Source organism: Microcoleus sp. CAWBG27, from assembly GCF_020883145.1.
Classification (GTDB): domain Bacteria; phylum Cyanobacteriota; class Cyanobacteriia; order Cyanobacteriales; family Microcoleaceae; genus Microcoleus.
Window position 1 is genome coordinate 26,336 of the sequence record NZ_JAHREU010000006.1, and the last position, 57,671, is coordinate 84,006.

At 45.4% G+C, this 57,671-nt stretch carries 47 protein-coding genes, 1 tRNA gene and 3 pseudogenes (1 of these 51 cut by a window edge); 26 read left to right on the plus strand and 25 right to left on the minus strand.

Annotation, left to right across the window (positions count from 1 at the left end):
• Positions 1-628: 628 nt before the first annotated feature.
• The 6 genes from QZ938_RS05400 to QZ938_RS05425 all read right to left on the minus strand — a co-directional run bounded on the left by QZ938_RS05400 (position 629) and on the right by QZ938_RS05425 (position 8,406).
• Positions 629-1,120 carry a CRR6 family NdhI maturation factor gene (locus QZ938_RS05400; protein ID WP_293157685.1) on the minus strand — a complete coding sequence of 164 codons (492 nt, stop codon included), beginning with the start codon at positions 1,118-1,120 and terminating at the stop codon, positions 629-631.
• 296 nt (positions 1,121-1,416) lie between these two features.
• Positions 1,417-3,351 (minus strand): DUF3685 domain-containing protein, encoded by a 1,935-nt coding sequence (locus tag QZ938_RS05405; RefSeq protein WP_293347528.1) that lies wholly within the window; start codon positions 3,349-3,351, stop codon positions 1,417-1,419.
• A 53-nt stretch (positions 3,352-3,404) separates the two neighbouring features.
• Positions 3,405-5,645, minus strand: coding sequence for a hypothetical protein (locus QZ938_RS05410; RefSeq protein ID WP_293347525.1), 2,241 nt, complete (start codon positions 5,643-5,645; stop codon positions 3,405-3,407).
• 653 nt (positions 5,646-6,298) lie between these two features.
• On the minus strand, positions 6,299-6,763 hold the full coding sequence (locus QZ938_RS05415; protein ID WP_293157694.1) for a Fur family transcriptional regulator: 465 nt from the start codon (positions 6,761-6,763) through the stop codon (positions 6,299-6,301).
• Positions 6,764-6,997: 234 nt separating this feature from the next.
• Positions 6,998-7,969 (minus strand): Hpt domain-containing protein, encoded by a 972-nt coding sequence (locus QZ938_RS05420; protein WP_293336007.1) that lies wholly within the window; start codon positions 7,967-7,969, stop codon positions 6,998-7,000.
• 182 nt (positions 7,970-8,151) lie between these two features.
• Positions 8,152-8,406, minus strand: coding sequence for a hypothetical protein (locus tag QZ938_RS05425; protein ID WP_293157697.1), 255 nt, complete (start codon positions 8,404-8,406; stop codon positions 8,152-8,154).
• 345 nt (positions 8,407-8,751) lie between these two features.
• Between QZ938_RS05425 and QZ938_RS05430 the strand changes: the two genes are divergently transcribed.
• Positions 8,752-9,435, plus strand: a complete 684-nt coding sequence (locus QZ938_RS05430; protein WP_293347522.1) for a DUF1345 domain-containing protein — start codon at positions 8,752-8,754, stop codon at positions 9,433-9,435.
• Positions 9,436-9,521: 86 nt separating this feature from the next.
• Here QZ938_RS05430 and QZ938_RS05435 read toward each other — a convergent pair whose 3' ends face one another.
• Positions 9,522-11,108, minus strand: coding sequence for a DUF262 domain-containing protein (locus QZ938_RS05435; protein ID WP_293347519.1), 1,587 nt, complete (start codon positions 11,106-11,108; stop codon positions 9,522-9,524).
• Positions 11,109-11,169: 61 nt separating this feature from the next.
• Here QZ938_RS05435 and QZ938_RS05440 point away from each other — a divergent pair, with 61 nt between their 5' ends.
• The 6 genes and pseudogenes from QZ938_RS05440 to iscB all read left to right on the plus strand — a co-directional run bounded on the left by QZ938_RS05440 (position 11,170) and on the right by iscB (position 15,470).
• A complete protein-coding gene (locus tag QZ938_RS05440; protein ID WP_293347516.1) occupies positions 11,170-11,313 on the plus strand; it encodes a hypothetical protein in 144 nt (47 codons plus the stop codon).
• 269 nt (positions 11,314-11,582) lie between these two features.
• Positions 11,583-11,843: a sulfiredoxin gene (locus tag QZ938_RS05445; protein WP_293347513.1), complete on the plus strand. Its 261-nt coding sequence runs from the start codon at positions 11,583-11,585 to the stop codon at positions 11,841-11,843.
• Between the two features lie 111 nt (positions 11,844-11,954).
• Positions 11,955-12,503, plus strand: coding sequence for a DNA starvation/stationary phase protection protein Dps (gene dps, locus QZ938_RS05450; protein ID WP_293347510.1), 549 nt, complete (start codon positions 11,955-11,957; stop codon positions 12,501-12,503).
• A 215-nt stretch (positions 12,504-12,718) separates the two neighbouring features.
• Positions 12,719-13,375: a helix-turn-helix domain-containing protein gene (locus QZ938_RS05455; protein WP_293347507.1), complete on the plus strand. Its 657-nt coding sequence runs from the start codon at positions 12,719-12,721 to the stop codon at positions 13,373-13,375.
• A gap of 231 nt (positions 13,376-13,606) precedes the next feature.
• Positions 13,607-13,933 (plus strand): STAS domain-containing protein, encoded by a 327-nt coding sequence (locus QZ938_RS05460; RefSeq protein ID WP_293148351.1) that lies wholly within the window; start codon positions 13,607-13,609, stop codon positions 13,931-13,933.
• 247 nt (positions 13,934-14,180) lie between these two features.
• Positions 14,181-15,470: pseudogene (iscB, locus tag QZ938_RS05465) on the plus strand (RNA-guided endonuclease IscB).
• A 134-nt stretch (positions 15,471-15,604) separates the two neighbouring features.
• Here the strand turns inward: iscB and QZ938_RS05470 are convergent.
• Positions 15,605-16,741 (minus strand): SpoIIE family protein phosphatase, encoded by a 1,137-nt coding sequence (locus tag QZ938_RS05470; protein WP_293148344.1) that lies wholly within the window; start codon positions 16,739-16,741, stop codon positions 15,605-15,607.
• 291 nt (positions 16,742-17,032) lie between these two features.
• On the opposite strand from QZ938_RS05470, the gene QZ938_RS05475 reads away from it, so the two are divergent.
• On the plus strand, positions 17,033-17,164 hold the full coding sequence (locus QZ938_RS05475) for a hypothetical protein (protein WP_293148342.1): 132 nt from the start codon (positions 17,033-17,035) through the stop codon (positions 17,162-17,164).
• 111 nt (positions 17,165-17,275) lie between these two features.
• The gene (locus QZ938_RS05480; RefSeq protein WP_293148340.1) at positions 17,276-17,785 is read left to right on the plus strand and encodes an anti-sigma regulatory factor; all 510 of its coding nucleotides are present in this window, start codon (positions 17,276-17,278) and stop codon (positions 17,783-17,785) included.
• 15 nt (positions 17,786-17,800) lie between these two features.
• Here the strand turns inward: QZ938_RS05480 and QZ938_RS05485 are convergent, their stop codons facing one another.
• Together QZ938_RS05485 and QZ938_RS05490 are read right to left on the minus strand one after the other, a co-directional pair.
• Complete coding sequence (locus QZ938_RS05485) at positions 17,801-18,574, minus strand: DUF1350 family protein (RefSeq protein ID WP_293148338.1); 774 nt, start codon at positions 18,572-18,574, stop codon at positions 17,801-17,803.
• 536 nt (positions 18,575-19,110) lie between these two features.
• Positions 19,111-20,142, minus strand: coding sequence for a glycosyltransferase (locus QZ938_RS05490; RefSeq protein ID WP_293148336.1), 1,032 nt, complete (start codon positions 20,140-20,142; stop codon positions 19,111-19,113).
• 1,527 nt (positions 20,143-21,669) lie between these two features.
• On the opposite strand from QZ938_RS05490, the gene ggt reads away from it, so the two are divergent.
• The 3 genes from ggt (at position 21,670) to panD (ending at position 26,220) form a co-directional block, all read left to right on the plus strand.
• Positions 21,670-23,397, plus strand: a complete 1,728-nt coding sequence (gene ggt, locus QZ938_RS05495; protein WP_293347504.1) for a gamma-glutamyltransferase — start codon at positions 21,670-21,672, stop codon at positions 23,395-23,397.
• 413 nt (positions 23,398-23,810) lie between these two features.
• Positions 23,811-24,740: a choice-of-anchor L domain-containing protein gene (locus QZ938_RS05500; RefSeq protein WP_293347501.1), complete on the plus strand. Its 930-nt coding sequence runs from the start codon at positions 23,811-23,813 to the stop codon at positions 24,738-24,740.
• Between the two features lie 1,036 nt (positions 24,741-25,776).
• Positions 25,777-26,220, plus strand: a complete 444-nt coding sequence (gene panD, locus QZ938_RS05505) for an aspartate 1-decarboxylase (protein WP_293347498.1) — start codon at positions 25,777-25,779, stop codon at positions 26,218-26,220.
• Between the two features lie 231 nt (positions 26,221-26,451).
• On the opposite strand, the gene QZ938_RS05510 is transcribed toward panD, so the two are convergent.
• Positions 26,452-27,534, minus strand: a complete 1,083-nt coding sequence (locus QZ938_RS05510; protein WP_293347495.1) for a pentapeptide repeat-containing protein — start codon at positions 27,532-27,534, stop codon at positions 26,452-26,454.
• A 108-nt stretch (positions 27,535-27,642) separates the two neighbouring features.
• The gene (locus QZ938_RS05515; RefSeq protein WP_293347491.1) at positions 27,643-28,491 is read right to left on the minus strand and encodes an alpha/beta hydrolase; all 849 of its coding nucleotides are present in this window, start codon (positions 28,489-28,491) and stop codon (positions 27,643-27,645) included.
• Between the two features lie 158 nt (positions 28,492-28,649).
• Here QZ938_RS05515 and QZ938_RS05520 point away from each other — a divergent pair, with 158 nt between their 5' ends.
• Positions 28,650-29,117, plus strand: coding sequence for a retroviral-like aspartic protease family protein (locus QZ938_RS05520; RefSeq protein ID WP_293347489.1), 468 nt, complete (start codon positions 28,650-28,652; stop codon positions 29,115-29,117).
• Positions 29,118-29,288: 171 nt separating this feature from the next.
• Here the strand turns inward: QZ938_RS05520 and QZ938_RS05525 are convergent, their stop codons facing one another.
• Both QZ938_RS05525 and QZ938_RS05530 read right to left on the minus strand, forming a co-directional pair.
• Entirely contained in the window at positions 29,289-30,011 is a 723-nt protein-coding gene (locus QZ938_RS05525; protein WP_293347486.1) for a DUF3120 domain-containing protein, read from the minus strand.
• Positions 30,004-30,588 carry a hypothetical protein gene (locus QZ938_RS05530; protein ID WP_293347483.1) on the minus strand — a complete coding sequence of 195 codons (585 nt, stop codon included), beginning with the start codon at positions 30,586-30,588 and terminating at the stop codon, positions 30,004-30,006. The genes QZ938_RS05525 and QZ938_RS05530 overlap by 8 nt, the downstream gene beginning before the upstream one ends.
• A 479-nt stretch (positions 30,589-31,067) precedes the next feature.
• Between QZ938_RS05530 and QZ938_RS05535 the strand changes: the two genes are divergently transcribed.
• Entirely contained in the window at positions 31,068-32,270 is a 1,203-nt protein-coding gene (locus QZ938_RS05535) for a ferrochelatase (protein ID WP_293347480.1), read from the plus strand.
• A gap of 175 nt (positions 32,271-32,445) precedes the next feature.
• On the opposite strand, the gene QZ938_RS05540 is transcribed toward QZ938_RS05535, so the two are convergent.
• The 3 genes from QZ938_RS05540 to QZ938_RS05550 all read right to left on the minus strand — a co-directional run bounded on the left by QZ938_RS05540 (position 32,446) and on the right by QZ938_RS05550 (position 37,584).
• On the minus strand, positions 32,446-34,782 hold the full coding sequence (locus QZ938_RS05540; RefSeq protein ID WP_293148316.1) for a tetratricopeptide repeat protein: 2,337 nt from the start codon (positions 34,780-34,782) through the stop codon (positions 32,446-32,448).
• Between the two features lie 4 nt (positions 34,783-34,786).
• Entirely contained in the window at positions 34,787-36,118 is a 1,332-nt protein-coding gene (locus tag QZ938_RS05545) for an ATP-binding protein (RefSeq protein WP_293148314.1), read from the minus strand.
• Positions 36,119-36,336: 218 nt separating this feature from the next.
• Positions 36,337-37,584, minus strand: a complete 1,248-nt coding sequence (locus QZ938_RS05550) for an aminotransferase class V-fold PLP-dependent enzyme (protein WP_293148312.1) — start codon at positions 37,582-37,584, stop codon at positions 36,337-36,339.
• Positions 37,585-37,826: 242 nt separating this feature from the next.
• Between QZ938_RS05550 and QZ938_RS05555 the strand changes: the two genes are divergently transcribed.
• The 4 genes from QZ938_RS05555 (at position 37,827) to QZ938_RS05570 (ending at position 41,645) form a co-directional block, all read left to right on the plus strand.
• A complete protein-coding gene (locus QZ938_RS05555) occupies positions 37,827-39,584 on the plus strand; it encodes a TM0106 family RecB-like putative nuclease (RefSeq protein ID WP_293347477.1) in 1,758 nt (585 codons plus the stop codon).
• Positions 39,585-39,650: 66 nt separating this feature from the next.
• Positions 39,651-40,778, plus strand: a complete 1,128-nt coding sequence (locus QZ938_RS05560; protein ID WP_293347474.1) for an esterase-like activity of phytase family protein — start codon at positions 39,651-39,653, stop codon at positions 40,776-40,778.
• Between the two features lie 57 nt (positions 40,779-40,835).
• Positions 40,836-40,909 (plus strand) — tRNA-Asp (locus tag QZ938_RS05565).
• Between the two features lie 73 nt (positions 40,910-40,982).
• On the plus strand, positions 40,983-41,645 hold the full coding sequence (locus QZ938_RS05570) for a Uma2 family endonuclease (RefSeq protein WP_293347471.1): 663 nt from the start codon (positions 40,983-40,985) through the stop codon (positions 41,643-41,645).
• A gap of 58 nt (positions 41,646-41,703) precedes the next feature.
• Here QZ938_RS05570 and QZ938_RS05575 read toward each other — a convergent pair whose 3' ends face one another.
• Entirely contained in the window at positions 41,704-41,913 is a 210-nt protein-coding gene (locus QZ938_RS05575) for a hypothetical protein (RefSeq protein WP_293148304.1), read from the minus strand.
• An 82-nt stretch (positions 41,914-41,995) separates the two neighbouring features.
• The gene (locus tag QZ938_RS05580; protein WP_293347468.1) at positions 41,996-42,475 is read right to left on the minus strand and encodes a thiol-disulfide oxidoreductase DCC family protein; all 480 of its coding nucleotides are present in this window, start codon (positions 42,473-42,475) and stop codon (positions 41,996-41,998) included.
• A 317-nt stretch (positions 42,476-42,792) separates the two neighbouring features.
• Here QZ938_RS05580 and QZ938_RS05585 point away from each other — a divergent pair, with 317 nt between their 5' ends.
• Together QZ938_RS05585 and QZ938_RS05590 are read left to right on the plus strand one after the other, a co-directional pair.
• Positions 42,793-43,281: a COP23 domain-containing protein gene (locus QZ938_RS05585; RefSeq protein WP_293347465.1), complete on the plus strand. Its 489-nt coding sequence runs from the start codon at positions 42,793-42,795 to the stop codon at positions 43,279-43,281.
• A 110-nt stretch (positions 43,282-43,391) separates the two neighbouring features.
• The gene (locus tag QZ938_RS05590) at positions 43,392-46,136 is read left to right on the plus strand and encodes a serine protease (RefSeq protein WP_293347462.1); all 2,745 of its coding nucleotides are present in this window, start codon (positions 43,392-43,394) and stop codon (positions 46,134-46,136) included.
• 14 nt (positions 46,137-46,150) lie between these two features.
• Here the strand turns inward: QZ938_RS05590 and QZ938_RS05595 are convergent, their stop codons facing one another.
• Positions 46,151-47,686, minus strand: a complete 1,536-nt coding sequence (locus QZ938_RS05595) for a serine/threonine-protein kinase (protein WP_293347459.1) — start codon at positions 47,684-47,686, stop codon at positions 46,151-46,153.
• A gap of 208 nt (positions 47,687-47,894) precedes the next feature.
• Here QZ938_RS05595 and QZ938_RS05600 point away from each other — a divergent pair, with 208 nt between their 5' ends.
• From QZ938_RS05600 to QZ938_RS05610, 3 genes and pseudogenes are all read left to right on the plus strand, one after another.
• The gene (locus QZ938_RS05600; RefSeq protein WP_293347456.1) at positions 47,895-48,035 is read left to right on the plus strand and encodes a hypothetical protein; all 141 of its coding nucleotides are present in this window, start codon (positions 47,895-47,897) and stop codon (positions 48,033-48,035) included.
• Positions 48,036-48,108: 73 nt separating this feature from the next.
• Positions 48,109-49,542: pseudogene (gene gltX, locus QZ938_RS05605) on the plus strand (glutamate--tRNA ligase); the annotation flags it as partial.
• A 486-nt stretch (positions 49,543-50,028) separates the two neighbouring features.
• Positions 50,029-50,463 carry a CAAD domain-containing protein gene (locus QZ938_RS05610; RefSeq protein ID WP_293148373.1) on the plus strand — a complete coding sequence of 145 codons (435 nt, stop codon included), beginning with the start codon at positions 50,029-50,031 and terminating at the stop codon, positions 50,461-50,463.
• Between the two features lie 557 nt (positions 50,464-51,020).
• Here QZ938_RS05610 and QZ938_RS05615 read toward each other — a convergent pair.
• A pseudogene (locus QZ938_RS05615) lies at positions 51,021-51,141 on the minus strand (DUF4277 domain-containing protein); the annotation flags it as partial.
• A 97-nt stretch (positions 51,142-51,238) separates the two neighbouring features.
• Here QZ938_RS05615 and QZ938_RS05620 point away from each other — a divergent pair.
• The 3 genes from QZ938_RS05620 (at position 51,239) to QZ938_RS05630 (ending at position 54,262) form a co-directional block, all read left to right on the plus strand.
• Complete coding sequence (locus QZ938_RS05620; protein ID WP_293148295.1) at positions 51,239-51,400, plus strand: hypothetical protein; 162 nt, start codon at positions 51,239-51,241, stop codon at positions 51,398-51,400.
• A gap of 282 nt (positions 51,401-51,682) precedes the next feature.
• Positions 51,683-52,999 carry a homoserine dehydrogenase gene (locus QZ938_RS05625; RefSeq protein ID WP_293148292.1) on the plus strand — a complete coding sequence of 439 codons (1,317 nt, stop codon included), beginning with the start codon at positions 51,683-51,685 and terminating at the stop codon, positions 52,997-52,999.
• 459 nt (positions 53,000-53,458) lie between these two features.
• Entirely contained in the window at positions 53,459-54,262 is an 804-nt protein-coding gene (locus tag QZ938_RS05630) for a hypothetical protein (RefSeq protein ID WP_293347453.1), read from the plus strand.
• Here the strand turns inward: QZ938_RS05630 and QZ938_RS05635 are convergent.
• The 4 genes from QZ938_RS05635 to QZ938_RS05650 all read right to left on the minus strand — a co-directional run.
• Positions 54,259-54,756, minus strand: a complete 498-nt coding sequence (locus tag QZ938_RS05635) for a hypothetical protein (protein WP_293341952.1) — start codon at positions 54,754-54,756, stop codon at positions 54,259-54,261. The genes QZ938_RS05630 and QZ938_RS05635 overlap by 4 nt on opposite strands.
• Positions 54,757-54,994: 238 nt before the next feature.
• Positions 54,995-55,879, minus strand: a complete 885-nt coding sequence (locus QZ938_RS05640) for a PhzF family phenazine biosynthesis protein (RefSeq protein ID WP_293347451.1) — start codon at positions 55,877-55,879, stop codon at positions 54,995-54,997.
• 207 nt (positions 55,880-56,086) lie between these two features.
• Entirely contained in the window at positions 56,087-57,634 is a 1,548-nt protein-coding gene (gene trpE, locus QZ938_RS05645) for an anthranilate synthase component I (protein ID WP_293347449.1), read from the minus strand.
• Positions 57,635-57,654: 20 nt separating this feature from the next.
• Positions 57,655-57,671, minus strand: the final stretch of a protein-coding gene (locus tag QZ938_RS05650) for a hypothetical protein (RefSeq protein WP_293347447.1). It continues 544 nt past the right edge of the window; only the last 17 of its 561 coding nucleotides appear in the window; the start codon falls outside the window, past its right edge — the gene reads right to left on this strand; the stop codon is at positions 57,655-57,657.

A 57,671-nucleotide genomic window follows, 5' to 3' on the forward strand; every position in this document is an offset into this window, starting at 1 on the left:
TGGACGAAGAAGGTATTCGGAGATGGAAAATTATCAAATAAAATCTTTAACCCACGGAGGTGGGTTTGGTTTGTGTAGACGCGGTTTCAACCGCCGGGTTTCTCTCAATCAAACGGAATCTAGAAACCCCGGCGATTGGAAATCGCGGCTACACAAACGATGTCCACCTCCGTGGACGAAGAAGGTATTCGGAGATGGAAAATTATCAAATAAAATCTTTAACCCACGGAGGTGGGTTTGGTTTGTGTAGACGCGGTTTCAACCGCCGGGTTTCTCTACACAAACGATGTCCACCTCCATGGACGAAGAAGGTATTCGGAGATGGAAAATTATCAAATAAAATCTTTAACCCACGGAGGTGGGTTTGGTTTGTGTAGACGCGGTTTCAACCGCCGGGTTTCTCTCAATCAAACGGAATCTAGAAACCCCGGCGATTGGAAATCGCGGCTACACAAACGATGTCCACCTCCGTGGACGAAGAAGGTATTCGGAGATGGAAAATTATCAAATAAAATCTTTAACCCACGGAGGTGGGTTTGGTTTGTGTAGACGCGGTTTCAACCGCCGGGTAACTGAAATACGAGGTGATTGGAACCAGTTTCAACTAACCGCCGATTCATCCAGGAAATCACAAACCCGAATAAGGCACGATGACATCAAAAAAAGCATCATCCAAATCGTAACCAAACATCTGCGACATTGCCATCAACTTCGATTTACTAGGAATTCCCTGCTGGTTCAACCAATCAGTCAACACAAAAATTTTGCTCATCAAAAACATTTCCAAAGCTTCAGGATTGTACTGAATGCCTTGGGTGCGGTGGAATTGGTGCGGCACTAACATCGCGGCATACCGGGCCAATTCTCCGGCTTTCCAATCCAGCAAAAATGGCAGCCAAGGATAACAAGCATCCAACCGAATAAACCACAGCCGCACTTCGGGAAGTTCCGATATTTCTCGCGGATCTAATTCTTCGCGCGGATACTCTATTTCAAATTGTACCTGTTGTTCGTTTTGGGCGATCGCTCCTTCGGCCAGCCACTGTTCAATAACAGTCCGCACCGGAGACAAATCTAAACTGTTTATGCGATCGGCATCAATCGCTATCATAATACTCATAAAAAGTCAACCTTATAGCATTAAGTAAGTCATTATTTATAGTACCACCAATTAGCTCGCTCCCGGTAAATCAACCGCAATAAAAAGGTTGGTAGTGAGGACTTTAGTCCTTCTGATTGCGGACTGAAGTCCTCACTACGAACAGGTTGGTTGGTAGTGAGGACTTTAGTCCTTCTGATTGCGGACTGAAGTCCTCACTACGAACAGGTTGGTTGGTAGTGAGGACTTTAGTCCTTCTGATTGCGGACTGAAGTCCTCACTACGAACATTGTAATCGTTAATTTTTTCGCAGAATATCAGCCATTTTTTCCAAATTTGGTATCCTGTAAAGAATTACCAATACCCTGGATAATTCCCCGCCCGATCAAACCAATTCCCCGCCCTATAACTTGAGTCAAAACGTAAACAACAGCAGTACCCAACAGCGAAATAACAGCGCGAACTCTAGGTGCGATCGCATCCCGAGTTTCTAGCACCAAAGTTAAAGCCAACTGCCACCCAGAAAGCTGTGCTAACTCCAGATTTCTTGGAGCATAAATAGAAATTCTCTTAATTCCAGAATCAGCCAAAACAAACAGCCAAAACCTGCTTTCAAAAATAGCTTTCGGTTCTACAAAATAGCTATCCCAGCGATATCTCCACGATAAATCATTCCGAAACCGCTCAATTTCTCGTGTTGAAATTAACTTGCCATCGTAAAAAGTTTGCTTGATTTCCTCAATATCTGCAAAATTATTGAGCAGAGGCTGCACGACTCCGCTAGCAACTTGAATTACCAAATTTTCCAACAAAGCTTCAGCTCGCTGCATCGCTTGCGGGCTGCCAGCAACACAAGAAAGATTGTCAATGGTGAGCGGAATTTCAAATAGCAAATGTGCAAATAAATCAACTGTCATCGGAATTTTGTCAAGAATTTCTGTGGCAACTGCTGTTTGATCTGCCAGCAGCACCGGCACCACTTCTATGCCACTGCCTCCCCATAAATTAGTAGCGACTTCGCCTTGACTTTCTGGCAGTAGTTTCAAGATTGTTTGATTGCTGTCAACAACCAAATTTTCTCCCGTTTGCAGCGTATAGTATCTGCCAAAAAAATCTACGATTGTCGCTTCCCACAAATCCCGCAAAATAGCAGGCATTTTTTCTGAAAATTGAGTTTGCTGCACTTGCCCCAAGCGCAATTCCTCCAGCAACTCCCGTAACTTCCGCAGGATGGAACTCATCAATTCGCGCTGTTTTGTCGATCGCAAAATATCGATTTCCAAAGGCACGCCAGTCAAATTCACCAAACCCACCTGCAATTTAGTAGCCACCGAGTCAAACAAGCTGCCTTGCCAATTATTTGCCAGCACCAAAGATTGACCCGAACCTCGGGAATTCGTGACTTGCAACTGAGAATTATCCCACAAACTCTCTGGTCTTCCTTCTCCCGTCTTTTTTCTCCCCTCGGGCTCTTCCTTCTCCCCTCTTCGTTCTTCCGACTTCCCTGGGGCTTCCAATAACTGACTGACAATCCAACGAGCAGCCAGCAATTCTCGGCGGCGCCCGCTGACTACAATCCCATCTAAAATAGTGGCTAAGTCTGTCGAATCTGCCACTTTGATCTGTTCCAAATCAGCTTTGACAATTGCCAAAGCTGCATCTATTTCTCGCAATCCAGACACACAAAAATAAGCCAGAATTTTTTTGTGTACGGGCGTATCAATTGTCAGACTCTCAGCATTTTCTTCTGGATTGGCTGCGGAATTTTCTATTGTTTTAACCGTCGCTGAATTTAGCTCTATTTGAGAGTTCGCTGGCGTATCTGTCGGCCAATAAGTGCCGCCAGATGCTACCACGCGAATAGCTTCTATTGTCTCGGAAATATCTCTATCTTTAGGACAATAGCCCTTCGCGCCCGCAGCTTGTAACTGCCCTAACTGCTCCGGTGCGAGCGGCCCACCTAGGAGCAACAGCGGTAGGTTGGGGTACAAATTTTTGAACTCGCCACAAACTGCCAGAGTCTGTATTAGACCCGATCGCAAACTTAACCTCTCAACAGCCAAAATTACCAAATCAACGGGCTTCTTGGCCCAGAGAGAGGCGGTCGATCGAGCTTCCAGAACCTCCAACGCCTCGGTTCCCGTGACCACATCTGCGACAATTTCCAAATCAGGATACTGCTCGCAGGCGACTTTCAGCCCCAGTCGGAAAATGGGGTCGGGGTCGATCGACAGCAGTTGCAAATTACTCACTCGATTTTACATTTTTGATGTGAGATGTTAGACGCGCCTCCACAAAAACCGAATTACTCGGGGATCAAATTAGCATCAGGAGGTCCAGCCGGCTGAGGAATCGAAGGCGGCGGTTCCGGAGCCGGAGCCGGAGCAGGTTCCGGAGCCGGGGCTTGTTGTCTGGCGGGCGGATAGTAAGGTTCCGGCTCCCTCGCGGGCGGGTAGTAAGGTTCCGGCTCCCTCGCGGGCGGATAGTAAGGTTCCGGAGCCGGAGCCGGAGCCTCTTGTCTGGCAGGCGGATAGTAAGGTTCCGGAGCCGGAGCCGGAGCTTCTTCTCTGGCGGGCGGATAGTAAGGCTCCGGAGCCGGGGCGTACTCTTCCTGTCGCGGAGCCGGGGCGTACTCTTCCTGTCGCGGAGCCGGCGCGTACTCTTCCTGTCGCGGAGCCGGCGCGTACTCGCGAGCGGGCTCCGGCGGCGGCGCAGTGTTGGCTCTGAGTTCGGCGCTCCAGCGCCCGATCGCACCTGCGGCCTCAGAGTGCAGCGCCCTACCGTAACCGACTTGGGAAGCCATATTAATCGCCGCCGACAGACTACCTTGAGATGCTAATTCCGCAGCTCGATCGAGAATCGGACGATCTTGAGCAACTTGCAGTTCGCTCACCCACTGATAGACATTATCCTGAGCTTTAGCGTAAAGAGTCCTACCGCTTTTAATTTCCGAAGCTTTGTCAATAGCCGCGCTCAGTTTTCCTTGCTTGGCCAGGGCGATCGCCTCATCTAAAAAAGGCTGATCTTGAATAACTTCTATGCGTTTCGTCCACTGAGCCAGGAGAGTTTGCGCCTCTACTCTGCGGGGACGGTTTTGAGAGATTAGAAGTACCTGAGCAATGCCCCCCTTAAGTCCTTCAACCGTTCCCGCTGCTGTCAACTGCTTCGCCAGGTTCACAAAAGCTTGGTCTTCAATCCGCTGAATTTCGCGGCGCCAAGTAGCCACCAAAGTTTGAGCGTGAACCCGCCGCGGCTGACGCGGCCCGATGGTTTGCGCTTGCTCGATCGCCATCTGAAGCGCCCCGATTTGACCGAAACTGGCGATCGAGCTTGCCACTTGCAGCCGCAGCAAATCTTGAAACTGCACCTGTAAACTTTCAACTTGCACTTGAGCCTGCTTGTACAGGGGTCGGCCCGGAGCAATTTGGCTAGCAGCTCCCTGCCCTTCCAGCAAAGTAAAAATATGTTGTGCCAGTGGCGTCGATACCGACTGGTTCCACATCACCGCCTGAGCCCTACCCAACTGCATCAAATCTTGAGCTTCCGCAAAAAGCGGGGAATCTTGGGGCACCACAGAAGCAGCCTCGATCGCCCCTGGGAGGTCTTTCCCCTTCAACCGCTTAGTCGCCATTGCCAGCAAAGTCCGGCTCCAGCCCTCAATTTCCTTTTCTGCTTTACCGCGGGCAAAAAGCTGCGGGTCTATTTTGCGAGCCAGGACGATCGCCTCAGCGAACTTTTGGGGAGTTCCCTCCTGCGCCAAATTTCTAGCCTCTTGCAAGCGCTGCCAGCCGTTTCTTTCCAGAGAAATTTGCTGGATCAGCTCGTTGTAGCGCTTCTGACTCCAGAAAATATTTTCCAGCTTAAACAGAGCTTGAGCGTAATCCCATGCCTTCCTCAAATCCTCACTTTTCAAAGCTGCTAGCGCTGTATCGTAGAGTTTTTGCCCCTCCTGCCAATTTTTTTCCCAAGCAGTCACAGCATCCTGTACCTCTGGGTAAGACGGACTGGTTTTCGGAATTTTCGCCACAATCGCCAGAGCGCCCTTCAAATCGCCCAGCTCAATTTTTGCCCTGGCAAATGCGAGCATGGCTTTCGACCATTCCCCGATCAAATGTTGGCCCTGCGAGTATAGTGGGTGTTCTTTCGGCCAAGCCTGCACCAGTCCTATTGCCGCTTCTAGCTGTTCTAGCTTGCCCGATTTAGCAGCTTGCTGAGCGCAGTAAAGTCGCTCTCCGTCCGCCGCCAATGGCGACAGTTGCTGGCAATTCGGTGGCGGAGGCATCGTCAGCAGCCACAGAAATGCAGCGGCACCCGTTACTCCAAATCCCACCAGGAGACTCAGCCAGATCAGTTGCCACTGCCAAAAAGTTCTTTTCCCCTCCCTCGGCGACGCCGTGAGGGAGGAACTCGCATCGCCTGTCGCCTCTGCACTCAACTGTGCCGTCGGTTTGGGGGATGGGTTGTATTTGGGTGGTGTGTGGAATTGGTCAGATTGTCGTCTCGCCATTACTTCAGCCTGTCCTGTAATGCGCTCTCTGCGTGACACTCCCACATCAAATCATCGATTGCGATGTGGGCTTCAGACTCCTGTTAAGGAGATCTAGAATTTCCTTCAAGGTACTTGCAATTTTTCCCTTTACGGCGTTTTGTAGTGAGGTTCGTGTCTAGCCCCACTGCTTGCTTCCAAGTATTTTAGGCTCAAGAAGCACGTAAATCATACCAGGTATCCAACAATTATTCACTGCTTCCGGTGCTGTTTAGCTGAAAAAACAGTAGAAAGCCCTGTCAGTCTAGCGATTTTCGATTTTCTTTTCTTCGATTGTCGATTTGACTCCACAGATAAATTTGGCAGGGTTCTGAAAATGTTGCTACACAAAATTTCGATCGATTCGGGCCAACTAAAAAATCAAGCGCGTATTAAACCCGGATTTTGTTTCAGCTTTTACGTGTAGCGGGTAGAACTATTTTTTTGCTTAATGCTAAATTTTATTTCTCGATCGGCACGTTGGGCGATCGAGTTTCACTCTTAAGGTACGTTGTTGGGCTTTAGCCCTCTTTACACATATCTATAAAGAGGGCTAAAGCCCAACAACGTACCTCGGCCCGATCGAGCAACTATCAATACTTGGAATCATTTTATACCTTGAACAGCCACAGCAAAAATATCCCTTTTGCTTCTAACAGTGGCTGCCTCATCATTTACGAAGCTTTTGGCGTATCGCTAGCAGTTGATGCTGCCGTAGCTGACTCTGCCGATCTATATCCGTAGAAATCTATCCGGTAGTCTACAATTTTGACACCTGTTTGCAGTTGGATTTGTTCAATCAAGTCGATCGGCAATTCCACATGAACGTCGAGAATCTGAGCCGTATCCAGACAATTGACATGAGAGTGAGAGTCGCTGACATTCCCGTACAAGCGTCCTTCCGAGCGTTCGATGCACTCAATAATCCCTTCTCTCGACAAAGCTTCCAGATTTTGATAAACAGAAGTATGACCGATCCCCTTTGCTTGTTGGTTCAGGCGATCGTAAATTTCGCGAGCCGAGAGGTGTTCTTTTGCATCCCACAAAAGCTCTAGAATAAATCGACGCTGGCGGCTCAAGCGCATTCCCATCGCCTGACAGCGGTTTAAAGCATCTTCTAATGAACGAATTGGTTTCACAGCTACCGCCTTCTAAAGCCTGCTCGATTTTTTATACTGGTACAATACATTGCACGCCGATCTATATATAGCTTAATTCTAACGCAGGGTTTCCCAAGACTAGAAGCTAGAGGGCAAAAATCTCCAAGATAGCGAATTCTCGATCGTTGCCGGATTAGCCCGCTGCCAGCACGCCTCATAAAATTCTCCTTCTCAAAAATATTGCCTTAACTCTATCTTCCGGTGCAACAACTCCTAGGAAGAGGATTTAATGGCGTGAACCAGTAACTTGGCAATTTCTGAGAGTTGCTTTTTGTTGAAGGTTTTGAGCAAAAGCTTGACTACCGCCTTCGGTTCGGCGGGAAGTGCTACTTCCTTCGACGCGGCTGCTGGGGCTGCGGTCGCGCTTACCTCTGCTGGTTTTGGGGCTGCTACCAAAAGTAGCAAATTTTTACTCGGAGCGATCGTCTTGACTTTCCCAGTTTGCACCAAATCTCCCGCATCCTTGAGCTCTTTGATAATCAGCGGAGCTAAGACTTTATAAGAGTTTTTGGGATTAACAATCGCCCCTCTAGCAGTTTTAACTAAATTTTGCCAAGGCTCAAATTTAGCTCCCAACTTATAGAGTCGAGCGCACACAGCCGCCAACTCCTGACGGCTAGCAGCAGATTCTTTCTGCTTGAACACCTGCAACATCTCTTTCAGTAAAACCATCACTTGAACAGCAAAATTCGCCGGCGCGGCGCCCGCTGTTGGAGCCGCAACGGGTGCACGAGTTCCAGCAGTAACAACCGCCACAACTTTGCCCGCCGCCAAGTTGTTGAGATGAGTTTCCAGTTGAGCAAAAACTGGCATCACCTGCTGGACGAGTTTTTCTCCCTCTTCATTCCTCAAGCCAAAAGGCCCTTCCAGTCGCGCCAGCAAGTCTTTAAGCGTATCAACTCCCTTTAAAAATAGAGATTCTGCCGTTTGGTCAACCTGCTTGACTGGCCCATCCTTGAGTACCTTAAAACAATCTTCCAAGCGGTGAGCGGTTGTTTTAATACTATCCAAGCTGAGCATAGCCGCCCCTCCTTTCACAGAGTGGGCGGCTCGAAACATCTCCTGGACCATTTCGGGGTCTTTCATTGTGGACTTCAAATCCACCAAACCATTTTCTAGAGTATCGAGGTGCTCCTTAGCCTCCTCTATAAACAAACGCATTATTCGATCTTGCTGATCTGACACGACAGTCCTCCTAACAATCTCAGCCCCCTCCAGAAAGCACCCTCTTCGCGGGAGGAAACGCGACTCCCGCCCAGAGTCGGAAGCTCCCATGCAAAATATTCTAGCCTGCCTCAGCTTGCAGGCTGACAATACTCTTGTCGGCGCGGTTTTAGCTCTCTTTCCTGGTGGGCTGGAGGTTGAGGCTAGAGTTCTGAGGGAGTGTCTGGAGCGATTTCAATGCCCATTCCTTGTTTGATCCTCTGCTGATCCGTAATCAAGTCGTTCAATTCCTTGACTTCGACGCCGATGTTTTGGCAAGCTTCTTTGAGTTCCCGCTCGAAGGTGTTGAGGTCGCTTCCGTAGCCGCAAAGCTCGGCGGCTGTGGTGATTCCTTGTTGGGCGTTGGCTTTGGCGCAGTCGATCAATTCAAGACCTTTGAGGGGTTGGGAGGATGCCATAATATCAAACCACTATTTATCTTTTGTCCCACTGTACCTAGAAAGTTGAGGTCGATCGATCTATCGAAAGGCATGAAAAATCCTGCCCGTGCTGCGTGTTAGTAATTCATCGCTATTTTCGGGAATTTCCTGCCAACATGGCAGTAGTTACGATTTTCTAACCCTTACAGCACATAACTTACCAGAAATAATTAGTTGAAAGCCGATCGCGAGTGAGGGAGAAATAAAAATCAGACTATTCATTACTCCAATCCTCTTCCTTCTAGGTAGAGGTCGCTCTCAAACTGTCAACTGTCAACTGTCAACTGTCAACTGTTGAAAGTGCCTAACTTACACAAGATCACTGTGAAAAATGTTTCCCAATCTAAAATGCACTGGGTGTGGAGCGTCCGGCACCGCCTGTTTGTGTCTGTTCTGTTTGCTATGGCAGTTGCTGTTTTCCTGCCACCTGACTATCTCCCCCTGACTCGGATGCTGTGCATTTGGAATGCGGGCGCGGTCAATTTCCTGATTTTGACTTGGATGCTGATGCTGCAAGGCACTCCCGAAATGATGCGCCACCACGCTCAGCAGTTGGATGCTGGCCGCTTAACAATCTTAAGCTCGATCGTGGGAGCAGCTTTTGCTAGCTTTTTAGCTATCTTCTTCCTGCTGCGCGATACCAAAGGCTTGTCCCCCAATTTGCTATTTCTGCACTTGGGACTTTCTGTCCTGACAATAGTTGGATCTTGGATGCAGGTGCACACTATCTTCACGATGCACTATGCCCACAGCTACTACGGAAACCGCAGCAAGCAGGAGGGCAGTTACTTGCAGGCGGGGGGTTTGGATTTTCCCGGCGACGAGGAACCAGACTACAAAGATTTTTTATATTTCTCCTTTGGGATTGGCATGACTTGCCAAGTTGCAGACGTGCAGACTACTTCTCGTTCCACGAGGTATCTCGTGCTTTTTCACAGCGTGCTATCGTTCTTTTTTAACACCGCTATTCTGGCTATGAGTGTCAATATTATTGCGGGATTGAGTTGATAGGATTTAGTAGCAGATGCTGCGATTTTTTGTTAATGGGCGATCGGATTTTAATTTTGGGTTCTGGTTAAATCTAGAGCTTGGTTCTACACATCTTGCATCAACTGTTTTGCAAAAGTAGCTAACAGTTCTGCACGCTTATTCACAAAACCCTCAAAATCATCATTGCAAAATTCCTGTGGGCAAAAAGCATTAGTTAAAATTTCTTTCAACACATCATCATTGGGCATGAGAGTGATATACTCAGACGGTTTTTTTCGCCCTATTTTTTTGTTTTCTGAAGTGTTCAAAAAACAAAAGTTGGCAAGACAATTAATTTTTTCGTCAGAAGTACCCTCCTCTTTCAAGTAAGCTCTGGGATAAATATGATGAAACTCTGCTCTGTTGTACTTTTGCAAAACTTTATCTAAATCAATTAATGAACCGGATAAGAAAGTCTTTGGATTATTGTTTGCTAACATCAATATAAATGTCTTAGTCTTTGCACCACCTAACGTAAAAGAATTATCTTTGAAGAAATCCTGACTTAGTTCGTGAGAAATATCTCCAAAAGTACTCTCCTCACCATTTTTAAGCTTTTGTATTTCTTCTATATCAGTTATGGCAGTTATTTTAGGCCTACTACCATATCGGTTGGTAAAGCAAGATCGCCAAAACCACTTTTTTAATCTGGCATAAATGTTTGAGTCATAGGACACTTCCTTGCCATCAAGTTCTGCGAAGAAGGTACATAGAGGAATGATCAACGCAGAGGATGGTAAGTTCTTAAGGGACATAACCTTCAACTGCTTTCTTAGAAAGTCGATAGCACCCAAAATCCCATTCCTGACCTTGGGAAATGCTGCTCTGATTTGTTGACCATTCAATTCTAAGAGAGTATCTGGAGTAGGATCTTTCATTAATATAGCCGCCGCACATCTCAATATCAAATCAGCATCCTCACCGACTTCAGAAAATCCGAAGTCTTCAAGTTCTTCTTTCAATTCTTTGAAACTCTCTAATAAATCGAAATCTTCATTCCAAGTCCAGGCTGCAAGGAGTTGAAGAGTATCAAGTTCCATTCCTAGTCTATTAACGCGCTCAAATACGATTGCAACAATTGCTCTATCATCCGTCTTTAAAATTTGAGCAGGAATAGATACTTCTTTAAATCTTTCTTGAATTTTATCTAAACGTATAATTTGCTCATTAGTAAATTTGCTAGATGCAGCTCTATATCTAACAGAGTCAAATAAAACGCTCAGAGGAAAGTGTTTAGATGAATCAACATCGAGCTCCGAAAGAGCCAAAAACTGACTGTCTTGTACATCCTCTTGCGCTCCCAAATCGAAATATATTCCAAGCCATGCACTATCGAAAGTTGGCTGTAGTTCGGTCTGAAAAACCGCAAATATTGATGTCAGCCTTTGCTGACCGTCTAAGACATAATCAATTGGGTAATCTTCTGTGGGTTGTGGAAGTTCAAATTGACCAAGCTTTCTCTCTACAGAAAGCTTGTATTTAGTTCGCCAAAAAAGTAATGAGCCAAAAGGATAATTTTTGTAGATACTGTCCATTAGATATGCAACTCTAGCCATATCCCAGACAAAACCTCGCTGGAAAGCAGGAATCCGAACAATGCCACTACTTACAGCATCCAGCAACTGCCTGATAGAATAGGATTGATAATGCATATTTAAGCCTTACTCTCGGTAAATGTTTACGTACCACTATATCATCAAGCAATAATCCTGATTGAATTTTCCTTTCTACGAAGCCACGATCAGCCTTTTAGTAATGGCAGAAGCAACTGTAAATACGCGGTCTAACAACCCGATCGGCGGACGGGCCAGAGGTATTGGTGGTATTGCAAATGCTGCCTGCCGCCACTTATCTTAGTGGTTAAGTGGCTTAATCTCTCGGTGAGAGCAGCATTTAAATACTATTTATCAGCATTCGAGATCGGGCTACCGTAATCTGATCTGTAAGAGAGTGCTTTGGGCTTTTGGGGGAGCGATCGGCTTCAACGCTTGTTACTGATTTCTACGATCGCTTCTGGTTGACGATCCTTCTAGTCCAAACCTTATTTTTGCCTAATTCCTGATTTTGCTTGCCAAGTCGAAGTCATTACGAGTATGATTTAACGAGAAGCAAAAAAGATACCCGCCATGAGGATAGAAGAAATTCCCCTCAACCAGATTCGCCGCCCCCTGCCGCGAGTCAACGATCGAACTAAAGTAGCCGCCCTCATGGAATCCATCCGCGAGGTAGGTTTAAACGAACCCATCGACGTGCTAGAAGTAGATGGCCAGTATTACGGATTTTCTGGCTGCCACCGGTATGAAGCTTGCCAGCGTCTCGGTTTAGAAACTATCCCGTGCAAAATCCGCCGAGCTCCCCGTGCTGTGTTGCAGATGCACCTAGCCTGACCAATTCACGAGAAGCAAATATTCGATCGCCCAAAACTGTCAAAACTGCCAAAACTGTCAAAACAGTCTCAGAAATTCGATCGACAATCACTACCCACAACCTAAAAACCTATGACTACCAACAACCACAAACAACACCTTTACCCGACGCGCATCGATATGTCAGTCGCCACCCGCTCGAACATAGTCGGGCTGCTCAACGCCACGCTAGCAACCACTCTGGACTTAAAAACTCAAGTCAAGCAAGCTCACTGGAACGTCAAAGGCATGGATTTCTACCAGTTGCACTTGCTGTTTGACGAAATGGCGGGAGAACTCGAAGAATACGTTGACACGGTTGCCGAACGAGTCACTGCTTTGGGCGGTTTAGCTGTCGGAACAGCCCGCACAGCCGCCGCAGATTCGATCCTGCCAGAATTTCCTTTCGACATTCTAGATGGTAAGGAATACGTCACTGCTTTAGCCGATCGCTACGCACCCTACGGCCAACATCTACGAGTTGCGATCGACAAAGCATCGGAACTTGGCGACGCCGATACAGCCGACTTGTACACCGAAATCTCCCGCGCAATTGACAAACGTTTGTGGTTCCTAGAAGCGCATTTGCAAGGTTCTGCGACAACTGCAACAGCCGTCGCCCAGAAAGTTGCCGTCAAATAGCCACTTCTGTTGTGGGGTGGGCCCCAGAGCCCGCCACAGGCTTTCTGGCCTGTGCCACTTCTGTTGTGGGGTGGGCATCTTGCCCGCCCCAAAGATACCTGTGCCACTTTTTTTCTGCGGCGTTGCTCCTCACCCGCCCCAAAGATGTATTTCCTTAAAGCTCCCAACAGTTTACGATCGAGAATATGTCCATTTATTGATTTGGATGAATTTTCGTGGCAGCTAATATTCCAGATTATGCTCCTCAACTGCAACGGCTGATGCAACAGGCCGGGATTTCGAGCGATCGAGAACTCAGCCAAAAAGCAGGAGTTCCCGAAATTCAGGTCATCCGCCTGCGTCGCGGCTTAGCTTTGAAAACCCGAGCCGACATCCTGCTCAAAATCAGTCAAGCTTTGCAAATTTCCTTAACTGAACTGCTCGCAACCTTGGCGCCAGACTTTGTAGAGTTAGAAAAAGCACCACCCACAGCCCTAGAAAAGGCACCACCCACAGCCTTAGAACAAGAATATCAGCGCCTCCAAGTTGCGATCGCACAGCAGCGAGAATCTTTGATGCAGGAATTCCAGCTTGCTAGCGTGCAAATTTTGGAATCTTGGATGTTGCAATGGCCGACTGCTGCGAGCAAAGCTCAGGAAAATCATAACTTGCGGGCCCAGAAACTGCTGCCGTTGCTGCGCCCCGTCGAGCAGTTATTGCAGCATTGGGGCATAGAGTCGATCGCCCCAGTCGGAGCCGAAATTCCCTACGATCCGCAACAGCACCAACTATTAGAAGGCACGGCACAGCCCGGAGAAACCGTCAAAGTTCGCTACACCGGATACAGACAAGGCGACAAACTGCTCTATCGTGCCAAAGTTAGCTTAGTTTGATGCCATTCTGCATTCAGCAGAACAAAAATTTTCCCCATCTCACAATTCGCTCGCGGTGGTACAGCGCTGCGAGTCCCATCAGCGTTCCCATCCGCAAAGAGCGCCATCTCTTGCACTCAACAATATTCTCCCGTTCTCTGATTTTCCCTTTCTCTTATTTGGATCCGAGTCCATCTCGCAGCTATACTTAGCCTAGTCTGGCTAGAAATTCTGACATTCCCATCGCAAAATATGAGTCCTGTAGTTAAAATTATTCAGCCCTCTGGCATTTTAGACGGCACCAAAGCAAGTCAATTCCGCCAAGAGATTAGCGACCTAGTGGAAGCGGGAGCCGATGTGGTATTGATAGACTTCCAAGATGTGACTTTTATGGATAGTTCTGGTTTGGGCGCTTTAGTATTGGCGCTCAAAACAGTCCGGGCCGCTGGGAGTCAATTAGTCGTCTGTTCTATCAACGAGCAAATCCGCATTTTATTTGAACTCACCAGCATGGATCGAGTTTTCGAGATCTTTCCTACCCGGGATGCTTTTAATAGCAAAATTCTCTCCACTAACTAACTCTTGTCAAGAACTCACCGTCAACCCGTTCCGGGTATGACGGGAGCTTATAAGAAGCTCTAACTTGACCAGACTCAGTTCGGAAGAACTACGTTATTGGGTTCATGAAACCTACAGATACGTGCCAGTTTGTAGCTCTTTCGTACAGCTTTAAACAGGTGTAATGAGTTAAGCCAGTGAGCTGTACCTAACAAGACTGAATAACATTGTCGAGGCAAACTTAACCAGTAATGAGAGGCTCAAAGTAATGCGAGTTTTTGTACTAGATCGAAACCTAAAACCTCTCGACCCCTGCCATCAAGCGCGGGCGAGAGAACTGTTAAACAAAGGGAGGGCTCAAGTATTTAAACGTTGCCCTTTCACCATCGTGCTACCAGACAGAACCCTTGAAGAATCAACAACTCACCCGCACCGCATCAAAATAGACCCCGGCAGCAAAACGACTGGTTTTGCTGTCGTTCAAGAGCCAACAGGGCGCGTTACAAATGCTCTTGAAATAACTCACAGAGGGCAGCAGATTAAAGACTCCATCGAGTCTCGCAGGTCTTTAAGAAGGGGTCGCCGCAACCGCAAAACTCGTTACCGCAAACCTCGTTGCTTAAACCGAACCCGCAAACATGGCTGGCTGCCACCGTCTCTTGAAAGTCGAATTGCTAACATTGAAACCTGGGTGAAGCGCATCAGAAAAATCTGCCCAATTACCGCAATTTCCCAAGAGCTAGTTTGATTTGACCTACAACAAATGCAAAACCCCGAAATTAGTGGGATCGAGTACCAACGGGGTGAGCTATTTGGGTTTGAGGTTAAAGAGTATTTGCTCCAAAAGTGGAACAGGAAATGTGCTTACTGTGGCGTTGAGAATGTCCCATTTGAAATTGAGCATATCCTGGCTCGAAGTAAAGGAGGCTCTAACAGAGTCAGTAACCTTTGTCTTAGCTGTCATTCCTGTAACCAAGCCAAGGGCAACAAATCTATCGAAGAGTTCCTGAAGAAAAAACCATTACTTCTCAAGCGGGTTTTAGCTCAAGCTTCATCACCACTTAAAGATGCGGCTGCTGTTAATACTACTCGTTGGGAACTTTATAGAAGGCTTCAATCTACAGACTTGCCTGTAGAAATAGGTTCTGGTGGTCGGACAAAGTTTAATCGTCAAACCAGAGGGATTGAGAAGCAGCACTGGACAGATGCCACTTGTGTAGGGGATTCTACTCCAGAACAGCTATTAATTCGGGGAATCAAACCTCTCAAGGTAACTGCAAAAGGACACGGAACTAGACAGAGATGCCGACCCGATAAATACGGTTTTCCTGCACGTCATGCACCAAAAGCTAAATTTTATATGGGGTTTACCACTGGGGACATTGTTAAAGCCGATATTCCCTCTGGTAAATATGCAGGAAAATACACGGGACGAATTGCTATCAGGTTTAGACCAAGTTTTATGTTGCTGTTGCCTGACAGACGATTTGATGTTCATCCCAAGTATTTGACGACCGTTCACTCTTCTGATGGCTATGAGTACAATTTTTCAACATAATGTTGCTTCGCTTTTATTTCCTAGTAGCAATTCCCCACCCGTTAACCCTACGGGTATAACGGGCGACCCCTTGCCAAATTGAGTTGGCTGCTGCCTTCTTGCCATTTGGTTGCAAATGCGATCCAAGATGTCAGCTAGCCAAAGTTGATCTTCAGCAAAGACCAATCATCATCAAAAACTGCTTTAGCGTTCAACTTTTGAATGTAGTTCAAAACGAGTTCTAACTGGTCGGCAGTTGCACCGTTGTAAGATGCTAGCAAGTCGATGAAAGGGTCTAGCCCCCAGATATTGCCGTCAGGTTGGTGAATCTCGTATACCCCGTCGCTAAAGATGTAGAGAGTGCTTAAATCCTCGACATCGCAGCAATTATCGACATAGGGGGCGTCGGGGAACATCCCAACTGGCATTCCGGGGGTTTTTAATTGCTTGATTTTAGCAGTGCTCGCAGGGGACTGGGAAATCAACACGGCCGGGGGATGGCCGGCGCTGGCGTAAGTTAGCTGGCGAGTAATGCGGTTGTAAACGCCGTACCAGATGGTGAAATATTTGTCATTTTGGTAGCTCATCTGGAAGGTGGTATTGAGGGCCCGCAAAACATCGCTCGGTTTGTAGTAGTCAATGTTGGGCAGTGCACGCGATCGCAGCAAATTCAGCACCGCCACAGAAGGCAGTGCCGCCCGCAAACCGTGACCGGCTACGTCGAGCAAGTAAATCGCCAAATAATCGGCATCCAGCCAGTTGTAGTCGAAGCAATCTCCGCCTAACTGCCGGGACGGAATGAATTTTGCCTCGATGCTGACAGGTTCCGTCATCGGATCGGGTAGCAGCGATTGCACGTACTCCGCTGCTTCGGCTAACTCTGCTTCCAGGCTTTGCTTGGCAATTTTCAAATCTCGGCTGAGTTGGTGCAGCCGCAATCCTGCGCGTACTCTCGCCTGCAATTCGTTGAGTTCGATCGGCTTGGAGATAAAATCGTCGGCACCGGCGTCAAGCCCTTTGACTCGATCGGCGATCGAACCCAAAGAAGTCAACAAAAAGAATTGTGTAGTTGACAGTTCCGGATCTGCCTTAACTCGACGGCAAACATCAATGCCCGTCAAACGCGGCATGATCCAATCGCAAATTATCAGCGCCGGACGCAATTTTTGCGCCTGGGCCACGCCGTCTTCGCCATTGCTTGCTACTGTCACTTCGTAACCCTGTTTTTTCAGGGTTCTTCTCAGCAGTTCTTGAACAGCCGTATCATCGTCAATAACCAGAATTTGAAACATGGCACTCGGGTACTACAAGTCTTTCAAAGGTCTGGGGGTCATTTAAAATGTATCCTGTGAGGGCGATTGTCTGAGATTGAGTATAGTCTAATAACATCGCTTTTCAGGTAAATGCTTTTGCCGGCCAGCCATCGAGTTCAATTTACCTTTAAATTTGATGCAAATTTTGGTTGGGTCGAACTTCACCCAGTTTATACTCAGAACATAAACTTTGATGGACTTTTTTGGGCAGCAGGCGCGAATTGACATCGGGGCGCGACTTCTGGTATCGTAAACAGCTAATTACTCGATTTGACATTTATTTTCTTAGCAGCACAAGCTAGTACGATCGAACTCCCATTCAATTTTGCTTGGTTTTACACGGTCAGCAGCCGATCGAGCAAGTGGAAAATGACGCTGCGGTTGAATAACTGGGATGGGTGATGTTGGCGCTAGCAGTTGCCCGCATTTTGGCAAAAAAAGTTAACAACGTAAAGTACAGGCAGTATAATATTTGCCTCTATTTTAAGGAACGATCATTATTAGTGGCAGAGCGTGATTGAATTAAAAGGTTCCCAAAAGTTGCAAGTCCTAAAGAAAGCGGATCTTCAAGTCAATACTGGCCAGAGTGCTTTAGAGCCAGTTTTGTCCTGGTTTGCAAAATTGTACGAGCAGCGAATTCCTACAAGTGTGTGGATACGCTGTCAGTTGGCTTTGGCTGAGGGCTTTACAAATGCGGTGCGTCACGCCCACGAGGGCAAACGGCCGGATTTGCCGGTGGAGATTAACGTGGTGGTGTCTGCTGAATCTGTAGAGATTCAAATTTGGGATTCGGGCCCTCCCTTTGATTTAGAGCAAAAAATTCAAGATATGTCGAAAACGATCGATCCTGAAGCTTCGGGCGGGCGGGGCCTCAAGTTGATGAAAGACATCGCAGACAGTCTCAGTTATACGAGAACGGCTGAGGGTCGTAACTGTCTGTCGATCGTCAAAAACTATACTCCTATCCCCGAGACGGACGACGAAGATGATATTTTGCAGTTGCCGGACGAACTTTTGGGTTGATCGGCTCATCGGCTTTTAAACGCGCGACAGAGGGTTTAGCCACAGCAGAATTGTCCGTTTTAATTGATTTAATTCTCGATACACTTCTTGTTTTACCCATTGGCCAAGAGCGTCGAAGGGTGTAAAAATTTGACCGACAGGCCAGCTAACATCTTGACCCAAGGGCGTTTGATGGTTGCCGGCCAGTGTCTGAACTGTAATCATGTCGGAAAATCTTTGTTTTAGCAGACCATTTAACAGCAGGGTTTGGTCGATGTTGTCGCTGTTAAATTTGACTAAAAGATTGCGCCGGATTTGATAGCTATCTTGCACGAGGCGGTTGGTGTCTTCCGGGGAAGGGGTAAACTCTACGTTAAAGACGGGGGAAATTTGCTCGACGATCGGGATTGCTTCGGATGCTGCATAATTGTTGAAAGAGATCAGAATATTGCCGGCTCTTTCTATGTCAAACACCGAGCCGATCAGCAAGTGCAGTTTGCATCCCATGCTGTGCCCCATGCCGTAGACAGGCAGATAGGAAGATTTGAGCAATTTCTTGGCGCGCAACCTATCGAGGGCATTTTCAAACTTGTTGAGGACATCCCGGGCGATCGCAATATGATCCAAAGTATTGACAAAAGGCGTTGCTACTACCACATATCCTTGATTCCCCAAAGCCTCTAACAGCCACCGATAGGTGAGTTGCGGTGCTGTCGCTACAAATGCGCCGCCGAGAAAATGTACGATCGCGATCGGTTTTGAGTTTGAGGGAATTAATACCCAGTTGCCAGAAATTTCTTGCCAGTCCATAAATTTAGTCTAGTTCAAAGTAAAAAGGCGATCGTTCTCTGAAGGTATCAGTTCAACAGTTGACAGTTGACAGTTGACCTGGGACAGTTTAAAAGCGACCTCTACCTAAAAGTCAGAGGATTGAAGTAATGAATAGTCTGATTTTAATTTCTCCCTCAAAGCCAGGGGCTTTCAACCAATTCTTTCTGGTAAAAAGGTAGAAAGCATGATTTTTGTTACTTTTTTGCTTTTACTTTTTGCCTAACCAATAGGTTTCCTACCCATTTTTTGATTCAAAAAACTTGGCTTTTTACTTACACCTTATCTATTTTAATTGTTTTGGCAGCAAATAGCACGGCGGACACAGGCTGCTATTTCCGGCTCGCTTGGGTTGAGGCTGGCGGCTGAATATAACACTATAGGCGATGGTTAACGCTTTGTTGCGATCGCGCGACGCCAGAGCGATCGAGCGTATCTATTTTTCAGAGGCTTTTATCTCCAAGACGGTTCAGATCGAACCGTCTTGGATTAAAACCTGCATACAAATACAAGAGCCTTTAGGAAAAACCGCTGACTTCCGACGATCGCTGGGGATTAAATTCTGCTGCATGACGGGTGCTTTCTGTCGTTTGACGGCTCAACTTCTCGTGAGATTTCATCCATTTCCACTTGTTCAGAGTAGCTTGAGGATTGAGGGCTGTCGTAGCGATGCCATAAATCAGAGTCAGTACAATCTCCCGATTCAACCAACTTTGTCCCACCTTTCTCATGTAGTGCAGTGCCAAAACTTCTCGGAATTTGTTGAGCCTTGGCAAAAGGGGCAAATTGTTAAAGCACAACTGTTCGTACTCGTTGAGCGATAACTCTTTTTCTCCCCGCAAGCGCCGCAGTTGGTTTTCCTTGACACATTCAGAAGCTATGCGCTTTTTCAGCCAGTGCTTGTCTGTGAGAGAGTTTCCTCTAATTCGATAATTTCCCAAAGGTGCTGTCGCGGCTAGCAAGCCGTGCTTTTGAGCAATTTTGGTAAATAACTCTGTATCTTCTCCTACCTCCCAATCTTCTGCAAAGCCACCTTCTTTGAGCAAAATGAAGCGATCGACTACCACAGAAGACGGGAAAACCCAAGGACTTTCGCCTGTCTGCTTAATCGCCTGCATTTCTGCTTTAGTTGTAGGATAGGTAGGAACGTAACTCAACTTGTTGCCATGCTTGTCTAAATACCGCAAAGCGTGAGCAACTGCTTTGACTTCGGGATTGTCTGCGAGCATCTTCAAACAAACTTCTAGCTTGTTGGGTTCCCAGGTATCGTCACTGTCTAGAAACGCTACATACTTGCCGGTTGCCCGCTTGATCATTAAATTTCTTGACTTGGAAACCCCATAATTGTGGGGATTTCTATAGAACTTAATTCTCGAATCTTGCTTGGCCAGCCTAGCACCAACTTTGCTAGTATTGTCCGTCGAGCAGTCATCAACAATTAAAATTTCTAGATGCTTGTGGCTGCCATTAACTACGGAGGCAACGGCCTCGGCCAGGGTTTCGGCTGCATTGAATGCAGGAATGATTACACTGACTTTTGGGCTGTTCATAACTTGAATTAGTTGTGGTTTGGTAGTTGTTCGCCGAAGTATAGTCTTCGCCACATATGATCCCTGAAATTAGAATACGAAGCAAGTAAGGATTTTCCGCTGAAACTGAAAATTGCTGGCTGTGAAACGCACTGACTGGGATCTAGTGCGATGAAAGCTCGATCGCATTTGAGCGGTTAAGTTGCAAACCATAATTTCCCGATCGCTTTGATGATTCCAGCTTCAACCCCCTGGTGTGTATGCCAGCAAGGGGAAAAATAGGATGCTGTTTCCGAGCGTTGATCTATCTACATAGAATCAACAGTGCTTTCCGCAAAAGATTATACAGCTTTATTAAGTTTTATTACAGAAAATTAAGCAAATTAACTTCCTATATCAAACTCCTTGCCTTGGGGGAAAGAAGAGAAACAGAGTTGGGTAGGGAATAGTGGGAAAATTTGGGTTTTAGTCGTGTTTTCCGCTACTTACTTGCTTGGGCTCTTGATTAATACAGTTGTACTGCGCTTATTTACCTATAGCCAATATAACAGGCTGGAAGCCTGAGTGGGATCAGCCTAGCGGGGGGAAAACCCTCAATATGGGTATCGCAGCCGATTTGACAGCTAATTTTTTTGGCGAATTCCCCTCTGTTCAATCCTTTGAGGGCTTTTGTCAGGGCGATCGCATTTTAGAGGGCCTATGCAAAGAACCAATTTTTATTATTAACAAATCGACTGGTACATAATCTCTGCACCAGTCGATTTGTCAATAAACAGGCGGGAATTACCTACTATAGAAGTCGAATCTCTAGCTGAGTCCAGTTAACTGTTCACCTACTGCGAGAAAGTGGCAGAGTTCGGTAGGCTATATGTAGCAGGCCAATAGCTATAGCCTTTATCAAATATAACTGCTTAAACGTATAGGGTTCTCTTGGCAACAACGTCCGCGAATCTTTATGAGAACCGCTATAATTAGTGAAATTCGACGTTGCTTAATCAGGGTATGAAAAAAATAAGTTTAAAATCCAAAAGCTTTGTGGATAATGGTTTCTATGACAAAACTATTTAGCTTTTCATACCGTAAATCAGCAACGCAAAAAAAATCCAGCCTATTATGCAGATAGGACATTGAGCCTTGAAAATAGCCAAATTTTTGATCGGAATGTTTATTAAAAAAATAATTAATGTAGCTCTGCTAGCATCTTTACCGCTCATCTGCAACACTTTTGGCTATGAGTGTTTTTGATAATCCTTAATATTTATGATAATTTAAATTAGAACATAGTGCAATACGGTTTACTTAAGATAGTCCGAAGAGAGGAACCAAGCAATCTCCATATCTATTTTTCATAGGGTTTGACCCCCAGGGCGGTATACCAGTAAACGGTATTGGAATATAGTGTGTTTAACAATTACCCTACTGAACATATTTGAATTTGGGTAAACTTGTGGGTGTTAATGATTCTGATCTGAAGTGAAATTAAATCTATGTCTTTAGGATGATGTTATTTAATTTTCACTGTAATATTCACCGACAAAGCGGGGGGAAATGTTGTCAAAGTCAAGGGACAAAGTGCGTATTTATACTTGTTTCATAACAGTAATACTGTTAGGTGGGTGCCACCAGCAGCTACAGCCAAACTTGCAGCAGCAGCGCAGCAAACAGGTAATGGCAGTTTCGGCTCACCCCCTGGCGAGCGCTGCGGGGCACAGCTTGCTGCAACAGGGAGGCAATGCGGTGGATGCGGCGGCTGCTACGGCTTTGGCGATTTCGGTGGTGGAGCCTTTTTCGGCGGGTATCGGCGGCGGAGGTTTTTTGCTGCTGCGGCGGGCGGAAACGGGAACTGTGCAAGCGCTGGATTTCCGGGAACGATCGCCCAAACGAGCAACGCGCGATATGTATTTGGACAAGCAAGGCAAGGTGCGGGCAAGGGCAAGTCTGGACGGGCATTTGGCGGCGGGCATTCCGGGTACTGTGGCTGGGCTTTATACCGTGCACCGCGAGTACGGTAAGTTACCTTGGGCGGCGGTGGTGGCTCCGGCGATCGCCCTTGCGGAAAACGGTTTTCCTGTAAGTTCCCGCTTCACAAAGGCTACTCTGCAACGAAAGGATGCGATTAACAAGAATCTGGCGGCCCGGGAGATTTTTACACGCGGTGATGTTTTATACCAACCGGGGGAGGTTTTGGTACAGCGAGATTTGGCGCGGACATTGCGACAAATTGCACAAAATCCCCAAAGTTTTTATCGCGGAGATATTGCGCGGGCGATCGCCACTGACATGGCTAAAAATGGTGGCATTATCACTCTCGAAGACCTGAAAAACTATACGCCTATTTGGCGAAATCCGGTTTGTGGCAAGTTTCGCACTTACGAAATTTGCGCGATGTCGCCTCCCTCTTCCGGTGGCGTTCATTTGTTGCAAATCCTCAATATTCTAGGCGATACCGATCTCAAGATTTTGGGAAGGAAAAGCCCGGATGCACTACATTTGCTGGCGGAATCGATGAGGATTGCCTACGCTGACAGGGCCGAATATTTGGGCGATCCAGATTTTGTCAGCGTACCTGTCAAAGCTCTGACTAGCAGGAATTATGGGAAATTTCGCCGATCGCAAATCGAAATTTCCAAAGCCAAACCTTCGAGCGAAGTAAAAGCTGTTGATGCTAAAACTTTGAGCCGCTTTGCCTACGAGTCGCCGGAAACTACGCACCTGACGGTAGTTGACAAAGAGCGCAATGTTGTTAGTTTGACGTTTACGGTAAATGGCGGTTTTGGGGCTGGGGTTGTGGCGGCGGGTACGGGAATTTTGCTCAACAATGAGATGGATGATTTTGCTGCTGCGCCGGGAGTGCCAAATTTGTTTGGTTTGGTGGGCGGTGAGGCAAATGCGATCGCCCCCGGGAAGACTCCTTTATCCAGCATGACACCGGTTATCGTGACGGAAAATGGCAAATTTCGCCTTGCTGCGGGGGCTCCTGGAGGCAGCACGATTATTACCACGGTTTTGCAAATTGTCCTCAACCTGTTGGTTTACGACATGAATGTGGGCGAAGCTGTGTCTGCGCCTCGGGTGCACCATCAGTGGCAGCCCGATCGCCTGATGGTGGAACGCGGAGGTTTTGAGGCTGGGACGGTTGAGGAGTTGCGGAGGCGGGGACATCAGATTGTCGAACGATCCGGCTGGGGAAATGCAAATGCGATCGTCCAGACTGATGACGGTTGGTTGGAAGGGGCTGCCGATCCGCGCGGGGAAGGAGAAGCAAGGGGGTTTTAGCGATCGGTCATTAGTCAAGAAGTCATCAGTCATTTGTCATCAGTCATTAGTTTTGATATCAGGTGAGGTCGATCGACTCCACTTGATATCAATTGCGGATTTACCCAAAAACCCCGGTTGTTCAGCAAAATCTTTGGTCAAGGGCGATCGTAAACCTCATAAAAACCAGGTTTCTTGGGTATCCTGTGCCTACTTCCTCAAATTATTAGTCTATGTACGTATATTTTGGTATTAGTATTTTATCCTGAAGTTTATTGATTGAATAATTGCTAAGAAATACCCAAAATATTAACCATCCAAGCCGTAAAATTACGTATATGTAAAGTCATTGTAAAGGCACTAGACATTGATGCTTATCTAATGTAAAAATGAATTTAGACATTAAACAATCTTAGTCTTTTAAACAAAAATATATGATAAGTTATCACAAAATTGCTGCCTTAACAGCTACCTTGACTGCTGCTCTGAGCTTTTTGGCATCACCAGTAATGGCATTTTCGGTAGGGGCAACTAATAACACTGAGATTTTGAAAAATAATTTGTTAGGAAATAACATAGCAGGATTGAGTGATTTCTCTGTTTTAATTACCGGAAATCAGGCTGCCTTTGGTACTTTTATTAATGACCCTTTTGGTTTGCAGTCAGGCGTTGTTCTCAGCACTGGCAAAGTCACCAATATACCGGGCCAGAATCGGAAAGATAACCTAATGACCAACGGCAGCGATCTAAACACCGACTTTGGAGTAAAGGGCGAAGCTGGGGATTTAACTCAGCTAGACCTCAGATTTTTTGCTGACGACACTGCTGAAAAATTGTTTTTTGAGTATGTATTTGGTTCAGAGGAGTTTCCTGAGTTCGGCGCTTCTGAATACAATGACGATTTTGAACTGTTGCTGAATGGTCGTAACTTAGCAAAATTGAGCGACGGGAAAACAGTTACGATTAATAATCTCGTTCCCGATCCAAACAATCGCTCTACAGATCACTCGGACTATATTAACAACCCAAGTTTGACAGGTATTGCTGCTAACATCATTAAGCTAGACGGTTTTACTAAAGTTTTAGGGTTTGAGGGTTTGCTCAAGCAAAATCAGACAAATGTTCTCAGCATCCGCATGAAAGATGTGGGCGACGGTAATTTTGATTCGGCTGTATTTATTAAAGGCGGTTCTGTGGGAACGATAAAAGCTGATACAATTCCCGAATCGGTAGCTGTAGTGATGAAAAACAGTTCTGTGGAGATGGTAGAAGCTGAGCCAGTTCCAGAACCGATGACGGTCGGAGGTTTGATGGCGGGAGGTGCTATGCTGGCTGCTGGACGAAAGTTGCGCCGCCGGAAATAATCAATCACCGAAGCGTTCAATCAAAAAAAATCAAGCTCGTTAAGTATAGCTTTTCTCAAAAAGATGAGGTATGACTGACAGCTTATATAACCCATTTGACATCTTTGAGGCTGCAAGCTTTTTAATCATCAGCCAATCAAAGACAGATTAACTTTCGTGGTGTAGGGATGAAGCATTTGGGCGAAAATCCCTCATCTTTCACCCGATGTTTGATGTCCAAATGCTTCATCCTCCCCAGCGTCGGCGATTTAAAAGATCTCAAATGGGTTCTATATAACCACTTAAACCAAGAAGGGCTCTCTTCCCAACAACGTCCGCGAATCTTTATGAGAACCGCTATATGTAAAATTATTAGTTTGCAAACCCAATCAATTTTCCAAGTTTTGACATAATAATTGTGAGAAAAGCCTCCCCCAAAAGCCTAAAAAGGTGAAAAGTCAGATCCAACTTGCTGTACATTTCTTGGGGTAGATTTTGGGAGTGGAAAATTCGCAGCCGGCTATAGATATTCTTAATTCAGCGTGGCAACCACTAACCCCAATCAAAACAGTTACAATTGAGCGAGAATTCCCAGCAGGTAATTACCTCAAGCGTGTGAAAATCCAAGGATTTGACAATGACATGGAAGTATTCCAGGTAGTACACTGAAGGAAAGGATGCAGTAAGCTACTCTTAGAGAAAATTGTTTGCTATAGCAATCGTAAATGAGTCATAGATTTTTTACCCCACCCCAACCCTCCCCGAACTCGCGGGGAGGGAGCAAGAAGAAGTTCACAAATGATTTACGATCGCTATAGCCTTTCTCAAAAAGATGAGGTATGACTGGCAGGTTGTATAACCGCTGAAACCAAGAGGGCCCAAGCCCAACAACGTCCGCGAATCTTTGTGAGAACCGCTATATATTGGTTATATGACAGTAGAAATTCTTCAATTTTAGATTCGAGACTCAAGTTCAAGCTCCCAAATTTAATGCTGCAAGTAAATCTAAAATATAAAATACAAAATCGACTGACATATACAGTACAGGAAAAAAACAATGGCTAGAATTAGATTGATGCACGCTAAGCTACATGGAGTGCGCGTAACCGATGCAAATGTTAATTATGTAGGCAGTGTCACCATTGACAATGAATTGATCGATAAGGTGGGAATTCTGCCTTTACAGGAGGTGGAAATTTGGAATGTTAGCAATGGGAACCGCTTGTCAACCTATGTGTTGCCAGGAGAGCCGGGAAGTGGTATCATTTGTCTCAATGGTGCAGCATCTCATTTGTGCGATCCTGGAGATTTTGTGATTATTGCTGCCTATGAAGAATGCGATCGCGCTGAGGTATTTCGCACCGGGCATGAGGCGCGAGTAGTAATTGCCGATGAACACAATCGTTGTAAAAAGTTTTTCTACCAGACTTTAGCTCCGTGCGAGGGCAAACTTTTGTTTCAATCTGAGACAACCGAATTACCACCAACAACGAATTCCTAACAATTTATCACAAAAAAAGTAGGACTTACGCATGGGAACCCAGAAACCGGGTTTGTTACCGATATTAAAGATTCCCAGCGAATATTTGTGTGAAAAAACTTTGAAGAGGACTAAAGTCCTCACTACGAACCTATTTTATGGGGGTTGTTTTGGGTGACACTATCTAAGTTGGGAGTAACAATTTGCCGAAACTAGATTTTTGGCTTCAGAATTGAGGAAAAACTCAATCCTTTAACTGTGTACGGTACCGTCGGGCAAGATTGTACCTGTTAATCTAGCTCCTGTGAGTTTTACCATGACGCGATCGCCATAACCGATTTTAGCACCCGTCAAATCTGCACCGCTCAAGTCTGCACCGCTCAAATCCGCTCCAATTAAGTTGGTTTCTCTCAAGTTGGCATTAATCAAACAAGCTCCCAATAGGTTAGCCCTGAACAAGTTAGCTTTCTGCAAATTCGCCGCTGTGAGGTTGATGTTGTGCAGAAAAGTATCGCTTAAGTCAGCTTCACTCAGGTTGGCATTGCTCAAGTTTCTCCCAGAAAAATCCTTTTCTTTTAAGGAAGCTCCTTTGAAGTTGGAACCGCTTAAATCGGGAGCTTGTGGCGCAGCTTGTCGGTAAGACTGAGATGGCTGCGGTTGCTGCGATGGGTAGCGCGACGCATCTGAATAAGGCCCAGTCGGGTTTGCAGCATAGTTTCCCCCATAATTTCCCGCATAATTTCCCGCATAATTTCCTGAAGAGGGCTCGGGAGAGTAGCGCGGTTCTTTTGGAGTTGTTGGTGGTGGCTGGGTGTTTCTGTACTGAGTGTTTTGTTGCTGGGTATTTTGTTGCTGGGTATTTTGTTGTTGGGTGTTTCTATACTGAGTGTTTTGTTGTTGGGTGTTTCTATATTGAGTGTTTTGTTGCTGGGTGTTTTGTTGCTGAGTGTTTTGATACTGAGTATTTTGATACTGAGTATTTCTGTACTGGGTGTTTTGTTGCTGGGTGTTTTGTTGCTGGGTGTGTTTGTGCTGGGTGTTTTGTTGCTGGGTGTTTTGTTGCTGGGTGTTTTGTTGCTGGGTGTGTTTGTGCTGAGTATTTTTGTGCTGAGTGTTCTGATTTTGACCTCTTGGCTGAATCGATCGCAACTGTTCGCGAGCTTGATTAATTTCCTTAATCTTTTCTTCAGCTTTCTGGAGTAATCTAGGATTATCTTTAGGGATGCGATCGGGGTGCCAAATGAACGCTAAATCCTTGTAGGCTTGAGTAATTTCTTCTCGGGAAGCTCCCGGTAATAGTCCCAGCACTCTATAGTATTGGTCGAGGTCGTTCATGATACCACCTTTCGCTTTAAGAAATTAGGAATTAAAAATTAAGATCGGAGCAAAAGCTGCTGTAAAAGCTTGCTTCCCCGATCGTACATTGGATGAACAATAACTCAGCTATGCCGCTGCTGGCAAAAAGTCTCGGATTCGCTGCAAATATGTTGTGGCATCCTCCAGCATTGGAAAGTGAGCTGTATTTGGGATTATAACAAATTCTACTTTTTTGCTGAGGGAGGCTGCTTGCTCTCCCATGACGGCGGGGATAATTTTATCGAATTCTCCAGCTACCAGCAGTGTGGGCACGCTCAACCGTGCAAATTCCTGGGGCATTTCCTCGGCTGCTCTTTTGCTGACTGCTGTCACCATTGTACCGATCGCAGCTTCCTCGTCTGCCATTAAGAAATCCTTGAGAAATGCTAAACTGACCGCTGTTGGTAAGGAACGGCGCAAAAACCGAGCCATAAAGATGCGATCGACAAACGGGATAGAAGCCAGCCAAGACGGGCGAAATTTGACCACATAGCCGCCGAATTTGTGAAAAGTTGTGAAGGCTTTCTCATCGTATTCAAAAATGCCGCTGCAAGTGAGAATGGCTTTTTCTACTTTTTCGGGGTAAAGGTTGAGAAATAAAGTAGCAACGGATGCTCCTGTAGAGTGAGCGTTGAGAAAGACGCGGCTTAAATTCAGGGCTTTTAATAATTCGGCTAAGTCGCGGGCGTAGGTTTCAAGCTCGTAACTGGACTCAGGAGGTGATGGCGGTAAGGGCGATCGACCAAAACCTCTCATATCGTACAGCAAACAATCAAAATCATTGGCGATCGCCCGTGCAGTGCTTTCCCAGTAGCGGGCTGAGCCAGCCCAGCCGTGGAGAAATACCATAACTGGTTTGCCGCTGGGTTGGGCGCTATTGCCTGCTGTTATCCACTCGTAATAATGTTCTACACCGCGAACTGAAATGAAAGCCATGATATCAATTTTGGATTTTAGATTTTAGATTTTAGATTGTAACTCATCATTGTTAACTAAATACTCATCTCAAAAAATCTGGGTTGATCGAGGGCGATCGCGTCTGGTTAGCAGAAATCGTATAATGTCAGCAGGGAAAGATTCAAAGGTAATTTAATATGAAAGAATTAAATAAATTAGCATTGGATGGAATGAAGAACATGGGGGCAGTTACGACTCAGGTAAAGTTGACAAATGCCATAGATGAAGCTCTAATTAGTCGTGGATTACTCGCGCCTCGGTTGTTGCGTGAGTGCGAAACAGAAGCTCTAGTAGATACAGGATCGGTTTACCTAGTAATTTCAGCAGAAATGGTACAGCAGCTAGGTTTACGGATTATCGGACAACAGCAGGTTAAGTATGCTGATGGTCGTCAAGAAACCGTAGGAGTAACGGAAGCTATATTAATTGAAATTGAGGGGCGTAGGACTACCGAAGATGCTCTGGTAACAGGTGATGAGGTGTTGATTGGTCAAGTGGTTTTGGAGAAATTGGATTTGCTTGTGGATTGTAAGAATCAGCGGTTAATCGGCAATCCGAGCAATCCTGGTTATCCTGTGACTTATATTAAGCGAACCGGGGGATAATAAACAATAGAATACCCAGCCACAACAAGTAAGGTGCGTCATTTGAGAAACCAAAATTTTTTGTATTAAACCGAAAACTGACGCACCCTACAACTACAAATGATTCATCAAAACATCTGCGTCCACTCGCGTTAATCAGCCCACATCTGCGGTCAAAAATCTCCAAAAATCTCAAGCCGCAGAAGCAGCCAGCCAAAACAAACCATCCACCAAAAGCGTGCTAAAAACTGCTCCGCTGAAGGCGCGCCAGTGCAGGGTAGGGCGCAAACTGAGCAAACCGACTGTTAGCAACACAGCGATTAAAACTAAAGCGCAACCAATGCCCCAAGGAGTGTCAATTTGCCCGATCGCACTTTGGAAAATCGGCATCGCGAATTCCGGTTCTGCGTGCATGACTTTGCGCCAGTAGGGCATCAACCCAGTCAAATAAAAATATAAGTCAGTAATTGCAGTGCCAAATAGCGAACCTAAATAAAAATACGCTCCAACTTTTCCCCAGGATTTGTTCAAGCACCAAATTGCAAAGGGCAAACCAATTGATTCTATCGGTAAGTGCAAAATTGGTTCCCATCTAAACCAGCCCCAATAGATGGAACCAGCCAGCCAACATCCGGCAAAGCCTAATAATAAGTCTCCCCAAACTTGGGTTTTGGGGCGGAAAATTAGGATTAAACTGAGCACGAACCAGGGAATTGTTGAGAGCAAGCTGATGGTTGGATACAAGCGAACTAATGGTGCTTGCACGAAGACGGGAATTGAGACTAAAAATGCTGAGGCGCTAAATATTAACCACTGTTTAATACTGTTTGTTCTGCCTGAAGAAAGAGGATTTTCTAAGCGAGAAACTGTGACAATAGGTGCGATCCCTGAGGATAATAAATTAAAATTAAACAACTGATTGGACTCCGTAATGTTTCAATAAGTGAACTAAAAATGCGCCTGCGGTTGTGGGTGCGGCTTTCTCAATCCCGGCGGAAGTTTGGCCCATTTGCCAGCCTTTTGCCGTTTGGGGCTCGCGCCATAAATCCAAATGTGCGATCGCTGGATCTGCGTAAAAGCTGTCTCCACCGCTGCCGATAATTGCCGAGCTCCAGTGTGTGAAGCGATCGTGGCTGATCCGGTGGATCGGAAAAGTGCCCCCTAGGGGTACCCCCCAACCGTCTAAAGCAATGAATGCCGCGACTTTGCCGCCGATTTGTTGCCACATCCACGCAGCCCCGATCGCCCCAGCTACTCCTGCCGAAAAGCTGACAAATACTAGACTTTCTCCCGCTAAGTCTTGGCTGCACAAAAACTGCAATATGTCAATTGCTGAAAAAGGCGGATGTTTATGAGCGGGAAAAACCTTGACGCTATTGAGTATTTGCTGGTTTTGGCGATCGGCAGCCACGGCCCAAATCCCCGAAAGTCCCGCCAGGAAACAGTCGGTTAGCTTTGGTTCGTGAACTCCGGGGCAAATTACCAGTCTCATAGTGCGTCAAGAAAGTTAATATAGTTCGCAACATAACTTTATCATATATCTATTATATCAGATACCATCCCGGGGGATAGGGTATTAAAGTTATAATAGAGTCAAGTTGACAGAGTATCCCCCCAAGTATAGCGCGGGGAAGGCTCGAAACGACTGGCATCTGAGGCAAGGTAAGGGAGTCTTAAGAAAACATAAAACTTAACCCCCCCGGCCGGATTCCCTGTCAGGCTTAGCAAAGCCCGATCCTAGTTCTAGCCACCCTGTTGGTTTCGGGTTGGAGTTAAAAAGCTGATTTAGGACTGATGCTCATCCACCCGGTGTTCTTGGATAAATAAAAGATTTGACCGGGCAGTATGGGTGCAGAAGCCGGGAATCAGCGGTGCGATCGCCAATTGCGCGATCGCCAAAAATGAAAAATCTCAGATTCACCCTTCATCCTGTCTGGATCTCTTAGAATAAATAAAATTGAGGAATACAAAGTGGTTGCTTCTCCAGAAAAAATCGAGTTCAAAACATCTGCTGCACCCGCAAGTAATGACCGGGTTGCTGTCTTGCTGATGGGCTACGGCGAAGTCGAAAGCTACGACGATTTTGCCAACTACAACGAACAAGCTTTAAATTTACTGACGGCTAAGTTTGCCCCAGTACCGACTTGGATTTATCCGCCCCTGGCGAAGATTTTGGCAATTTTCGACTTGCACGAATGGAGTCACCAACACGGTAAATTCGTGTCGCCGCACAATGCGATTTTTGAACAGCAGCGCGCTGGGATTGAACAGAATTTGCAGGAGAAATGGGGCGACAAAGTAAAAGTGTTCAAAGCTTTTAACTTTTGCGCGCCGTTTTTGCCGGAACAAGTAATTCCGCAAATTAAAGCTGAAGGCTTTGATAAAATTCTGATTTATCCGCTGTTGGTTGTTGATTCTGTTTTCACCAGCGGGATTGCGGTGGAACAGGTAAACAATGCTTTAGCCCAAACCTTTGATGGCAAGGAACATTGGGTAACGGGACAGCGCTACATTCCTTCTTTTTACGATGAACCTGCTTACATCCAGCTAATGGCGGATTTGGTTGAAGCAGAAATTAAGAACGATTTAGCCGTAGCGCATTTGCCTTCTCAGATTGGGATTGTGCTGATGAATCACGGTTGTCCGCACAAGGCGAAGGGCTTCACTTCCGGGATTGTGGAAAGTCAAGCTTTGTACGATCGCGTGCGGGAGCGTTTGATGTATCGCTATCCTTTGATTTCGGTGGGCTGGCTGAATCACGACACACCGCTGATTGAATGGACTCAGCCGGATGCGACGTTGGCTGCGAAGAATTTGATTGATTTGGGTGCAACTGCGATCGTATTTATGCCGATCGGATTTGCGACAGAAAATCACGAAACTTTGTTAGATGTAGACCACATTATTGAGGGTTTGCAGAAACAGCGTCAAGGAGTTACTTACCGCAAATTGCCTTGCGTAAACGACCATCCTGAGTTCCTGAAAATGGCGGCAGAGTGGGCTAATCCGCAGATTGAAGCGTTGTTGAGTGAAATGGCAGTGGCGGTGAATCCGAATTTGGTTGTCCGCGATCACGTACATTCTCATGGCGATCATGGGCATAATCATGGGGATCACGGTCATTCTCACGGGGATCATGGGCATAATCATGGTGGGCACGGACACAATCATTAATTAGGATTTTAGAAACCGGGTTTTTTGCGATAATACTGCGTTGAAGACGACAGATTAAGTAAAAACCCGGTTTTTTTTGTGGGAGTGTGTGAGTTGAGATTGATTAATGAATTTAACCCTTTAAAAATTCTACTATTTTAATGGCAGGGTAGTAGGTATCATCAGCTAATTGCCCTTACTGGTTGCTTCCATCAAGATTACCTAAATTAGACAAAATTTCTGTATACTCTTGCGGGAAAGCCTCAAGAGTTCTAACTGTTAAAGCATTTTCATAACACTTTTTCGCCAGTTCGATATTCTGTGCTTTATCCCCCCTGATTCTGTTACTGTAGGCTAATCCCAGATTATTTTGCGTCGTTGCCCAATATTCGGGAAAAGCTTCAAGGGTATAAACTTGTAGTGCATTTTGGTAAAATTCGATCGCAACTTCGATATTCTGTGCTTTATCTCCCATGGTTCTGTTACTGTAGGCTTCTCCCAGATTATTTTGAGTCATTGCCCAATATTGGGGAAAAGCATCGCGGGTGTAGACGGTTAATGCAGCATTATAAGATGCGATCGCCCATTCGATATTATCAGCCCTATCTCCGTTGATTCTGGAATAGTAGGCATTTCCGAGATTATTTTGAGTCATTGCCCAATATGGGGGAAAAGCATCGCGGGTGTAGACGGTTAATGCAGCATTGTAAGATGCGATGGCCCGTTCGATATTGTCAGTCTTCTCTTCCCTGATTCTGTTGCTGTAGGCTACTGCCAGATTATTTTGAGTCATTGCCCAATATTGGGGAAAAGCATCGCGGGTGTAGACGGTTAATGCAGCATTGTAAGATGCGATCGCCCGTTCGATATTGTCAGCCTTCTCTCCCCTGATTCTGTTACTGTAGGCTACTGCCAGATTATTTTGGGTTTGAGCAAACTTTTCGCTTCCCGGTTCCCGATTAGTTAAAACTATTTCATAACCAGTAATCGCAATTTCCAGATTATTCGCTCTACTTCCCAGCGGAAAGTTACTAATATCCATACTCAAACTTTCAAGCGTGGCGAGAATTGACTCAATTGCTTCTGGATTTTCGGCAATTAACTTCTCTGCCACTTGATATAAAGTTTCGGCAAAACGGTGATTGAGGAGATGTTGCCGTCCGGCCAGCATGGCGTAAATTATTTTTATATCACTATTGCTATCTTGTTCTGCTTGCAATAATTCTAGGATAAAGTTTGCATACTCTTGCGAATTTTCACCTTCAGAGTCATCGCTATCTCCCTGATCCCTCGGATCCAAGAATTGCCCTAGCTGACTAGCCAGATTTCGCAAGAAACTCGCTGGATTTTCCTGTCCTTTCCCTGCCAAAGTTGCCGCTACTGACTCGCAAGTTTCCAGAAATCCACGATCTAATAATTCTGAGTTATTCTGTAATATCTGCGGTTCGTCTCCGTTGGGGAAAGCCAAGAGTGTCTGAATCAGTTGCAGATAGGCTTGGGTGCGGGTTTCGTCGTAAGATGCGATCGCCCCTTCCAAATTATTCGCACGATCGCCTAGAGGATATTGTTGGTAAAGATTCCCCAGTCGCCCCAAAGCAGCCGCCTCTCGTAGGCTATCCTTTAAACTCCTAGCAATTTCCAAAGACTGCTCATATAGATCGAATACCCGTTTCCACAATCCTAAGTCACGGTAAATATCACCTAACTGTAACAAAGTGTCAGATTCCGCCTGGGGTAAGTTCAATTCTCTTTGTAAAACAAGTGACTTCTCAAAGAAAAGAATTGCCCGATCGATCTCCTGTGTATCATCCTGTGTTTGGCCCGTCTTTACCCGGTTTGCATAACTATTAGCAACTCGATTGTATAGCGTTGCTAATGCAGGAGTTTCCATAGCTTGTTGTTCCAGACTTTCTACCTGATCTAACAGTTCATCTAGCGGTAAAGTCTCTCTTCTCTCAGACTCAATCAGCAGAGAAATTTCCCCAGTCTGGTTAACCACACCCGTTGCTTCCACCGCCGGTGCTACAAAGCGAAATACGCCACTCCGCCAACTCCAAAAATCCGGTGCTTTTATACTCAAACGACTCAAAATCTTCGGCGTAACCCAAATTACAATGGGATAAGGAAACTCTCGCAACCCCTCTCGCGTCCATTGCAAATAGCCGAAAAAACGGCTTAACTCCGATCGATTATTAGAGTCACCTTGTGACACAAAATCCATCAAAGCCTCCGTTCCCGTTACAGTAATTACGGCTGATGCGTGGGTTTTTTGTAACTCTGGGCAATCCTGAACCAGTTGCTCCAATGCAGCTCTTAGACTCGGTTCTTGTTGATTCAACACCACGCGATAACAGGGGATATTCGGAGTAAGTTCAGCCTCGTAACGATTAATGATCTGAGTTTGAAAATCTCCTGGTTTACAGGAGGCAATCAACAATGACAATACACCTTGACTTGCTTCAATTAAAGAAACAAGACCATCGTAACTATCCTCATTGATCGATTCATAGTCCACGATTTCACTGTCAAGCATTTAATTAACTCCCCGCTCCAATTAAGCCACGTCGCTGCAATATTTCCTGAACCACTGGATGAACTCCAAACCACAAATCGTCATTGCGATATTCTAGGATGTAAAGCGTGTGCAATAACTCTAAAAAATCCTGATCCATCCCATCTTGGGGTAAATAATTTTGGTATATATCCACTAGAATTTGATAGCGGTTTTGTCCAAGAGGTTCTGTTAAAATAATCCGATAGTCTTTAATCGCATTTTCCAAAATCTCAGGCGTAATTTTCAAATTTTGGTTGTCTGGTGTGCGACGTAACTGCTTCAAACATAACCCACAACACATACTAGCCAAACGAATAAATTCTCGCAATGCACCACCACTTTTAACGATCATCATCTGAGTTGCTTCCGGTGCAATCAACTCCTTGGGGATTCGCTTATAAAGAATTTGTTCAAATAATTTTACAGCTTCTGCGACAGGAGAGGCATTGGGAACTCTATCTTCTCCACGGGGAAACAACTTTGTCGCCCACATGGATTGAATTTTATTATTCGTAGCATTCTGAATAATTCCTCGCAAGGACAAATCTCGTGTCGCTGCCATTGGAATTGTATAAATGATCCTAAATTGAGGCCCAAACAACGCATTGATATTATTTCGATAAACTTTATCGACAATTTCTAGATCTAGTTTATCAAGGCCATCAATAACGACCAGAATTTCTTGTCCGCACGCCGCTTGAATCGCAATAGCGATATCGTTGATGGTATCGATTAAGTCTGAAATCCGTCTCTCAAACTCAGTCGTAATTTCCTCACGAATCACGGAGTTAGCTTTCAAAGTCGCTTTCACTTTGGCAAAAAATTTCACAAACCAAGCATTGAGACCAGCTTCTACACTCGCTTCATTCCCAATGCTCGACTCAAATGAACTTCCCTCAGTTCGAGTATGCTTGCTAAACCATTTATAAAAAGCTTTTTTTGTTGTAGAACCGATTTTGATCTGGCGTTCTTCTGCTGCTTCCATCAGCTTTACTGCCATAGCAAACAAAATGTTGACATGATTCACATCCGACATTTCAATCATGTCAGAAATTGAAAAGAATACTACAAAGTAGTGAGCCTGCGTATTCCGGCAAAATTGACCCAGTAATGTCGATTTTCCTGACCCACGATGCCCTGTAAAAATGATTTTGTTATTATCTGGTGAGCAATCTTCAACCAAATGCTCCAATTCTTCTAAAATCTCAGTGCCATATTCCACATGAAATTTATTCAGTTGCTCTACGGTGACTAAATCAAGTAACTGAAGATTCTGGAAGGCTGTTTGGAAGGATGCTAGGCGCTGGTTAGTCATAGGGAATATATTATATAGACTGTAACTCTTAGTTTATCACAATGCCTTGTAATCTCACCCCTCTACTGCTAATTCTGCGCTAACACCGATGTTTATTTTAGCATGATTCGATGGTTCTCCGGCTGACTTCACTTACGCAGGGGCGATCGGAAACCGGGTTTTTGCGAGAATACTTCGTTACAGTCCGCAGATTCGGTAAAAAACCCGGTTTCTTTGGATTAATCTATCCTATTGTCGATCGCATTCTCAGATTGAATTGCGATCGCCCCCACCAACTTATCAATCTCCGCCTCAGTGGTAAAATAGTGAACGCAAGCCCGCACGCAATCAGGATTCAGAATTGTCCGCACCATAATTCCCTGCTTCTCCAACAAATCAACCAGTTGTTTGTGCGGCATCCCATTCATCAATCGAAACGAAACTAAACCCGCTTCCGGCACAGATGTCCGCAAACATTCTACATCGGGAAGTTCCGACAAACGCTCCCAGAGATACTTGCTCAAACGACAAATTTCTGCATACCTTTCCTCGATCGTACCCCAGGTGTGTTGAAGGGCGATCGCACTTCGCAAACCAGAATACAAAGGATAAGCCGAAGTCGCAATCTCATAACGTTGAGATCCAGGCTTCCATCCAAGCACTTTAGCACTAGAATCCGTCACAATTCCCCGCCAACCGATAAACACCGGATGCAAATCTGCCAAAGCTGAAGCGCTTACATAAAGTCCGCCCAAACCTTCCGGGCCGCACCACCATTTGTGACCAGTAAAAGCATAAAAGTCAACCCCAGACTCAATCAAATTTAAAGGCAAAACTCCCACAGATTGAGCCGCATCAACTAATACTCTAACTTTGCGATTCTGCACAGACAAATCCTCTTGTCCCCCCCCTTGGCAAGGGGGGGTTAGGGGGGGTTCATGGAATTCATGACACACTTTAACAATCTCAGCCAAAGGCAAAACTTGGCCAGTATTCCACAAAATATGACTGATTACCAACAAGCGAGTATTTGGCTGTAAACAATCAGCAATTACCTGCACCGGAGATCCCTCATTCAAAGTCGCCGCCAACGGACAAACATCAACCTCAATGTTGAAACGGCGCTGAAGTTCCATTACACTAGCTACAATGCCCGGATGTTCGCAATCTGAAAGCAGCAGTCGATCGCCCGCTTGCCAGTCAATGCCCCACAGCGCAATATTGCAGCCGACAGTGACATCTTCAGTCAGGGCGATCGTTTCAGGAGGGACAGCTAACTCGCGAGCGATCGCCCGTCGCGTCAGCATCGCCTCCTGAACCACCCAAGCCCCCACCTCCCCCGAAAACGGCCCCCCAAGCTGCACCCGCTTGTAAGCCTCATAAATCGCCTCTAAAGCAGTCTCAGGCAACGGCCCTTGTCCGCCGTAGTTAAAATAAGCTTTATTGGCCAAAGCTGGGAATTGTTGCCGGTGATTGTCCTTTGTCATACTTTTCTGGGGAATTATTGATAGCGTTAATATTGATAGAACTTACACAATAATCCTATGGATGGGCAACCACGGGGGGATTGCCCCTACAAAACACTATATATGGACTATGTGCGCGCATGACTGATTGAATAAATATTAATGTCAAAAACCTCTCTCAAAAAGCCTTGTTCTTTCTATATTTTACATCCGTTACATCCGTCGAGCGAATCCGTTGCCGAACTTCCTTCTGCGAATACTAAATGTTAATAACTGACAAACTCTTACTTTCCTATCAACGATGCCATCTCCGAGCATTTTTAGACACCTGCGGAGACTGGAAACAATTAGATCCTCCTAGCGATTTTCTGTTGAAACTGATGCGCGACAGCGGGACGTATCAGCAGCAGGCTCTAGAACACGAGACTTACCAACAACCATCATATCCTAGAGGGGATTGGCAAGCTGGGGCGGCGGCTACCTTAAGTTTAATGCAGCAAGGAGTCGATCGCATTTATCGAGGAGTGCTCATCCGGGGTGAATTCGGCAAAATCAGCGGCGCAACAGATTCTCTGGTAGGAATTGACAGTCAATACTTCCCGGAATTTGGCGAAGAAATTCACGAAACTCCGGTGCATCTTTCATCCTCAACCCTTCACTCTTCAAATATTACCCTCATCAGCCGCCCGCATTTATTAATCAAGCAGCCGGGACAATCTAAATTTGGCGATTGGAGTTATGCTACTGCGGATATTTGGCTTAGCAAGCGACCAAAACTAGACTATCAAATTATCGCAGCTTTTCACGCCCAAGTGTTAGCTTCCGTGCAAGAAAGAATGCCAGATAATGCGTGGCTGCTGCTGCGAAAAAAAGGGCTGTGGGAAGTTAATCTCGATCGGCGAACTCCTGAGATGTTCGAGCTTTTAGACGACTGCATCCAGATGATTGAAAATCGAGATAAGCCGGAGGTTTTCATTTCTCGTCAAAAGTGCAATCTTTGCGGTTGGTATACTGTCTGTCACGCGGAAGCCGAATCTATTAAACATCTTTCGTTATTGCCCGGAGTTACTGCCGGCCGCTATGCTAGATTAAAGACTCTCGAAATTACTGATGTTACATCTCTGGCAAATGCTAGTTGTGAATTGCTGGCAGATTATCCAGAATTTCCTGACAGAGTTGCTTTTGATGTGGTGCGACAAGCTCAATCTCACTTGTTAAATCAACCGCTGTTGCGAGAAGAAGGAAGTTCGGCAACGGATTTTGTAGCGGATGTAACGGATGTAGGTTCGGCAGTAGCAGCGGTTAGTCAGTTTATAAGAATACCAGAAAAGGCAAATAATAATTTAGTAATTCCTAAAATAGAGCTGGTAAAAAATACAGAAAATAAGCCTGCTTCACCTGCCAAGCCTGCGCCAATTCTCCGCAGCAAGCCAATTCCTTATTCTCAATCGGTGTTTTTGCCGATCGCCCCAATCGAACTCTACTTTGACATAGAAGCCGAACCGGAGTTAAATTTAGATTATCTCCACGGAGTATTAGTTGTCGATAGGTACAATAAAACAGAAAAATTCCACGGTTTCCTGGCAGAATCACCTGCTGAGGAAGGTGCAATCTGGGAGCAATTTTTAGAACTAATGTGGGCTTATCCCATTGCTCCGATTTTCCACTTTTGCGACTACGAAGTCAAGACTTTTAAGCGACTGGCTAAACTTTACAACACTCCAGCTTACTTGTGGAAGCCAGTGCTGAAACGGTTTGTCGATATTCACAAGCAAGTGACGCAACAAGCAATTATGCCGGTGGAAAGTTACGCACTCAAACCGATTGCGCGCTGGTTGGGTTTTGACTGGCGCGATGCTAAGGCTAACGGTGCTCAGTGTGTCTGTTGGTACGATGATTGGCTCAAAACGGGCGATCGCGATCTCTTGGAGGCGATCGTCCGCTACAATGAGGACGACTGTCGCGCTACTTACATCGTTAAAGATTGGTTGACTAATTTTTTGTTGAGTCAGAAGCAGTGATTTTCTGATTGAACGAACCGCGAAGACGCAAAGGCCGCGAAGTAAGAAAGAGAAGAAGATAGTAAAATGCACAATTTAGGGAAGCTACTTATATTTATTGCCTGTTTTTTGATAGCAGCAACTGTTGCTGTTTTGGTAAACTTGTCAGCCCAATCTTTCGCTGTCACCAAAATAGATTTTATCGGTAGGGCAATATTTCCAACAGGTTCTCCCTTTCAGGGGACGGAAATTGGCGGACTTTCGGGAATTACCTATGATGCCGAGAAACAAGTTTATTATGCCATTTCTGATGACCGCAGCAGCAAGGCTCCGGCGCGCTTCTATTCTCTAAAAATTAACTTGGCATCTGGTAAACTGGAAAAAGAAAAGATTGAATTTACTGGTGTTACAACTTTATTAGATGAAAACGGTAAAAGTTTTCCCGAATTAAGTTTAGATCCAGAAGGGATAACTTTTACTGGCAACAGCGTGTTTGTTTCTTCTGAGGGAGATGCCGATCGCCAAATCAATCCCTTCATCAAAGAATTCTCCCTGGATGGTAAACTGCTCAAAACGCTACCAATTCCCGATCTATTTTTGCCCGACGCCAAAAACACCAAAGGCATCCGCAACAATCTCGCCTTTGAAAGCTTGACTCTAACGCCCGATCGCAAATACCTATTCACCGCCACCGAAAACGCTACAGTTCAAGATGGTGCCGTAACTTCCCTGGAAAAAGGCAGCCCGTGCCGGATTTTGCGGTACGATGCTGCGAGTGGCAATCCAGACGCCTCCTTTGCCTACATCACCGAACCGCTACCCCCTGGTGCGAATCCTGTGGGAAAATTAACTAGCAGCGGTTTAGTGGATTTATTGGCGATCGACGACAAGCGCTTGCTGAGTTTAGAGCGCGCTTTCTCCCTGGAAACCGGCACGACGATCAGAATTTTTGAGATTTCTTTGGAAAAAGCCGATCGCATTGAAGCAATCGAAAGCCTCAAAACACGTATCAGCGAGGTTTCCCCCGCCCAAAAACGGCTGCTGCTAGATTTGGAAACTCTGAAAATCCCCCTAGACAACATTGAGGGCTTGACATTTGGCCCCGATTTAGCCGATGGTACCAGAGGTCTGATTTTGGTAAGCGACAACAACTTCAGTCCCCTGCAAGAGACTCAAATTTTGGGCTTCCAAATAAAAGTTCAAAAAACCTCTTGACAAACGGTGCAGTTATCTGCATAATAGAAATTGTGCCTGAAACAAAGGCAAAAACGAGGGACAGTAGTTCAATTGGTTAGAGCACCGCCCTGTCACGGCGGAAGTTGCGGGTTCGAGCCCCGTCTGTCCCGTTCCCTCGAAAGTAGACGTTCTAAAATAAAAATTTTAGGGTCTTAGTATTTTATGAATAAGGAGGCGGGAATTTTGACAGTTACCCTCATTAACCCCTCCCCAGAAAAAACTACGCAACGGGTGGTATTATCTAACATCAGTTGGCAGACTTACCAGAGCTTGTTAGCAGAAGCCGGAGACAAGAGAGCCTCGCGGTTTTCTTATTCTCAAGGAGTGTTAGAAATTATCATGCCCTCAGATTTGCATGAAACAGTTAACTGTTTGCTGAAACGGATTGTTACAGCTTTGACTGAGGAGTTGGACTTGAAGATTAAGGGATTTGGTTCGACGACTCTCAACCGTGAAGATTTAGAACAAGGTGCAGAACCAGATTCATGTTTTTATATCCAAAATGTCGATCGCATTCTAGGGAAAAGACTCGACATCTCAACAGATCCTCCCCCAGACTTGGTAATAGAAGTTGATATTACCAGTCCTTCTTCTAATCGATTTGTAGTTTACAAGCAGCTAGGAATTCCTGAAGTTTGGCGGTATCGGGCACAAACTGTACAAATTTATCAATTGCAAAATCGGGAATATATTACCTGCGATCGCAGTCCGACATTTCCCATCCTTTCTGTAGCAATGCTCAATCAATTTTTGCAGATGGCAGAAACTCAAGATGATAATGCCATAATTCGGTCTTTGCGTCAATGGGCGAGCGAGCAGTTACGATCGCCCGAAAATCAGCAATAATGTTTAACTTAATTTAACTAACTCTTTTCTCCGGCGGACGATCGACTCCCAGCAGCGCTCAAAGGTGCTGAATAATAAACGGCCGGAATATCTGATAGCTTAAAACCAGGGCGATCGGCACTAGGATCGGAATCGCAACTAACAGTCCCCATTTACCAAACCGCAGTTTTTGGCCGTCGGACTTGAAGAGGGTAATCACAGCCACAATTCCCATCAGTACCCAGAGCAATCCGAAGCCCATGAAGACTGTATATCCTGCATCTTCCATATTTTTATGCTGCTTTATTAATTTATCTTGAGATTAGTTCGATCTTTTTTGGATTGACCAGATTCGATGCAACTGTCAACTGTCAACTGTCAACCCGACAGCGGCCTTCTGTTTCGCACTCGATCCGTGCAGTTCGATCGCTCATAACAGTAGCTAAATTAGGTCTTCCTGTCAAAGGTAGCCGCCATTCGGCCCAAATTCCGTACAGCCAATTCGCGATCGTCCCAACAACTGGCAATTTAGTCACCGCATAAATCCAGCCCATTCCCAAAATCTCATAAATCCGGCGAAAAACCTCAACATTTTTAATTGCCGTACCGTCGGGTAACACCGCGTGAATCCGTCCCATCGCCGTTTCGTAGTCGATGCCGCCGTGGGCTTGGGGGTTGTAGCGATCGTCCGCAATATCCACAAACGACACCAAACCTCGGCCTGCATCGCGTTTTTTCAAGAAATTGACCTCCCGCACGCACAGCGGACATTCACCGTCGTACAAAAGCTCAATCTGCCAAGATGGCTTAATTTCAACAGATTCGGGAAATTCAGTTTTAGTCGCAGACATAGGAAAATTTATTTTAATGGCGAGATGGCGAGGAACAAGAGACTCGCATCAGTATTGTACAAGAGTGAACTCGAATTGTGCTATCTGCTGTTAGTGGTCATCTTTTATAAGAATTACGCAAAAAAAACCGTTTTCTTCCAAAAATCGTCGTTTTTTCTAAAGATGTTGACGCAGAAACCGGGTTTTTGGCCCCCGTGCGTAAGTCCTGTTTTATTAAATTTTTGTTGACAACCACAACCGGCCTGATGGCTCTGCTATGATCGGGATCGGGTTGGGAAAAAATGATTTGTTCCTCTCCATGCCGAGAGAAGTTAAATATGAAAATACGATTTTTGCCCGGATGTTTGCTCGGTTTTTTGTTGGTAGGGACGATCGGCGGCTGTGATAAAGCGCCATTCCCCGTCGCCAAAGCCAGGTTCTTCTGTGACAAGGACAAAACCGGTATTCCCACTACCTTTGCTGAGACTCCTAAAGACACACAGCCTGTAATTCGCTGGAAATCTGAAATTTTTACAGGCTCAGGCTATGATCCACAAACACGCTGTGAAGAAGTATCACTCAAATTCCAACACGCAGAAAATAACGGAGGTTTTCGATATCTGATATCAGAAAAACAAAACAAGCTGCCAGTGATTTGTATTTCTGACAAAGAAAACGGAGCTTGTAATCTGATGCTGTTTACCGTAACACCGCCAGATACGGTAGATAGCGTGCTTGGTAAATTAAGGTCTAGTGACAACGCCAGTAAACCACTTGAGCAAAGCGGCGGTAAACCTTATCTTGCTATCACAGAACTTCGCAAGTAAACACCTTCTAAACCAGCTTTGTCAAAATTCAAAAACAATAGTAAATTAGAGGGTTAGGTGTTTCATCGGCCCTCATTTCCGATCCTCAGTAAAGACAACAAAATCTAAGAATGAAAAACCGGCCTCTTTTTATCCTGGCTTGTCTGAGCAGTTTGTTACTCATTTCACCCATTCTTTCGGGTTGCGATCGAGTTAATACTTTTGTACAGCAATTCCAACCTGCGGGGCTTCGTGAATTAAAAGAAGCAGATTTGAAAGAATTCGCGGAATCGATCACTGTCCGCGTAACTACAACTAAATCTAAGGGTGGAGGCTCAGGAACCTTGATTCGCAAAGATGGATCTCGTTATACCTTGTTGACAAATGCTCACGTTCTTGGTAATAACGAAGCACCCTATCGGATCGAAACCCCAGACAAAAAAACTTACTCCGCCTCAGTTGTTGAAAGTGTTAAATTTAGTGACAATGATTTAGTGTTATTAGAGTTTGTCTCTGATTCCAACTATGCGACGGCAAATTTTCCTGATTTGACTAATATTAATACCAGCAAGTATGTTAATATTGGTGAAAAAGTTTATGCTACTGGCTTTCCTTTTGATGAAGAAAACCTGAATTTTACCACAGGAACCGTCGGGCTTTTTCCACAAAAAACATTTAAAACTGGCTACCGCATCGGCTACACCAATGCGATCAAAAAAGGCATGAGTGGCGGCCCAATTTTGAACCGTTTTGGAGAGTTAATTGGCTTAAATGGCAGACATTCTTATCCTCTTTTTGGCGATCCCTTTGTGTTTCAAGATGGAACTCGCCCCAGTGAAACAGAACGCGAAAAAATGCTTCCTTTGAGTTGGGGAGTGCCCGTGGAAATCTTAGCACAAACAGCCTCGCAATTCCTCAATCCACCTTCACAAACTCTCACAGGTTTACCCAGTGACATTGCTACAAAAGCCAAACAGAGCGCAGTCAGAATTGAACGAAAAGTTGGGGGTGGATCTGGTGTGATTATTGCCAGCCATAAAGAAAACGGAAATAAATACACCTACTACGTCCTTACGGCTGCTCATGTTGTCGAAAAAACTGAACAGGATTACACTATTATTACTCCAGATAATAAACGATATACCATTAAACCCGGAACCGAGAAAAAATCGGCAAGTTCAGATATTGCCCTCTTGTCATTCACTAGCGACGTTAACTATTCCGTCGCCACTCTGGGAAACTATGAATTAAAAGATAATAGTTACATTTTCGTCTTTGGGTGGCCGATATCTAACAACTACACAAAACCCATTTCTCTCCTGACTACTGGCTGGTTTTTATCTCCCACAAAAGCTCAGATATACGATGCAAAAGATGTTTTTTCTTTGCAAGATGGCTATGAACTTGCTTACAGCAATATGACTCAAGGAGGGATGAGTGGCGGGCCTGTTTTTGATACTCAAGGACGAGTGATAGGCATTCATGGACAAATCGAAGCAGAAGATGGTGTTAATATAGGTTATAGTTTGGGGATACCAAGTAAAAAGATTTTAGGTTTGATAGATAACTTTGGGATTCAAAAAGAATGGTTGAGAGTAGAAACCTCTGCACCTCCTCTTCCTGAAAAAGAAGAAGTTGATAATATTCTCCAGATGTCATTAACGATAGCAAAACCCTCAAAGAAGGCTAAGGAGGAAGATTGGATCAGCTATGGCAATCAATTATGGCGCGTCGGTAAATATTCAGAGGCGATTGATGCTTTCGACAAAGCTCTTGCTATTAATCCTAAGTCGTCTCTTGCTTGGTACGCAAGAGGTTTAGGAGTTTATGATCAAGGTAATTATGTAGACGCGGTTAGATGCTTTAGTAAGGCAGTTGAAATCAAGCCGGATTTTTATGCAGCTTGGCGCAAAAAAGGAGATGCACTTGGTGCATCTAAACAGTATGGATTTGCCTTAGATGCTATTGAAAGAGCCATTGAAGAAGCAGAAAAACAAAACCAAAAAGATTTTGCTTTGTATTGGCGGAAAGGTGTGACACTGCGCGAATTAAAACGCGATCCAGAAGCCATCATCGCTTATACTAAATCTATAGAAATTCAGCCCCATCCCTATCCCTACGTCAACAGGGGGAGTCTCTATGGTGGCAAAGGAGACTATGACAACGCTCTTAAGGATTACAATGAAGCCATTAAATTAGATCCTAAAAATGCCATTGCCTACAGCAACAGGGGGGATGTCTATTATAACAAAGGAGACTATGACAACGCTCTTAAGGTTTACACTGAAGCCATTAAATTAGATCCTAAATATGCCATTGCCTACAGCAACAGGGGGAATCTATATCGTGAAAAAGGAGACTATGACAACGCTCTTAAGGATTTCAATGAAGCCATTAAATTAGATCCTAAATATGCCATTGCCTACAGCAACAGGGGGAATATCTATAGTGACAAAGGAGACTATGACAACGCTCTTAAGGATTTCAATGAAGCCATTAAATTAGATCCTAAACTTGCCGATGCCTACTACAACAGGGGGAATGTCTATTATGGCAAAGGAGACAAAGACAACGCTCTTAAGGATTACACTGAAGCCATTAAATTAGATCCTAAAAATGCCTTTGCCTACGGTAACAGGGGGGCTGTCTATGGTGACAAAGGAGACAAAGACAACGCTCTTAAGGATTACAATGAAGCTATTAAATTAGATCCTAAATCTACCGTTGCCTACTTCAACAGGGGGGCTATGTATGAGAAAATGGGCAATCAAGAAAAAGCCATTGCCGATTTCCAAACAGCATTACTATATTGTGGCACAAACACCTTAAGCTGCGAAAGCTCACAAAATAATCTCAACAGACTTCAGAAAAAGTAATTGAGTTTGGGAAATTAACGAATTTCAAAAGATTGTCTCATCGGTTCAATTACTTTTTGTTCATCGTCTAAAAAATTGCCATCTTCACCCTTATAGGTGACGATATAGGCTTGATTATTCTTCACAGTCCAAATCAATTTGTGCTTGAGTACAACGGGGTTTTTCCCCGCCGATTCTGGTGTAGTAAAAACTAGCATTTGTGCCGGATTGTTTCCCAAAGTTGTTTTCTCTGGATTCTTTAAGAGATCGTGATTGACTTGGTTTTGAATTTTCGGCTGCAAGATTTGTGTATAATATTCCTGAGACGACATGGGGTTGGATAACTTTTCAGAAGAAACAGTCACAAGTTCTCGAAACCCATCATCTTTCGGTGACGTGAAGACTATCTCATCGGGGGTTATTCCACGATCAAAAATCGACGGTTGCCATTCAGCAGGATATTTGACTTTGATCTCTTTATTTTCATAATATGAATAACCAAACATAAATTTAACAACCCACTCACGAATTTCTTCATTAAACGGTGCAATGATTACCGCAATGAGTGCGATTGCAATCGCAGTTGTCTCTTTATGAGAGCGAAACCAAGATAAAATAGACATAAAAGAAACAGGGGGTTGAGAAACTTGAGTTGATGCTAAAGTAGGTGCTGTAGTAGGTGCTAAAGTAGGTGCTGTAGTAGGTGCTGTGGCAACCAAAGTCGGTTGGTTTGCACTCGACAAAAAAGCATCTAAATCCTGCAAAACTTCCACCGCAGAAGCATAACGCTGTCGGCAATCCTTACGCACCATCTTATCAATAACATCTGCCAATTCGCCACTCACGGATACGGCATCCCGCCACTGAAACTCCCCCGTCACCGCATCTTCAGGAAACCCCCCAACATTCGGTTCGGGATTTAAACCCGTCAACGCCTGAATCGCAATTACCCCCACCGCATAAACATCACTACTAAAACGTGGTTTCCCATTAGCCTGTTCATCTGGAATATAACCGTGAGTGCCGATCGCAATTGTAGGCGTAAGTTGACCCTGCATATTCACCGACAAACAGCCAATTTCTTTAACAGCCCCAAAATCAATTAAAACAATTTTTCCATCCGACTGACGCCGAATCAAATTAGCCGGCTTGATATCCCGGTGAATTACACCCTGACCGTGAACAAACGCCAAAACTTCTAAAATATCCTGCAACAGCGAAATTACCTGATCTTCGCCCTTCTGCATCCCGCGAGTCAACTCATTACTTAACACATCCCCCTCAATAAACTCCTCAACCATGTAAAATTCTTGATTTTCCTCAAAATGCGCTAATAAACGCGGAATGCGATCGTGACTTCCCAAGCGGTGTAAAATTTCTGCCTCTTGATTAAATAACCGCGCACCTTGTTGTAAAACAAACGGTTCATTAGACTGAGGCTGAAAGCGTTTTACCACACATATCTGGTGACTCGGCAAATCCCAATCTTCCGCTAAAAACGTCTGCCCAAACCCCCCAGCACTCAGAGGTTTAACAATGTGATAACGGTCTCGTAGAACAGTTGCATTCATCTCTTTTTTATGCTAAGAAAACCGATGATGTCGAAAAGACTGGCAAGGCTAAATCGAAAATATTACAGGAATTTTTAAGTGAATAGACCGATCGCGATCGAACTATCTCATAGCATCCTCTTCAGTATAGACGAATACTGGGCGCGCATTGCCAGTCGGCGGGCAGTTACTCCTGCCTTGAAAAATAGTCCAAAAGGTTAATTAAGGATTGACAGCCCCTAATGCTAGTATCATTATTCCATCTGCTGCCTTGCCGGAAAGTGTAGCCAGAACGCTCGATGCCTTATTATTAAACTATTTGAGGCAAATCAGCGGCGATCGCAAATTTCACATCGGTAACAAAATATAATAAAATTTGTAGTCACAGCCACAGCAAATCCCCCAACCAGCAAATTGCCCCCAATCTAAAAGCAAAAAGATAAATGAACGTCAGAGTCCGTCTAGCCCCCAGTCCCACCGGAAACCTCCACATCGGTACCGCCAGAACCGCCGTATTTAACTGGCTGTTTGCCCGCAACCAAGGCGGAACATTCATCCTGCGGGTAGAAGACACAGACGTAGAACGTTCTAAAAGCGAATACACCGATAACATCCTCGAAGGACTCACCTGGCTGGGTATGAACTGGGACGAAGGCCCGAGTTTTCAGTCCCAGCGTCTGGAAATTTACCGCCAAACAGTCCAATCCCTTCTCGACAAAGGACTCGCTTACCGCTGCTACACCACGTCGGAAGAACTTGACGAGATGCGGGAAGCGCAAAAAGCCAACAAACAGGCCCCCCGCTACGACAACCGCCACCGCCACCTGACGGAGGAACAGCGCGCAGCTTTTGAAGCCGAAGGGCGGCAAGCTGTGATTCGGTTTATTATTGAGGACGATCGCACTATTTCCTGGAATGACATGGTGCGCGACACCGTAACCTGGAAAGGTAGCGACCTCGGCGGCGACATGGTAATCGCCCGGGCATCCAGCGGCGGCGTCATCGGCCAGCCCCTTTACAACCTCGCCGTAGTTGTCGATGACATCGACATGGGCATCACCCACGTCATCCGCGGCGAAGATCACATCGGCAATACTCCGAAACAAATATTGCTTTACGAAGCTTTGGGCGCGACAATCCCAGAATTTGCCCACACGCCGCTGATTTTAAACGCCCAAGGGCAAAAGCTTTCTAAACGCGACGGCGTTACCTCGATTTCTGACTTCAAAGATATGGGTTACGTCCCCGAAGCTTTAGTCAATTACATGACTTTGCTGGGTTGGACTGCGCCGGATTCAACGCAAGAAATATTTACATTGTCCGAAGCTGCGGCAGTATTTAGTTGCGATCGAGTCAACAAAGCCGGTGCAAAATTTGATTGGGATAAACTGAACTGGCTTAACGGTCAATACCTGCACAAGATGCCTGTGCCGCAATTGACAGATTTGCTGATACCTTATTGGCAGAAAGCCGGTTATGAGTTTGATTCTAAGGCCGATCGCCCTTGGCTCGAACAAATAGCTGCTTTAATCGGCCCGAGTCTCGTTCGCTTAACCGATGCTGTCGGTATGTGCAAGTTGTTCTTCTTGCCAACTTTGGAATACGAAGAAGAAGCACTCGCACAGTTGCAGCAATCAGGCGCTGCACAGGCTTTACAAGCAGTTCAAGAAGCTCTGGAAAGTCATCCCACCCTAATAGCAGCAGAAGCTCAGAAAATCACTAAAAAGCTCAGTAAAGAGAAAAATCTTAACAAAGGGCTGATTATGCGATCGCTCAGAGCCGCTCTGACAGGTGCAATGCACGGCCCCGACCTGATAGAATCTTGGGTAATCCTTCACCAGCGGGGGACGGCTAAAACCCGCTTGCTTGATGCCATTAGCAACTTGAATTTGCCGGCAGTTGGTGTTGCGGCCGAAACTCCTAGCCTAGAACAACCCAAAGCCGAAACTCCCGCCGAAATTTCCGAGCGGGAACAGCCAGCAGTCGAGGTTTCAACAGTCGAAACACAGGCGGTTGAGCTATCAGCAGCAGAGGTTTCAGCAGTCGAAACACCGACTCTTGAAACAGTCGAAACGCCTTTGGTAGAACCAGCAGCAGAGGTTTCAGCAGTCGAAACACCGACTCTTGAACCAGCAGCGGAAGTTACAGCAGTCGAAACGCCGACTCTTGAACCAGCAGCGGAAGTTACAGCAGTCGAAACGCCGACTCTTGAACCAGCAGCGGAAGTTACAGCAGTCGAAACACCGGCTGTTTCAACAGTCGGAACGGAGGTTTCAGCAGTCGATATTTCGGCAGTTGAAACAGCCGCAGCAGCAGTTGAAATACCTGCCGCCAATCAGCAAAAAACTATTGCGAGTGGAGAAATGACTTCATCAAACGAACCAGAAACAACAGTTATCATCACCGAAATTCCTGCTGAAAATGAAGCAGACAGTTCGAGCGGTAGCACAAAAGTTATCATTACCGAAGAACCACCAGATCAGACACAGCAGATCAAAGAACAAATTATTTCAATTTTGTCGGAGTTTCCTGCTTACATCGGCAGCTTTTACGAGCAGTACAAAAGTCCTTTGACAGTTGTAGGTGTCATTTTAGCCTCGATTGTTTCTTTGAAAGTGCTTTTGGGCATCGTAGACGAACTAAACGATATCCCCCTGCTAGCACCCACATTCGAGCTAATTGGTATCGGATATACAGCCTGGTTTATCTACCGCTATTTGCTGCGCTCTTCCAACCGCCAACAATTAGGTCAAGAAATTCAAGCTTTGAAAGAACAAGTTTTTGGCAAAAAGTCCTAAATTTTTGTTGGTAATTTGTTGATTTTGTACCTGATACTGACAAGTTTAAATATGTTGTCAGTGTCGGGTTTTTTAATGAAGGAAGAAGGATGAAGGATGAAGGAAGAAGGAAGAAGGATGAAGGAAGAAGGAAGAAGGATGAAGGAAGAAGGATGAAGGATGAAGGAAGAAGGATGAAGGAAGAAGGATGAAGGATGAAGTAGGTGCATCGCTTGACAAAAATCCCTCAATACAAACCGAGAATCTGACAGCGACGCACCAGCCATAGCGAGCAGACTGTAAACAAAACAACTGTTTGTCTTGTTTGCTTAACTATCGTTTCATACCAAATCCTGGTTATTCATCCCCGTTATGAATTGTCTGGTGCGTCGCTGTTTAGATGTTCGGGTAATATTACCTTTCCGATTAGATGTGATGTTGCTTTTCCTACGAAAAATTACTCGAATATGTATATAGCGGTTCTCACAAAGATTCGCGGACGTTGTTGGGCTTGGGCCCTCTTGGTTTAAGCGGTTATATAAGCTGTCAGTTATACCTCATCTTTTTGAGAAAGGCTATAATGGCGCGCTTAAAAATCCTAATTTATTCAAAATCATTGCTTTCATGACTTGTGCTGGGTTCAGGATTTCTTGGGTTCTTGTTCCTACTATGAAAGTTGAATTCTTCTACTAATTCCATCTCGTCTATAGCAATCCTAAATCATTTGTAAATTTCTTACTCCCTCCCCGAACTCGCGGGGAGGGTTGGGGTGGGCAAAAAACTTTACGACTCATTTATGACTGCTATATTAGAAGATTTAATTCGAGCAGAAGAAGCACATCTACAGCAGCTAGAACAGGAAAATGTGCAACTAGAACAGCAAGTTAATTCAGAAAGGCAGCGATCCGAAAGATTGGCGCAGCGGCTTCGAGAATTGGGAGAAAATATGGATACATAAATTTAAATGACCATGCAAAGCCTGATGTAAGGTCTGGATTAATTTGTGAGATCGTTTCTGAATATAACAATCACAATCATATTGGTTCGTAGTGAGGACTTTAGTCCTTTAATTATGAGGACTTTAGTCCTCACTACGAACTGTTTTTATTGCGAGTGATTGACTCGACACGATCTGATATAGAGTCTGACTTTTTAAAGAAGTCGGGTATCTGGGTATTCTATGAATGCGCTGTTATCATACAATGATTGTAGATTAAGTGATTTTCTACGGGTCAAAGTCGTGGCTTTCAAAATTGGTTTGCTAGGTTTGGGTACGGTTGGCGCGGGCACAGCAGAGATTTTGCTCTCCGCAGATGGGCGCCATCCGCTATTGCAGGAATTGGAAATCTATCGGGTGGGAGTGCGCGATATTTCTCGAACTCGGTCTTTACAATTGCCAGAAAATGTGCTGACAACTGACCTAGAGGCGATCGCCACTGACCCGGAAATTGATATTGTAGTAGAATTGATTGGCGGATTGGAACCGGCGCGATCGCTCATTCTGCAAGCTATCGACAACGGGAAGCACGTAGTCACCGCCAACAAAGCAGTTATCGCCCGCTACGGTAATGAAATTTTCGAGGCTGCTAACGCAAAAGGCGTTTATGTAATGCTAGAAGCTGCTGTGGGTGGCGGCATTCCGGTCATTCAAACCCTCAAACAATCTTTGGGTGCAAACCGCATCAAAAGTGTAACTGGTATCGTTAACGGCACAACTAATTACATCCTGACGCGGATGCAGAGTGAAGGCGCAGACTTTGGCGAAGTGCTCGCGGACGCTCAGCAATTAGGTTATGCTGAAGCTGACCCCACAGCAGATGTGGATGGATTAGATGCTGCTGATAAAATTGCTATTTTAGCTTCGTTAGCTTTTAGCGGACGCATCAATTTAGCAGATATTCACTGCGAAGGTATCAGGCAAGTTAGCGCGGCTGATATTGACTACGCCGACAAGCTGGGATTTACGATCAAATTGCTAGCTATTGCTCAAGAAACTAGCAAAATTTCCGAACATAATGGGGATGCAGAAGGGGAACTCCTCTCGATTCGGGTGCATCCTACTTTTGTGCCGAAAGCTCATCCGCTGGCGAGTGTGAACGGCGTTTACAATGCAATTTTAGTCGAAGGAGATGCGATCGGGCAATTGATGCTTTACGGTCGCGGTGCGGGGGCTGGGCCCACAGCCAGCGCGGTAGTATCCGACATTTTGAATGTGGCTGCTATCCTGAAAACCGAAACTGTGCCGATTCCCCATCCTTTGCTGAGTTGCACTCACCAACACTACTGCAAAATAGCAGAAATGCAGGAACTTGTGACTCGCTTTTACGCGCGTTTTCTGACGCGGGATACTCCGGGGGTAATTGGCAAACTTGGCACTTGTTTCGGCAACCACCAAGTGAGTTTGGAGTCAATTGTGCAAACGGGAATTCACGGCAATTTAGCAGAAATTGTTGTGGTGACTCACGATGTTCGGGAAGGTAATTTTCAACAAGCACTCGATGAAATTCGCGCGATGGAAGCAGTCGATAGTATTGCGAGCACGTTGCGAGTTTTGTAATAATTGCACAAGGTTTGTAGTGAGGACTTTAGTCCTTCTTTCCCTGAGGACTAAAGTCCTCACTACGAACCTTTTAAAACGTGAAGTAGAGGTTCGTAGTGAGGACTTTAGTCCTTCTTTCCCTGAGGACTAAAGTCCTCACTACGAACCTTTTAAAACGTGAAGTAGAGGTTCGTAGTGAGGACTTTAGTCCTTCTTTTCCTGAGGACTAAAGTCCTCACTACGAACCTTTTAAAACGTGAAGTAGAGGTTTGAGCGTTTAAACTTTAGTCCTTTATGAATGCGGACTAAAGTCCTCACTACGAACCTTTTAAAACTCGAAATAGAGGTTTGAGCGTTCAGACTTTAGTCATTCATGAATGCGGACTAAAGTCCTCACTACGAACCATTTTTAGATTGTTTTTAATTTAGTATGGATCAATAAACTTGGATTTTGTCGATCGCCCTACAGGAAGGCACTTGCTAGATTCCCTCTACGAAAAGTTTGCCAAACCCCAACTCCACGATACTGAGGATCCCAGCAATCCGTCAATTTATGTTCGGCACGCAGAGGGGCAAGTTGTTGATGAAAATTATACCATAGAAAAAGTCTTTGAAGACTTTCGCACTGGTTTTTATGCTGAAAGTCGCCTTCCGGTTTCTGGGAATAATCCGCCCGTGCTCGTGATTCGCGGATACGGTTCGTGGTATCCTTTCGATCGCGTTTTGGAAGATACGCCCGATGTATTTGTGGCAAAACTAGAACGCCAGTTAAAAGCTGCGGAAACTGTAGGTGCTATAGATTGGCTTAAACAGCAATTTCGCAGCGGAGATCCGGCGGATGTCATCGGAGAAAGTTTGGGCGGCAAAGTTGCTCAGCAAATTGTAGCAAAATACCCGGATTATATTCGCTCCATTGTAATTTTCAATTCTTTGGGGGTTGCGGAAAAGTTAGCTCAAACTTGCACCGCTACAAATGTTTTTCACTACTTTAGTTTAGGCGAAAGGTATGCTTTCTGGGCAAATGGAGGCGATTACATACCGGGAAGGATTTTTGTGATTTCTCAGAAAGGGAAAAACTGGTGGTATAAAATCGAAGAGGCGATCGTCCGAATGGCCCGTTTTGAAGGTAAGTTTCGCAAAAGGCGAGTTTTGGTGGTAATGTTGGCTCAGTGGCTGTTGTTAAATCGGCATAATGCGATCGTCCTCAACAAGAAAAAGCCGGTAGTCGTTGAGATCGATCGCGCGCAACTGCAAATTTTCCGCAAAAACCGCTTTACCTAAACCCCTACCAAAGCCTTTGATGCGCCCGGTGACTGGTTTTCCCGCGCTGCGACGGCGAGTACCAGACAAAGCGCTGCGATCGCTTTTTGCCACTCTTCCTTGACGGCGGTGGGTTGAGCCCCATCAAAGGCGCTAACTAACCGAGGAATCGATCGATCTAATGCAAGTCTTGGAATCGATTTGTGCATCTCAACTAAACGAGTTAAACTCTCTTGATTCTTTAGAAAACTGACTACCCATTGCGTAGCATGATCTGGACTATCTGGGACATTTTTAATTCCCAATTCTGTTTGCAACCAATCATAAAAAGCTGGGAGTTTTTGGGATAATACAGCCCCAGCAGTAGGCAAACTTTCTTTAAGCAAAGCAGTATCCAGACTTTCCAAGAGTTGATTGAATTCCGGTGAATCCAGCAAGCTGGTTAATGGAAGTGCAAGCAGGGCTTCGGAATCGTCAAGGGATAAATTTAAACTGCGCGAAAATGTTGGTAACATTGGAAGTATCTCAGAAAAATGATGCTTTCACTATGCCAGTAACCGACAGCAATGAATATGAGCTACCTCATATTAGCTGAATAGGTTCGTAGTCAGGATTATAGTCTACAACAAAGAAGGACTAAAGTCCTCACTACGAACCTATAGCTGAATCGTTCGTAGTGAGGACTTTAGTCCGCAACAAAGAAGGACTAAAGTCCTCACTACGAACCTATATAGGAAGCTATATTTGAATATTTTAAACAAATTCTCCTTTCGCCACCATCACTACTTTACCTCCCACCAAAACTTCTATTTTTTCCTGAAATTTTTGAGATTTCAACAACAGCAACGAAGGTCTACCAATCTCATAACCCTGTTCGACTCTCACATCAATCTTTGATTCCCCACAATAAGCATATTGTACCAAATATCCAGCCAAACAGCCATTGGCACTCCCCGTCGCCGGATCTTCGGGAATTCCTAAGGAATAAGCGAAAACTCGGACGTTTAAATCATTAATGTCGCTGTAAGTTTCTGGGCAGAATATCAAAATTTCTTTGGCTTCTGTGGTATTAATTAGTTCAAAATATTTATCTAATTTGACTTGAGCTTTTTTGACGGCTGCGAGGGTTTTTAAAGGGACAATTATAAACGGTACTCCGGTAGAAACTTCTTGAATTGGGAAGTTTGTATCGATTTCATCGGATTGTAAATTTAGGACGTTGGCGAGAGTTTCGGTTGGCAAAACTTGACCGAATGTTGGCGGGTTTTGTCGCATCCATAAAATATCTGCGGATTCGTTGCGATAATTAAAGGTGACAGGAATTTGACCCACGGCTAAATTGAGAATTACCCGATCGACCTTTTCGCCAATTACCTCTTGCTGTAACACAAACGCCGTCCCCAGCGTCGGATGACCGGCAAACGGTAATTCCTTCTTGGGCGTGAAGATACGCACGTCATAGCCGTTATTTTGCGGTTCGGGCGATCGAATAAACGTGGTTTCCGAATAATTGATTTCCTTCGCTATCAGCAGCATTTCGGCCTCTGAGAGTTCCGCAACTCCCGCGCCACAAAATACAGCTAGCTGATTGCCAGCATATTTTGACTCGGCAAACACGTCAACTATATAAAAATTCATATTTCCCTCTTTTAAGATTTAGAACACCGGGCGATTGAAATCGCGTCTATACAAACAAAACCCGCCTCCGCGGGTTGAATACCAGACGGTTAAAATTACGTCATCTTCTCTTTTTCTCTTTGTCCGCGGAGGCGGACATTGTTTGTATAGACGCGATTTTAATCGCCGACTCTTATCGACACCGACAAGATTTTTGACCCAGACTTACTACTTCAAACAGCGAATAGCCTGCAACATACCCCGTGCTTTATTGAGAGTTTCTTCATACTCCATATCCGGGTTAGAATCCGCCACCAAACCAGCACCGGCTTGCACAGAAACCGAATGTTTGTTACCTCCCTGAGAACGAACAACCATAGTCCGAATTGTAATCGCACTATTCAACTGTCCCTCAAAATCATAATACCCGTAAACCCCAGAATACGGGCCGCGACGGCAACCTTCCAACTCGTGGACAATTTCCATCGCCCGAATCTTCGGAGCACCGCTAACCGTACCAGCAGGAAAACTAGCTTTCAGCAAATCCCAAGCTGTCTTATCTTCAGCCAATTCTCCGATTACATTACTCACAATGTGCATCACGTGAGAATAACGCTCAATTTTCATTAATTCGTCAACTTTGACAGTACCGCTGCGGCAAACTCTGCCTAAATCGTTTCTGCCCAAATCGACTAACATGACGTGTTCCGCAATTTCCTTCGGATCTTGCAGTAATTCAGCAGCTAAAGCATCGTCTTGTTGGGGAGTTTGACCCCGGCGGCGCGTACCCGCAATCGGCCGCAAAGTAGCAATCTTTTTGCCGTCAACAGTATTTTCTGCCTTCACCATCACTTCTGGACTGGAACCGATAATCTGCCAATCTCCAAAATTAAAATAAGCCATGTACGGAGAAGGATTAATCAGGCGCAAAGAGCGGTAAAGTGCAAAAGGATCGCCGCTGTATTCTGCTTCCAGCCGCTGCGAAATTACTACCTGAAAAATATCTCCGGCTTTGATATAATCCTTGGCTTTCAATACATTTTCACAATACTTGTCGCGGGTGGTATTGCTGCTGTAAGCTAATTCTGTATTTTCAGTTGTGGAACTGGCATCTTGCCCGTAACTCGGCGGAGTCCATTCTATCAGAGTAGATTGTTGTGAAAGTGGCGATTTCAGTTTATCAACTAACTGAGAAACCCGATCGCACGCTGCCCCATAGGCCTCGGCCAAATCAACGCCAGTCTCGCGCAAATCCGCATAGGCGACGGCCCAAATTTTCCGCTTCACCTGGTCAAAAATCAGCAAATTATCAACCTGCATCCACAACCCATCCGGCAAATCATTCTCGCCCGCCGGATGCACCGGAACTCGCGGTTCAATCCACTTAATTAACTCGTAACCCCAAAAGCCGAACAGCCCGCCAATTCCCGGCGGTAACTGCGGTAATTTCACTGGCTTGTAAGGCTGCAAACACTCGGTTAAAGCCTCAAACGGATCGCCCGCAAATACTTTTTGGGAACCGTCGCGGTAAACTTGAGTTGTGCGATCGCCCCTAGCCTCCAAAATCCACAGCGGATCGCACCCTAACAAACTATAACGCCCCACCTTCTCCCCACCTTCCACCGACTCCAGCAGAAAACTGTAAGGTTGACCGGCGCAAACCCGATACCACGCAGACACAGGCGTATCCAAATCAGCCACCCATTCTTGATACACGGGTACAAAATTGCCTTGTTTTGCCAGTTCGCAGAATTGTGAGAAATCGGGAAATATCATATACTCACTTTGCTATACAATCAATAAACAAAAGACG

Bases quoted from the DNA above. Each gene is read 5' to 3' on its own strand.
- QZ938_RS05400 (WP_293157685.1), bottom strand. From the start codon at position 1,120: ATGAGTATTATGATAGCGATTGATGCCGATCGCATAAACAGTTTAGAT.
- ggt (WP_293347504.1), top strand. From the start codon at position 21,670: ATGTTGTCAAAGTCAAGGGACAAAGTGCGTATTTATACTTGTTTCATA.
- trpE (WP_293347449.1), bottom strand. From the start codon at position 57,634: ATGATATTTCCCGATTTCTCACAATTCTGCGAACTGGCAAAACAAGGC.
- QZ938_RS05520 (WP_293347489.1), top strand. From the start codon at position 28,650: ATGAAAGAATTAAATAAATTAGCATTGGATGGAATGAAGAACATGGGG.
- QZ938_RS05585 (WP_293347465.1), top strand. From the start codon at position 42,793: ATGAAAATACGATTTTTGCCCGGATGTTTGCTCGGTTTTTTGTTGGTA.
- QZ938_RS05515 (WP_293347491.1), bottom strand. From the start codon at position 28,491: ATGGCTTTCATTTCAGTTCGCGGTGTAGAACATTATTACGAGTGGATA.
- QZ938_RS05490 (WP_293148336.1), bottom strand. From the start codon at position 20,142: ATGAACAGCCCAAAAGTCAGTGTAATCATTCCTGCATTCAATGCAGCC.
- QZ938_RS05470 (WP_293148344.1), bottom strand. From the start codon at position 16,741: ATGTTTCAAATTCTGGTTATTGACGATGATACGGCTGTTCAAGAACTG.
- QZ938_RS05560 (WP_293347474.1), top strand. From the start codon at position 39,651: ATGCACAATTTAGGGAAGCTACTTATATTTATTGCCTGTTTTTTGATA.
- QZ938_RS05445 (WP_293347513.1), top strand. From the start codon at position 11,583: ATGAGGATAGAAGAAATTCCCCTCAACCAGATTCGCCGCCCCCTGCCG.
- QZ938_RS05540 (WP_293148316.1), bottom strand. From the start codon at position 34,782: ATGCTTGACAGTGAAATCGTGGACTATGAATCGATCAATGAGGATAGT.
- QZ938_RS05580 (WP_293347468.1), bottom strand. From the start codon at position 42,475: ATGTCTGCGACTAAAACTGAATTTCCCGAATCTGTTGAAATTAAGCCA.
- QZ938_RS05595 (WP_293347459.1), bottom strand. From the start codon at position 47,686: ATGAATGCAACTGTTCTACGAGACCGTTATCACATTGTTAAACCTCTG.
- QZ938_RS05500 (WP_293347501.1), top strand. From the start codon at position 23,811: ATGATAAGTTATCACAAAATTGCTGCCTTAACAGCTACCTTGACTGCT.
- QZ938_RS05610 (WP_293148373.1), top strand. From the start codon at position 50,029: ATGACTTCATCAAACGAACCAGAAACAACAGTTATCATCACCGAAATT.
- QZ938_RS05640 (WP_293347451.1), bottom strand. From the start codon at position 55,879: ATGAATTTTTATATAGTTGACGTGTTTGCCGAGTCAAAATATGCTGGC.
- dps (WP_293347510.1), top strand. From the start codon at position 11,955: ATGACTACCAACAACCACAAACAACACCTTTACCCGACGCGCATCGAT.
- QZ938_RS05530 (WP_293347483.1), bottom strand. From the start codon at position 30,588: ATGAGACTGGTAATTTGCCCCGGAGTTCACGAACCAAAGCTAACCGAC.
- QZ938_RS05435 (WP_293347519.1), bottom strand. From the start codon at position 11,108: ATGCATTATCAATCCTATTCTATCAGGCAGTTGCTGGATGCTGTAAGT.
- QZ938_RS05635 (WP_293341952.1), bottom strand. From the start codon at position 54,756: ATGTTACCAACATTTTCGCGCAGTTTAAATTTATCCCTTGACGATTCC.
- QZ938_RS05555 (WP_293347477.1), top strand. From the start codon at position 37,827: ATGTTAATAACTGACAAACTCTTACTTTCCTATCAACGATGCCATCTC.
- QZ938_RS05575 (WP_293148304.1), bottom strand. From the start codon at position 41,913: ATGGAAGATGCAGGATATACAGTCTTCATGGGCTTCGGATTGCTCTGG.
- QZ938_RS05425 (WP_293157697.1), bottom strand. From the start codon at position 8,406: ATGGCATCCTCCCAACCCCTCAAAGGTCTTGAATTGATCGACTGCGCC.
- QZ938_RS05620 (WP_293148295.1), top strand. From the start codon at position 51,239: ATGACTGCTATATTAGAAGATTTAATTCGAGCAGAAGAAGCACATCTA.
- panD (WP_293347498.1), top strand. From the start codon at position 25,777: ATGGCTAGAATTAGATTGATGCACGCTAAGCTACATGGAGTGCGCGTA.
- QZ938_RS05460 (WP_293148351.1), top strand. From the start codon at position 13,607: ATGAGTCCTGTAGTTAAAATTATTCAGCCCTCTGGCATTTTAGACGGC.
- QZ938_RS05510 (WP_293347495.1), bottom strand. From the start codon at position 27,534: ATGAACGACCTCGACCAATACTATAGAGTGCTGGGACTATTACCGGGA.
- QZ938_RS05590 (WP_293347462.1), top strand. From the start codon at position 43,392: ATGAAAAACCGGCCTCTTTTTATCCTGGCTTGTCTGAGCAGTTTGTTA.
- QZ938_RS05545 (WP_293148314.1), bottom strand. From the start codon at position 36,118: ATGACTAACCAGCGCCTAGCATCCTTCCAAACAGCCTTCCAGAATCTT.
- QZ938_RS05550 (WP_293148312.1), bottom strand. From the start codon at position 37,584: ATGACAAAGGACAATCACCGGCAACAATTCCCAGCTTTGGCCAATAAA.
- QZ938_RS05485 (WP_293148338.1), bottom strand. From the start codon at position 18,574: ATGGACTGGCAAGAAATTTCTGGCAACTGGGTATTAATTCCCTCAAAC.